This window comes from Epilithonimonas caeni DSM 17710 (assembly GCF_000426465.1).
Classification (GTDB): Bacteria; Bacteroidota; Bacteroidia; order Flavobacteriales; family Weeksellaceae; genus Epilithonimonas; species Epilithonimonas caeni.
Map to the genome: position 1 here is coordinate 57,147 of NZ_KE384528.1, position 57,671 is coordinate 114,817.

Annotated in this window: 55 protein-coding genes (1 of these 55 only partly in view); 14 read left to right on the top strand and 41 right to left on the bottom strand. The window is 34.5% G+C overall.

Annotated elements, in window-relative coordinates:
* Nucleotides 1–466, bottom strand: the 5' end (the start) of a protein-coding gene (ychF, locus tag K319_RS0118120; RefSeq protein ID WP_027384895.1) for a redox-regulated ATPase YchF. 626 nt of this gene lie to the left of the window's left edge; only the first 466 of its 1,092 coding nucleotides appear in the window; its start codon is at nucleotides 464–466; its stop codon lies off the left edge, out of view.
* Nucleotides 467–611: 145 nt separating this feature from the next.
* Here ychF and K319_RS0118125 point away from each other — a divergent pair, with 145 nt between their 5' ends.
* The gene (locus K319_RS0118125; protein WP_027384896.1) at nucleotides 612–908 is read left to right on the top strand and encodes a hypothetical protein; all 297 of its coding nucleotides are present in this window, start codon (nucleotides 612–614) and stop codon (nucleotides 906–908) included.
* Here the strand turns inward: K319_RS0118125 and K319_RS0118130 are convergent.
* The 3 genes from K319_RS0118130 to K319_RS21210 form a co-directional block, all read right to left on the bottom strand.
* Nucleotides 886–2,913, bottom strand: a complete 2,028-nt coding sequence (locus K319_RS0118130; protein ID WP_027384897.1) for a recombinase — start codon at nucleotides 2,911–2,913, stop codon at nucleotides 886–888. The two genes, K319_RS0118125 and K319_RS0118130, sit on opposite strands and share 23 nt — an antisense overlap.
* 16 nt (nucleotides 2,914–2,929) lie before the next feature.
* Entirely contained in the window at nucleotides 2,930–3,577 is a 648-nt protein-coding gene (mtgA, locus tag K319_RS0118135; protein WP_027384898.1) for a monofunctional biosynthetic peptidoglycan transglycosylase, read from the bottom strand.
* A gap of 447 nt (nucleotides 3,578–4,024) precedes the next feature.
* Nucleotides 4,025–4,459, bottom strand: coding sequence for a hypothetical protein (locus tag K319_RS21210; protein WP_027384899.1), 435 nt, complete (start codon nucleotides 4,457–4,459; stop codon nucleotides 4,025–4,027).
* A gap of 105 nt (nucleotides 4,460–4,564) precedes the next feature.
* Between K319_RS21210 and K319_RS0118145 the strand changes: the two genes are divergently transcribed.
* The 8 genes from K319_RS0118145 to K319_RS0118190 all read left to right on the top strand — a co-directional run bounded on the left by K319_RS0118145 (nucleotide 4,565) and on the right by K319_RS0118190 (nucleotide 9,096).
* Nucleotides 4,565–4,786: a hypothetical protein gene (locus tag K319_RS0118145; RefSeq protein WP_027384900.1), complete on the top strand. Its 222-nt coding sequence runs from the start codon at nucleotides 4,565–4,567 to the stop codon at nucleotides 4,784–4,786.
* On the top strand, nucleotides 4,776–4,964 hold the full coding sequence (locus tag K319_RS0118150; protein ID WP_027384901.1) for a hypothetical protein: 189 nt from the start codon (nucleotides 4,776–4,778) through the stop codon (nucleotides 4,962–4,964). The genes K319_RS0118145 and K319_RS0118150 overlap by 11 nt, the downstream gene beginning before the upstream one ends.
* A 56-nt stretch (nucleotides 4,965–5,020) precedes the next feature.
* Nucleotides 5,021–5,239: a DUF3853 family protein gene (locus K319_RS0118155; protein WP_394330698.1), complete on the top strand. Its 219-nt coding sequence runs from the start codon at nucleotides 5,021–5,023 to the stop codon at nucleotides 5,237–5,239.
* Complete coding sequence (locus tag K319_RS0118160) at nucleotides 5,236–5,973, top strand: hypothetical protein (protein ID WP_027384903.1); 738 nt, start codon at nucleotides 5,236–5,238, stop codon at nucleotides 5,971–5,973. The genes K319_RS0118155 and K319_RS0118160 overlap by 4 nt, the downstream gene beginning before the upstream one ends.
* Complete coding sequence (locus tag K319_RS0118165) at nucleotides 5,970–6,152, top strand: hypothetical protein (protein WP_027384904.1); 183 nt, start codon at nucleotides 5,970–5,972, stop codon at nucleotides 6,150–6,152. The genes K319_RS0118160 and K319_RS0118165 overlap by 4 nt, the downstream gene beginning before the upstream one ends.
* Before the next feature lie 12 nt (nucleotides 6,153–6,164).
* Complete coding sequence (locus K319_RS0118170) at nucleotides 6,165–7,259, top strand: hypothetical protein (RefSeq protein WP_027384905.1); 1,095 nt, start codon at nucleotides 6,165–6,167, stop codon at nucleotides 7,257–7,259.
* A gap of 475 nt (nucleotides 7,260–7,734) precedes the next feature.
* The gene (locus K319_RS0118180) at nucleotides 7,735–8,040 is read left to right on the top strand and encodes a hypothetical protein (protein ID WP_027384906.1); all 306 of its coding nucleotides are present in this window, start codon (nucleotides 7,735–7,737) and stop codon (nucleotides 8,038–8,040) included.
* A 63-nt stretch (nucleotides 8,041–8,103) separates the two neighbouring features.
* On the top strand, nucleotides 8,104–9,096 hold the full coding sequence (locus K319_RS0118190) for a hypothetical protein (protein ID WP_027384907.1): 993 nt from the start codon (nucleotides 8,104–8,106) through the stop codon (nucleotides 9,094–9,096).
* Here the strand turns inward: K319_RS0118190 and K319_RS20765 are convergent.
* On the bottom strand, nucleotides 9,093–9,317 hold the full coding sequence (locus tag K319_RS20765; RefSeq protein ID WP_051230792.1) for a hypothetical protein: 225 nt from the start codon (nucleotides 9,315–9,317) through the stop codon (nucleotides 9,093–9,095). The two genes, K319_RS0118190 and K319_RS20765, sit on opposite strands and share 4 nt — an antisense overlap.
* Nucleotides 9,318–9,391: 74 nt before the next feature.
* Here K319_RS20765 and K319_RS0118200 point away from each other — a divergent pair, with 74 nt between their 5' ends.
* Both K319_RS0118200 and K319_RS0118210 read left to right on the top strand, forming a co-directional pair.
* Nucleotides 9,392–9,724 carry a hypothetical protein gene (locus tag K319_RS0118200; protein WP_027384908.1) on the top strand — a complete coding sequence of 111 codons (333 nt, stop codon included), beginning with the start codon at nucleotides 9,392–9,394 and terminating at the stop codon, nucleotides 9,722–9,724.
* A 156-nt stretch (nucleotides 9,725–9,880) separates the two neighbouring features.
* Nucleotides 9,881–10,336 carry a PH domain-containing protein gene (locus K319_RS0118210; protein WP_027384910.1) on the top strand — a complete coding sequence of 152 codons (456 nt, stop codon included), beginning with the start codon at nucleotides 9,881–9,883 and terminating at the stop codon, nucleotides 10,334–10,336.
* A gap of 74 nt (nucleotides 10,337–10,410) precedes the next feature.
* On the opposite strand, the gene K319_RS0118215 is transcribed toward K319_RS0118210, so the two are convergent.
* Nucleotides 10,411–11,768, bottom strand: a protein-coding gene (locus K319_RS0118215) for an IS3 family transposase (RefSeq protein ID WP_394330699.1) whose coding sequence is annotated in 2 segments (ribosomal slippage) — nucleotides 10,411–11,430 and nucleotides 11,433–11,768 — 1,356 coding nt in all. Because the reading frame shifts where the segments join, the coding sequence is not laid out codon by codon here.
* Between the two features lie 305 nt (nucleotides 11,769–12,073).
* Between K319_RS0118215 and K319_RS0118225 the strand changes: the two genes are divergently transcribed.
* The 3 genes from K319_RS0118225 (at nucleotide 12,074) to K319_RS0118235 (ending at nucleotide 13,879) form a co-directional block, all read left to right on the top strand.
* A complete protein-coding gene (locus K319_RS0118225) occupies nucleotides 12,074–12,328 on the top strand; it encodes a hypothetical protein (RefSeq protein ID WP_027384913.1) in 255 nt (84 codons plus the stop codon).
* 100 nt (nucleotides 12,329–12,428) lie between these two features.
* Nucleotides 12,429–12,956 (top strand): hypothetical protein, encoded by a 528-nt coding sequence (locus K319_RS0118230; protein WP_027384914.1) that lies wholly within the window; start codon nucleotides 12,429–12,431, stop codon nucleotides 12,954–12,956.
* A gap of 407 nt (nucleotides 12,957–13,363) precedes the next feature.
* On the top strand, nucleotides 13,364–13,879 hold the full coding sequence (locus tag K319_RS0118235; RefSeq protein ID WP_156907139.1) for a hypothetical protein: 516 nt from the start codon (nucleotides 13,364–13,366) through the stop codon (nucleotides 13,877–13,879).
* A gap of 340 nt (nucleotides 13,880–14,219) precedes the next feature.
* Here the strand turns inward: K319_RS0118235 and K319_RS0118245 are convergent, their stop codons facing one another.
* The 35 genes from K319_RS0118245 to mobC form a co-directional block, all read right to left on the bottom strand.
* A complete protein-coding gene (locus tag K319_RS0118245) occupies nucleotides 14,220–15,557 on the bottom strand; it encodes a hypothetical protein (RefSeq protein ID WP_027384917.1) in 1,338 nt (445 codons plus the stop codon).
* A 144-nt stretch (nucleotides 15,558–15,701) separates the two neighbouring features.
* Complete coding sequence (locus K319_RS0118250) at nucleotides 15,702–16,529, bottom strand: Fic family protein (RefSeq protein ID WP_034672147.1); 828 nt, start codon at nucleotides 16,527–16,529, stop codon at nucleotides 15,702–15,704.
* A gap of 30 nt (nucleotides 16,530–16,559) precedes the next feature.
* Nucleotides 16,560–22,178: a toprim domain-containing protein gene (locus K319_RS0118255; RefSeq protein ID WP_027384919.1), complete on the bottom strand. Its 5,619-nt coding sequence runs from the start codon at nucleotides 22,176–22,178 to the stop codon at nucleotides 16,560–16,562.
* Nucleotides 22,179–22,204: 26 nt separating this feature from the next.
* Nucleotides 22,205–22,897: a hypothetical protein gene (locus K319_RS0118260; protein ID WP_027384920.1), complete on the bottom strand. Its 693-nt coding sequence runs from the start codon at nucleotides 22,895–22,897 to the stop codon at nucleotides 22,205–22,207.
* Between the two features lie 68 nt (nucleotides 22,898–22,965).
* Nucleotides 22,966–26,232 carry a JAB domain-containing protein gene (locus K319_RS21215; protein WP_051230793.1) on the bottom strand — a complete coding sequence of 1,089 codons (3,267 nt, stop codon included), beginning with the start codon at nucleotides 26,230–26,232 and terminating at the stop codon, nucleotides 22,966–22,968.
* Nucleotides 26,233–27,219: 987 nt separating this feature from the next.
* Entirely contained in the window at nucleotides 27,220–27,477 is a 258-nt protein-coding gene (locus K319_RS0118270; RefSeq protein WP_027384921.1) for a DUF7660 family protein, read from the bottom strand.
* 43 nt (nucleotides 27,478–27,520) lie between these two features.
* The gene (locus K319_RS0118275; RefSeq protein WP_027384922.1) at nucleotides 27,521–27,823 is read right to left on the bottom strand and encodes a hypothetical protein; all 303 of its coding nucleotides are present in this window, start codon (nucleotides 27,821–27,823) and stop codon (nucleotides 27,521–27,523) included.
* Nucleotides 27,824–27,825: 2 nt separating this feature from the next.
* Complete coding sequence (locus K319_RS0118280; RefSeq protein ID WP_027384923.1) at nucleotides 27,826–28,170, bottom strand: TreTu family toxin; 345 nt, start codon at nucleotides 28,168–28,170, stop codon at nucleotides 27,826–27,828.
* Between the two features lie 25 nt (nucleotides 28,171–28,195).
* Nucleotides 28,196–28,477: a hypothetical protein gene (locus K319_RS0118285; protein ID WP_034672150.1), complete on the bottom strand. Its 282-nt coding sequence runs from the start codon at nucleotides 28,475–28,477 to the stop codon at nucleotides 28,196–28,198.
* A 205-nt stretch (nucleotides 28,478–28,682) separates the two neighbouring features.
* Nucleotides 28,683–29,147, bottom strand: a complete 465-nt coding sequence (locus K319_RS21400) for a pentapeptide repeat-containing protein (protein WP_084403475.1) — start codon at nucleotides 29,145–29,147, stop codon at nucleotides 28,683–28,685.
* Nucleotides 29,148–29,160: 13 nt separating this feature from the next.
* Entirely contained in the window at nucleotides 29,161–33,030 is a 3,870-nt protein-coding gene (locus K319_RS20775) for a DUF6443 domain-containing protein (RefSeq protein ID WP_051230794.1), read from the bottom strand.
* Between the two features lie 18 nt (nucleotides 33,031–33,048).
* Nucleotides 33,049–33,918 carry a hypothetical protein gene (locus K319_RS21830; RefSeq protein WP_235696132.1) on the bottom strand — a complete coding sequence of 290 codons (870 nt, stop codon included), beginning with the start codon at nucleotides 33,916–33,918 and terminating at the stop codon, nucleotides 33,049–33,051.
* Between the two features lie 100 nt (nucleotides 33,919–34,018).
* Nucleotides 34,019–37,597, bottom strand: a complete 3,579-nt coding sequence (locus K319_RS0118300) for a DUF5977 domain-containing protein (protein WP_156907141.1) — start codon at nucleotides 37,595–37,597, stop codon at nucleotides 34,019–34,021.
* A 7-nt stretch (nucleotides 37,598–37,604) separates the two neighbouring features.
* Nucleotides 37,605–39,266: a T9SS type A sorting domain-containing protein gene (locus K319_RS0118305; protein ID WP_027384926.1), complete on the bottom strand. Its 1,662-nt coding sequence runs from the start codon at nucleotides 39,264–39,266 to the stop codon at nucleotides 37,605–37,607.
* Between the two features lie 130 nt (nucleotides 39,267–39,396).
* The gene (locus K319_RS0118310; RefSeq protein WP_027384927.1) at nucleotides 39,397–40,113 is read right to left on the bottom strand and encodes a hypothetical protein; all 717 of its coding nucleotides are present in this window, start codon (nucleotides 40,111–40,113) and stop codon (nucleotides 39,397–39,399) included.
* 26 nt (nucleotides 40,114–40,139) lie between these two features.
* Nucleotides 40,140–40,970 (bottom strand): M23 family metallopeptidase, encoded by an 831-nt coding sequence (locus tag K319_RS0118315; RefSeq protein ID WP_235696133.1) that lies wholly within the window; start codon nucleotides 40,968–40,970, stop codon nucleotides 40,140–40,142.
* Nucleotides 40,971–40,996: 26 nt separating this feature from the next.
* Nucleotides 40,997–42,982, bottom strand: a complete 1,986-nt coding sequence (locus K319_RS0118320; protein ID WP_027384929.1) for a type IV secretory system conjugative DNA transfer family protein — start codon at nucleotides 42,980–42,982, stop codon at nucleotides 40,997–40,999.
* 4 nt (nucleotides 42,983–42,986) lie between these two features.
* A complete protein-coding gene (locus tag K319_RS0118325) occupies nucleotides 42,987–43,292 on the bottom strand; it encodes an OTU domain-containing protein (protein ID WP_027384930.1) in 306 nt (101 codons plus the stop codon).
* Between the two features lies 1 nt (nucleotide 43,293).
* Entirely contained in the window at nucleotides 43,294–44,166 is an 873-nt protein-coding gene (locus K319_RS0118330) for a DUF4138 domain-containing protein (protein WP_027384931.1), read from the bottom strand.
* 4 nt (nucleotides 44,167–44,170) lie between these two features.
* Nucleotides 44,171–45,418, bottom strand: coding sequence for a conjugative transposon protein TraM (gene traM, locus K319_RS0118335; protein WP_051230795.1), 1,248 nt, complete (start codon nucleotides 45,416–45,418; stop codon nucleotides 44,171–44,173).
* Nucleotides 45,408–45,761, bottom strand: coding sequence for a hypothetical protein (locus tag K319_RS0118340; RefSeq protein WP_034672156.1), 354 nt, complete (start codon nucleotides 45,759–45,761; stop codon nucleotides 45,408–45,410). The genes traM and K319_RS0118340 overlap by 11 nt, the downstream gene beginning before the upstream one ends.
* Nucleotides 45,762–45,772: 11 nt before the next feature.
* Nucleotides 45,773–46,387 carry a conjugative transposon protein TraK gene (gene traK / locus K319_RS0118345; protein ID WP_027384934.1) on the bottom strand — a complete coding sequence of 205 codons (615 nt, stop codon included), beginning with the start codon at nucleotides 46,385–46,387 and terminating at the stop codon, nucleotides 45,773–45,775.
* A 26-nt stretch (nucleotides 46,388–46,413) separates the two neighbouring features.
* Complete coding sequence (locus tag K319_RS20785) at nucleotides 46,414–47,700, bottom strand: hypothetical protein (protein ID WP_051230796.1); 1,287 nt, start codon at nucleotides 47,698–47,700, stop codon at nucleotides 46,414–46,416.
* Between the two features lie 22 nt (nucleotides 47,701–47,722).
* Entirely contained in the window at nucleotides 47,723–48,526 is an 804-nt protein-coding gene (locus K319_RS0118355; protein ID WP_034672160.1) for a hypothetical protein, read from the bottom strand.
* Nucleotides 48,527–48,542: 16 nt separating this feature from the next.
* Nucleotides 48,543–49,166: a hypothetical protein gene (locus K319_RS0118360; protein WP_235696134.1), complete on the bottom strand. Its 624-nt coding sequence runs from the start codon at nucleotides 49,164–49,166 to the stop codon at nucleotides 48,543–48,545.
* A 59-nt stretch (nucleotides 49,167–49,225) separates the two neighbouring features.
* Nucleotides 49,226–49,909, bottom strand: coding sequence for a hypothetical protein (locus K319_RS0118365; RefSeq protein WP_027384937.1), 684 nt, complete (start codon nucleotides 49,907–49,909; stop codon nucleotides 49,226–49,228).
* A gap of 21 nt (nucleotides 49,910–49,930) precedes the next feature.
* Nucleotides 49,931–50,596 carry a hypothetical protein gene (locus K319_RS0118370; protein ID WP_027384938.1) on the bottom strand — a complete coding sequence of 222 codons (666 nt, stop codon included), beginning with the start codon at nucleotides 50,594–50,596 and terminating at the stop codon, nucleotides 49,931–49,933.
* Nucleotides 50,583–53,654: a TraG family conjugative transposon ATPase gene (locus K319_RS0118375; RefSeq protein ID WP_185092689.1), complete on the bottom strand. Its 3,072-nt coding sequence runs from the start codon at nucleotides 53,652–53,654 to the stop codon at nucleotides 50,583–50,585. The genes K319_RS0118370 and K319_RS0118375 overlap by 14 nt, the downstream gene beginning before the upstream one ends.
* A 42-nt stretch (nucleotides 53,655–53,696) precedes the next feature.
* Entirely contained in the window at nucleotides 53,697–54,008 is a 312-nt protein-coding gene (locus tag K319_RS0118380) for a hypothetical protein (RefSeq protein WP_027384940.1), read from the bottom strand.
* Nucleotides 54,009–54,015: 7 nt separating this feature from the next.
* Nucleotides 54,016–54,333, bottom strand: a complete 318-nt coding sequence (locus tag K319_RS0118385; protein WP_084403480.1) for a DUF4134 family protein — start codon at nucleotides 54,331–54,333, stop codon at nucleotides 54,016–54,018.
* Nucleotides 54,334–54,374: 41 nt separating this feature from the next.
* Entirely contained in the window at nucleotides 54,375–54,902 is a 528-nt protein-coding gene (locus K319_RS0118390; protein ID WP_027384942.1) for a hypothetical protein, read from the bottom strand.
* Nucleotides 54,903–54,912: 10 nt separating this feature from the next.
* Nucleotides 54,913–55,188 (bottom strand): hypothetical protein, encoded by a 276-nt coding sequence (locus K319_RS0118395; RefSeq protein ID WP_027384943.1) that lies wholly within the window; start codon nucleotides 55,186–55,188, stop codon nucleotides 54,913–54,915.
* The gene (locus tag K319_RS0118400) at nucleotides 55,163–55,810 is read right to left on the bottom strand and encodes a ParA family protein (protein ID WP_027384944.1); all 648 of its coding nucleotides are present in this window, start codon (nucleotides 55,808–55,810) and stop codon (nucleotides 55,163–55,165) included. Before K319_RS0118400 ends, K319_RS0118395 begins: the two co-directional genes overlap by 26 nt.
* A gap of 4 nt (nucleotides 55,811–55,814) precedes the next feature.
* Complete coding sequence (locus K319_RS0118405; protein WP_027384945.1) at nucleotides 55,815–57,290, bottom strand: relaxase/mobilization nuclease domain-containing protein; 1,476 nt, start codon at nucleotides 57,288–57,290, stop codon at nucleotides 55,815–55,817.
* On the bottom strand, nucleotides 57,287–57,661 hold the full coding sequence (gene mobC, locus K319_RS0118410; RefSeq protein WP_027384946.1) for a plasmid mobilization relaxosome protein MobC: 375 nt from the start codon (nucleotides 57,659–57,661) through the stop codon (nucleotides 57,287–57,289). The genes K319_RS0118405 and mobC overlap by 4 nt, the downstream gene beginning before the upstream one ends.
* Between the last annotated feature and the right edge of the window lie 10 nt (nucleotides 57,662–57,671).

Sequence of the window (57,671 nt, forward strand, 5' to 3'; positions counted from 1 at the left end):
CTTCTTTTTTTCCAGATTTGATGAACTTTTTAGCTTTCTCCACAGCTTTTCCAATGGTTTCCAGATCCTTCAACTGAAGTTCTATATCGATGATTTCCTTATCTCTAAGCGGATCAACAGAACCCTCTACGTGAACGATATTGCCATTCTCAAAACATCTTAGAACATGAATAATTGCCTCACACTCCCGGATATTTGCAAGAAACTGGTTTCCAAGCCCCTCTCCTTTACTCGCGCCTTTTACCAATCCGGCAATGTCCACGATCTCTACAACTGCAGGGAGCACTCTTTCCGGGTTAACAATTTTCTCAAGCTCGAAAAGTCTTTTATCCGGAACAGAAACCGTTCCCAAGTTAGGCTCGATCGTACAAAACGGATAGTTGGCAGATTGCGCTTTGGCGTTGCTAAGACAATTAAAAAGAGTTGATTTCCCTACATTCGGAAGACCTACGATTCCACATTTCATAAAAAAAGGTTTAAAGTTTAAAGTTTTGAGTTTAAGATTTTTGATGTTGTCAACTTTGAACCTTAAACTTTGAACTTTCAGCGTGCAAATATACTATTTTTGAATTTGAATTTTCTACTTTTACAATCTTAATTAAAATGAGAAAATGAGCAGGAAAAAACGCGAATTCCAATCTTCGGAGCTACTGAATTCTTTTGCGAAAATCTACGGTTTTGAAGATAAACTGAAAGCTTTTGAAATCAAGGAATTTTTGCAAAATTATCTTTCTGATGCGCTTTTCTCTGAAATCGAAACTGTAAATCTAAAGGAAAAAGTTCTGGTTTTGAGAATCAAATCACCTTTACTTAAAAACGATTTCCGAATGAGAAAATCATTCTTCCTGAAAAAATTCCAAGAGGTTCTGAAAGACGAATCTCTGATCAATGATCTTCTGATTTTGTAGAAATATCCTGGATCATCTGTTTACTTTTCTCATCCAACCTAGACCTTAGCGGAAAGAAAAACCGGAAAGGGTTTCTGACAAAATATCGAAAAATCTCTCCAAAGATCTCTCTTGCTTCGTTCAATTCTACTTTTCTGGAACGGAACGCCAGCAACATGGATAATCCAAAGCTTACAATGAAGTTGAAGAATCCAATAATAAAAACCGTTACAAATGATATCCAAAATGTATAAGAGGTCACAACAAAGTCTTTTCCGTAAAGTCCCAACGCAAAATTCCCAGCCGCAAACGTTATGTGACGAATATCCAGATCCAGACCCAGGAAAAGCCCGATCGGAGCTGTGGCACCAAGAAAAACTCCGAACCAAAAATTGGAAATAATCCCTGCCCAATTTTTGGAATAATAGACCGACAAACGTTTTGCGATCTTTTGTCCAAAGAAATAATTGATGAAAGGATTTTTTGCAATTCTCTTAGGAATCTGAAAAAAAACTGAATTATTACTGATATTCCCGGAAATCACACCGGAAATAAAAAGGAAAACACCTGCAATGGAAGCGTGCAAAATAGCTTTGGACTGAAAGGGATCCAGATCATACAATAACTTAGTAGATTTTTCGAAGGCAAAATTTTGTTTAAAAAGTATTTCCAAACTATAAATTATGACCAAAGAAACAGGAAAAGACAATAGAACATTCCCTACAAATGCAATAAACTGGGATCTGAACAACTGGGAGACAACGTGAGCAAATTCCATATAGGCACTTCTATTACTTCCTTCCGATAAAACCTTCGCCATTGTAGCGGCCGTCATCGCAGGTTGTTTTGTTGCCAAGGTAAACCGCATCAGGTAAATCATTACAAACCCCATCGCATAATTCATAGAAAACAGAAATGCATGAGCAAAATCACTCGTATCAATGTAACTGTAAAGCATCTTTAATACACAAAGTGCCCCGACGATCACACCACCTCCGGATGCCTTCCAAAACATCTTCATATAAGATCCGACAGTAGAAGTAATATAATGCGTTCCCATTTCCGCCGTATGATTGGTGATCAGATGCGACATCAATCTCGTGCTGTCCGAGATCAGGTCCTGGAGATTATTCTTATGAGACTTATACTTTAAAACATTGAAGAATAATTGCTTGGAATTAATCAAATAGTCTTTTTCTTCATCAATTACAAAAAGCTTAACAATATCAGACATTCTTTGCAATTGTTGTCTGATCTTCAGCAATGATTGATTTGTCTTGCTGGAAATCCCATATTTGGAAGAGTTCTTGAAAGCAATATTAACAAACTCCAGACATTGGTCAAGATAGACCTTGATCTGTTTATAGACTTCGTCCGTTGATGATAATATGAAGTTCGGATTTTCTTTGAAATCAGCATTCAGAACATCAAGTTCATTTTGTAGTGCCAAAAAGGGATTATCAAAATTCCTATATTCCGGGGCCATTTTCACCACCTCAACATCCAGTGCATTTCCAATCACTCGCCATGCCAAAATATTGAGAGAAAACAACATCTCGTTTTTAACATGCTGATTATTAATAAATTTATCAATTTTCAATAATCTGAAAAGCTCGTCCATTTTATCTTCTGGTGAATTATGGAAAAACTCGAGGTCTTTTTTAGGCGTTACTAAAACATTATCTACCAGATACCAGATCGTATTTTCGTTTTCGATCGGAGGGAGGATCTTATTCAGTATTCGTTTTTTGAACTCCGGATAAAAGGCATTTTCCGACAGAATATCCGCTTCCGTCAGCGACAGATTGAATGGTTTTTCTTTGAAAATATTATGAATATAATAAATCAGATTCTCCCTTATCTTCTCATTATCTTTGAGATAAGCTGTAAAAACACCTAAATCATCTTTCTTCAGGCTTACAACAATTTCTGATAAAGGTTCTAAAGACAAAGTTTCATTCTGTTCAGAAAAATAGTTTTTCAGAATCGTACTGAAACTGTCTTTTTTTGTTAATCTAATTGCCATATCCTCACAAAAGTAATCATTTCAGAACAATATTGTTCATCTGGCGCATAATCCAGCTGTGTTTTTTCCTAAGATATGGTGTCGGATTTTTCGGATCGTACTTCTTAGGATTTGGTAAAACAGCCGCAATCCAAGCTGCTTCGCTTTTCGTAAGGTCTTTCGCCGGTTTGTTATAATAATATTGAGACGCAGCCTCTATACCAAAGACACCTTGCCCCATTTCAATGGAATTAAGATACCTTTCCAAGATAATATCCTTACCCCAAATCTTTTCGATAATGAACGTGTAGATCGCCTCCAAGCCTTTTCTAATCCAGCTTCTGCCCTGCCAAAGAAAAATATTTTTAGCGGTCTGCTGAGAAATCGTACTACCTCCCCTCACGACCTTACCTTTCTTATCGTTCTTCTTCATTGCCTTTTCGATAGCTTTATAATCGAAACCATTGTGTGTGAAAAACAATTGATCTTCTGAGGCGATCACCGCTTTTTTGATATTATTTCCCATGTCATCATAGGAAACATAATCACGTTGCAATTTCCCATATTTCACCAACCCTCCGATCTGAGTAAAGGTAATTGGCGGATTAAAGAATATCCCGAAAATAATGAAAAGTATATTCGCTAAGATTACAAACAAAAACAGTTTCTTGATGAACTTCCACATTGGTAAAAGAAATTTTAAGCGAAAATAAAACAATTTTCCTGTCCTGTCAAAATCTATCAATCAACAAACTTTCGAATATTATTAAAAATTAATTAACAAATAATTATTCGAAAACAGGAAATAGAAATCTAGCTTTGGGACATAAAAAAACTCACGACCAAAACTGATCGTGAGTTTTCGTGAGCGCGAAAGGATTCGAACCTTTGACCGTCTGCTTAGAAGGCACGCATACCACAACAATGACAATTAACATCACTGATTTTCAATAGGTTTCTTTTACAATATTTAATTTTTTCGGAAATATAATCTTTTAATATTGTCTTCAATGTTGTCCATTTCAAACCTATATAATTTCAACTTTATAATCATTTCATTGACTAGCAAGTACAATCTGAAATTATTAAATATTTATCCATAACAATATATCTTATTTAATTAATACAGGTTTCATCTTTTCTCTTTCCCTTTATTTAGTTCCAAATATTCGTCTGAAACCATTGAAGGATGTAAATTAGGTTCTTGTGCTTTTTTAAGTTTTGCTATTTCCTTTTCGAGAATTTGTATTTTTTCTTTTTGTAATTCAATTGTTTCTTTCCTAGACTCAGCAAGCTCTTTATAATCATTATCTTGCTCTTTTTTCATTAATGGCATATCATCCCTAAGCATTTCGCCTTTTCCCAAAATTAACCACCAAGGATTCGTCTTAGAATATATACGTAATATATTCTCTATTGCATCTGAATTAATAGGTCGTTTTTTCTTATCTCCAGTGAAATTACCATAAGACATATTAATATTTTTAAAAAATTCTTGCTTACTAACTTCAACGTTTTCAGCTAATTGTAAAATTCTTTCTTTAATAGTAGAGAAATTATTACCCATAAATTTGTATATTAGAGAATTAATTCTCTATATTTGTGTTAAGATTTAAACAATGTATAAAACAACGATTTACACAAAGTTACTAAAAAAACATAATCCATAATCATGAGCATTACAGAACTTGATTTAAGAACTCCATTGCAAAAACAGAAGGATAAGAGGAACGAAAAGATATATCAGGAATATATAAAAATTCTTGAAAATCCTCCACAAAATGCGACAAAATGGGCAATATGGAGAGCAATAGGAGAGAAATATGGTTTAAAAGCACAAGGAATACGCTCAATTCTCCACAAAATGAATTCAGTACAAAAATATGACACCTAATCAAGAAAGATTTGTACAACTTATCGATGAACTAAAACAATTAATGCCAGTTGTTGAGGCAGAGATTATAGGCGCTTTTTCGGGCAGTGTGGGAGCTGCCTCGAAGAAGCAAAAAAAAATAAAGTCTGATGAAGAAATTAAAAGAATCGTAATGAAACGATCCTTTTACAAAAAATAACATAAAAACAATAGCGAGACATTACTATGGTCGACCCAAAAACACTTATATCTGAATTGACAGTTGAAGAATTTCTATCACTTCAACCTAAACTGCATAAAAAATATGAATATGGATTGAAGGGAATTGCTAAAATTTTTGGATGTTCAATTTCAAAAGCAAAAGATATTAAAAAATCTGGCCATATTGATGGTGCAATCTATCAAAACCGAAACATTATAGTTGTTGATGTTGATAAGGCATTGGTCCTTTTCCATAAAAATGCCAAAAAATGAACTACTTGAACTTACTCTCTAATTTTTGGGAAGCCAATCAAAAACTGAAAATTGGAGCTTCTGCAGCTGTCATATATATTTTTCTTCTTCATAAATGGAATGAAAAGCAACTCGAAGATTTTACATTGTCAGACATTGAAATCAGTAAGAAATTAAGATTATCCATCAACACAATTAAATCTACAAAAGAAGTACTTAGAAATATCGGATTGATAGAATATCAAACTCAAAACGGACTTCCATGTTGTTACAAAATAGTCACTAACGAAATCATTTTTGAAAAGGAAAATAATTCTAAACAAAAAGTCACTGAAAAGAAAAAGCAGACCACCTCGAAGCTATCTAAAACTTCAACATTAAAAAATATTACCTCTCTGGATTCTACCTCTGTTGGTAAAAATGAAAAACCTATTAAGCTTATAGATATTCCGGCTCAATCGGAAATCAATTCAGATTCTCCAGAAAAACATGTAAGTCTAGAAAATCCTTCATTCGATGAATTTTTATCATTTGCTAAAACAATAAAAAATTATATGCCCGACTTAGATTCAAGTATTGAAACAAAATATATCAGTTGGTTAAATAATCAGTGGAGAAACGATTCTAATCGACCTATTACAGACTGGAAAAAAACACTAAAAAACATAATGCCGTATATAATTAACTCTGAAAAGTATAGTGAAAAACAAGAAATAATACCTCAGACCATTAACAGACCTCAAATCAAAATATGAGAAAAAACACACTATTGATGCAAATAGATAATCCTACCCATCACAATGCCAAAAAAGAAAAAATTAAAGCTTTAAAGGCATTGGAAGTAGCTAAGGCGTTAAACAGAAAACCCGTCTATTTATCAAAAGGTCATAGTATGGATTTTGAAAAATACAAAAAGAATTTAAGAAAAAAGTAGAACAAATTGATAATGGGAAGCTCTGAAAATGATCAAAAAATAATCCGGAAAAGTTTCGAGAATGAAAATAATCTCGACAGAATACGTTTTGGAAATGATTTCGTAGGGGACTTTCTTTTTGAAAATCATCAGATGACAGATATTCCAATCACTGCACTCCGGGTCATTTTCAATATCATTGCAATTATCAATAATGAACAGTTCCGGCCAGAAGACAGACCTAGGCAACTGTCATTGTTTGAGGAAGAATTTGAAACGGAAAATAACACTTTTGTTTCGATGAAAATTAAAAACAGTAAAATTTCGCCAAGTGGTTCTACAAAACAAGTTATTGATGCGTATGAATTTTTAGCTAAATTCAGAATGGGCTGGTATAAATCAATCAATTCCAAGGGTAAAGAAATTAGAACCTTTGGAGGACTAATCTCTACTCCAAGCTATGACCTACGAGGTTACACTTCTTTTTTAATCAGTGGTTACTGGTTAAAAAAACTAATTGTAATACCGGAATACAATTATATCCTGTATAATCTTGTTTACAATATCCAAAACAACAAGCATATCATTTTTGCAATTTGGCTGATGAAAGTGCCTGAAACAGGAACTGTACTAAAACTTTCTACGCTGAACGAGAAATTTGGACTGAATTATAAATCTTCTAGAGACTTTTGCAAAAAATTCCTTAAGCCATTACGGGAAAACCTAAATAGATTTAATTCTATCTCATTTAATTATAAAAACGAACAAAACGGAAATATTTCCATTTTGCCCTATTACACAAAGACCATTCTTGACAAGAACATTGAAGAGAAAACAATGACAGAACTAGGAAATACTTACCGTTTAACTTACTTCAGAAAAAGATTTAATCTCAATAAGCAGGAAATGACAAATTTCTCATACCAATATAGAACCATACCACAAACAAGGGAGTTGATAGAAAATGCCTTTAAAGATTTGATAAAACAAGCGCGAAGCCGAAAAGAAAAATCAACACAATTTCAAGGAACTGAATTTTTAAAAGAATTACAAAGAATCATCATTGAAAAATACAGAATGACAAAAACAGGAAAAATACTTCCGGATGGATATCCGATAATTATTTGATTTCGGAATTACAGTCCCACTTTTTCGGAATTGCGGTTCCGTCTTTTCGGAATTGCAGTCCTATCCGTTAAAAAAATATTAAAATTTTGAGAGAAATCTTTTTCTTTTCGGAATTACAGTCCCAACTTTTCGGAATTGCAGTCCCATTAAAACGAAAATTTACTAAAATGAATAAAATACAACTGAAAATAACACTGTAATCGGAATTGCAGTCCCACTTAAATCATTTGATTTCGGAATTGCGGTCCCATTTTTTCGGAATTGCAGTCCCATTTTTTCGGAATTGCAGTCCCGCCAAAACTATTTCAAACCTTTTATCAAAAGGCATTTTCGACAGTTACTAAAACTATATAAAACTAATATAAACTTTTCTTTTTTATAAAAACGTAAAATGCAACTTGATGCGGAAATGTGGATAACTTTTATCAAACCAAAATCATAGTTGCAGAAAGAAAAAAATAGAAAAATTCTAAACATGAAATTCAAGAAAAAAATCCGGATTACAAATGCCACTTCTTTCAAATTGGAATATTATGAAGGAGGCTCAGAATTGAAAACTAAAGAATTCAAAACATATAAAACTTTGGAGCAATTTCATAATCGTCAAACAGATTTCATGTACTTAGATTGTAACAGATATGCATTGATTGATGGAAATTGGCACAGATTCATCAAGCTTCAATCTCCAATTGTTTTTCAACAGGAGGTTGATTTTATTAATGAAACATTCAACGATGTAGTTGAAGCTAAAAATCTTCAAAAATTTGAAAATGAAGATTGATTTCTTCAAAATATGAAATGAAACATTATAAAAAACCTCAAGAAGTACAAAAAACATCAGATTATGGAAGAAAATAAATTTTATAGAAACGCAGATCTTTTTTTAGAATCAGAGAGTGATTTTAAGAAAAATGTTAAAAACGTATTTACCACAGAAGATTTTTCAAGACAACTTGATTTAGCAATGTACCTTTCAAAGTCCAAGTTCAAACAATTATTTTTTAATCAACATAATAAAAATATTACTGTAAATACATTTGACAAGGCTTTTTTAATGTCCTCGGCATTTGATAGCGACCTTAGCAATATGGGAATATATGCTCCTTTATCAGATATGCAGGCTAATCCAAAAATGTTCCCTAGCATAAACCTGAAGTTTATGCACATCGGGGAAACTATTACATTCCAGAAAATGAAGTATCTCAGCATGTTGGAAAGAAGAGGGTTGGATGTGAAAAACCAACACGCTTATAAATACACCTATGCTTTTTACCATAATGATAAAGATTCGTTTTATGCAGGTGAATTTGGTATTGGTGTAAACAATAGTTTATTTGATGTAAATCTTCTGGAAGAATCTAAAAAAGAAATTATAAACACTTCGTTACTTCCGACGCAATTTTGTATTTATCCTGGTTATGTGCAAAATTTCAATCAAAAAGAATATTGGAATAGCCAGGAAGTTGTGAATGATATTAAAAGGGTTTTAATCTCATACAACATTATGATGAGCCTATATTATGAATGGTCCATTTACATAAAAGAAAAAGATGGAATGGGATTTATCTTACCTATAGATTCCGATAAAATTAAAGAGTGTTTTGATTCTTCAATTTTCAGATTTGAAGAGCGAAAAAGAGTAATCCACTTTGTTAAAGATCATTACAGAAAAAAACCAAGAACGAATTCTGAAGATCTATCCGTGTATGTTCAACGATATTTAAGAGGTGAAAATAAAGTCATCTATAAAGATTTCAAAACAGAAATCATTCCTCCCAGATATGACTTGAATAGGATTAAAACAAAGAAAAATATTACAGATATTTTTAAGGACTAATTTGAGATATATTCTACGATGCGATGTACTAATTTTTCCAATTCTTGTTTTGCTAATTTTTCATCAGCTTCTGTTATGCGTTGCTTGCCCGACCCGGAGAGATTCTCAGCAAGCTTACTAGCCAGTTTGGTATTGGGATATTTATTATTTGGGTACATCAATCTTGCAAGTTGTGCATTATTGATGATAGGATTATGTTCTAAAAATTCTTTCAATGTCATATTGCAAAATTATATAAAATAAATGTTCTATATATAGAATATTTATTCTATATTTGAATTATCAAAATAAAAAAATGAAAACAATAGAAATTATATTCAAACCTACCAAACTTCTTGATAGTCGCAAATATGGTTCTACTCTAGAATTGGGGCAAGAACTTGTAGGAAACATGCAACTTTCCAATAGTTGTGTTTCCTGGGAAGATTGCAACGGACAGCAATGGGCATTTTGGATTGGAGATACTGCAGAACTTGTGGAAATCAAAAGCAGAGGCGAGGAAGCTGATTTGTATCGATTCTTTTTAGAATTGAAAGAAAACTACGAATATTGGGGATTCTGTACAATTACAGAAATTAAAGATTTCTGCAGAAGGAATAAAATTGAATTTAATGTAACAAAGGTATGATTTACACATTACAAGTTCCTCCTGCAAACCCAGCTCCTTATTTAAAAGTTATATACGGCAATGATATTGGGCGTTTATCAATTGTTGGACTTGTACTCATACTTGTCACTTATTTATTTTTAAAGTTTAGAATCAAATACATAAGAAAACAAAATAATGGAAAATCTCATCATAAATAACAATGAAACACTATTCATGACCAACATTATTTATCATGCGAAATTGCATTGGACCTCTTATGTTTTTCCTACGATATATACCGTAATTGGTGGTATGGGCATTCTACCTCTTTTTATGTTCAGAGGGATTCCACAAGTATTAGCTCTAATATTAGTTTTTCTTTTCTTCAAAGGGATTTTTAGAATATTGAAAAACAGAACCATCAAAATCTACGTTACTGAAGGTTTTTTAACAATCTCGTCAGGCATCTTCTCAAAATCGATTGTAGATATATCATTAGCAAAGATGGAAGGAATGATGATGCAACAAACTTTTTTGGGAAAGATTTTAAACTACGGTGTATTGATTGTTTCTACAGGAGCTACAACTTGTTCATACAATATCAAAAGTCCGATGGAATTGCGAAGAATTGTAATTAACACTAGAAAATAATTTGTAATGATGAAATGTACGTCTTCAAACCAACTTAGACATTTTAGTTTAAATCCTTAAGGAGGATTTTCGGTTTATAAACTTACTAATTTTTGTTGGTTATATATTTGTCTTCTTTTACGGATGGATTCTTCTTTTATCTGCTTTCTTTTTTCCAAAATCTGTTCTGATCTTCCGAAGTATACATCCCTCGGAGTTAGGTTATTTATCGACTCGTGATAGCGCTTGTTATTGTAGTTTTCTACAAATTTTTCCAGTGCCTGGATGAGTTCCTCGGGGTGATAAAAATGATTTAGTTTCACTACATTTTTCATCGTTCTGTGATAACGTTCAATCTTGCCCTGGGTCTGAGGATGCATCGGTTTTCCGTGAATCTGTTTTATTCCTAAATCGTCTTTCAGATAGCTTTTCAACTCATTGGAGACGTAGCAGGATCCGTTGTCCGAGAGCAGTTTCGGTTTGACTTTGGTCTTTAATTTCGCTTTTTTAATGGCTGTGTCCACCGTTCGTTTCACATCTTCGGCTTTCATTGAGTCGCATAGCTCCCAGTGAATGATGTAGCGGCTGTAATCGTCCAAGATCGTGCTCAGATAGTACCATCCCCAGCCAATGATCTTGAAATAGGTAAAATCTGTCTGCCACATTTGATGCACAAATTCCGTTTTGTCTTTGAACTCATTTGCTGCTGAAAGAAGAAAATGATTCGGTGCCGGGATTAAGTCTCTTTGCTTCAAAATACGGTAAACACTGGATTCTGAAATAAAAATACCTTGCTCATCGGTAATTTTGTAGGCCAGTTCCCTTGCAGACAATTCGGTGTGTTCCAAAGCGGTCTCTACCACCAGATCTTTCTGTCTTTCAGGAATGCTGTTCCATTGTCTTGTGTTTGCCCTTTTCGTAGTTTCCAAGCCATCATAACCGTATTCGAGGTAGCTTTGATACCATTTGTAAAAACTACTTCTAGCGATTCCAAAACTTTCCAAGGTTCGCTTCACACCGATTTCACTCCTGGTCACCGTTTGAATGATCTCGTATTTCTCGGCTGCGGATAATCTCATATATTTTCTGTATTTATCGATTAATCCAGCCTGTCTAAACTTTTTTTTACAATGTCATAGCGAACGACCAGGTCAGCTACGATCTCTTTCAAACGAGCGTTTTCCTTCTTCAGATCTGATACTTCATCACTCGTAGCCTCGCGAGCGACATCTCCATTGAGACGCTTCTTTCCTGCTTCCATAAACTCCTTGTTCCAGGCATAAAACTGCGACTGTGCAATATTATGGTTCCTGCAAAGTTCGGCTATGGAAGTCTCCGCTCGAAGACCTTCCATCACGATTAAAATCTTTTGCTCTGCAGTGAATATTCTGCGGGTGTTCTGCCGAATATCTTTTACAAATTTTTCGATCGGTTTCTTTTTCGGTGCTGCCATAATTAAAATTACTCTTTTTATGAAAACACTCCTTAACTTTTTAATATTTAATGTCTACTTTTTGCTGACGATTTACATATTGCTCAGAGAAAGCGTTGGTACTTTTTTATGATTGTAAACTCAATATTTATATATGGAGCTTTTTTATTGTTTTTGCTACTAATATTTTTTGGTAACAAGCCATTAAATAATCTAAAGTTGATTTACGTATTCTTAGCTATAGTTATTATTCCAATTATTCATCAACTTATTCTAAAGCAATTTATAAAATGGACTAATTCATAATTAGTAATCTAAAAAAAACGATGGAAAAATCAGATATTTTAAAAAAAATAATTGTTTTGCTTGGGTTAATAATTGCTTTTTTATTGATGTGTATTTATTGGAGAACAGGTTATTTTAAAATTTCGATTCAAACCAATAAAACTACAATCTATCTTAGAAATGGAGATTCAATCAAAACACAAAATTATTACAGGGATTTATCGGGCAATTGGATAATACTTGATAGAAATTTAGTAGTTCCCGAAAGCAATTGGAAAGCAATGTCAGTCAATTGATAATAATATTAATTCTTGCAGGATATTTTTATATCAAAAAGAAAAACTAAATAACCTCAAAAAACAAAAGAAAACAAAACTTATATAAAAAATTCACAAAATGAAAAAAAGTATTCTAACTGCAGTATTTTTTCTTTCTGCAACCGTAACATTGTCAGCTCAATTAGCTGTATCATCCATTCAAAACAATCAAACAGAGTTGGTGGTCAATGATTCCATTTCTATAAAAAAAGGAAACCATGTACAAATCTATCTTCCTGCAGGACAAGATTTTGTTTTTGTAAAACAAAAAAAGTCCGGACTGGGTGTCAAACTTTTAGGACAAGTGGCTGATATTGCCGGAACCGGAGCTGCGGCTGTTGGAATGGGTTCTGGAAATCTTAAAGTTCTGCAAGGCGCAACAAAAGTTATCACAACTGCCAATGCTGTAAATTATGGAGCTGATGCTATTGAAAAAATCAATGACCTACCAATTTCCAATGACGCTAAGAAAATAGCCGGCAAGAAAATGCAGATTCTAGATTGGAATTTTACAGACGATGGATGGATTCTAAATGTCCTTTTTGATAAGAAAAAGTACGAAATCTATCTGCAGGAAGCTGTTATGGCCGGAGAAATAAAGCTGTAGATATAATAAAAAAACCACAAATAAAACTGTAATCCTTATTCAGAAATAGAAATTATGATTACTGATGAGATAAAAAGAGAAATTGGAACAGCTTTAATAGTAAATAAATCACAATTAATAGATGCATTTGAATCATAAAAATATTGTAAAAATTTAAATTTTACATTAAATTTGAAAACCAAATAAAAGGTTTTATAGGTTCTATTCCTTTTTTTGGCACAAAGCTCATTTGAGTTTTCATGGTTATTAGTTTTTACCCGACTAAGTTTCGAACAAGGTCGGGTTTTTATTAATACGTTCATAAACCAAAAAAGTCATGAAATACTTTTATAGGTATTTACAGAAAAGAGAATTGCTCAAAAACCTATATTAATTAGAAGTATATCCCTGAAATCTAAACTGAAACTATGAATTTAAAATTGTATTTGAGTTGGTTTATAAAGCTTGAGTTTTATAGAAAAGTAATTGTATTATTTTCGGTTTGTGTATTATTTTTTTTAATATCATTGATACCATTCCATTATTTATTGTTAACGGGAAAATCAAGTGTTGAAACAGAATTTCTATACGACAATCAAATTTACCGTATTAATAATTTGAAAGATAGTATTGTTATTAATCTGTCTGATACAAAATATAATGAAAAAATAAATCCTCCTAACAGATTTGACCTTGCAGACTTTAAAGTCGCTAATAACAGAGATAATTTATTTTTCAGATTGAAAGATACTGTTCCCACTTTAAAAACATACAGGGCAACATATTTTTCTAAAAAAAATCTCCCAATTTTGGGAGAAACTTCCACATTGAAATCTCAAAACTATTATCTGGAAGTTATAGTACCTAAAGAAATGTTTAGAAAAGATCTATATAATTTTAGGAAACTAGATAGTATTAGCTTTGTAAGGCATGGGTTTAATTAATTGCAACTTTAATAATTTTTTTTTATAATATTATTTTTTTTAGAAAGTTTAATATCTGAGAATAAAGTTTTAAAAAAAGCAGGAAAAGTATAATTGATATTACTCTAAGAGTTGTATCCTTATAAATATGACCAATCCAATATACTGGAATAACAATCATTAGAATAATTATTAGATATAGAAGTTTGAAAAAGTTTTCTTTCATATGAGTGTTTTTGTATTTATTGCTAATATAAATATTATTTTTTTACCATAATTTCAAAAAAAATAAAACCCTAGCAGTTTTTTATATATGCTAGGGTTCTTTTATATATGAACAAATTGTGTTTATTATGATAAATTATGGTGTAACCCATGATGTCACTCCATTAACGGATTTTAGTATATATGTTCCAGTCGCAGGAGGAGAAGGAACTCTTAGATTAACCCATTCTTTTGTTACAACAACCTTTCCGGTGGATTCGTTATTTATTTGTGTTGTAGTTGTTGAAGGCAAAGTAGTTAAACCATTTTTAAGAATAATCAACGCATCTGACCTAGTAGTATCTGAAGTTCCATTTCCTATTGTAAATAATCTGTCTGCATTATTCCAAGCGGATGTTGAAAGAGCAGTATAACTTGTATTATAATTACCTGCAACCCATTCGGAATATGAAAAAGCTGTATTTCCTCTCCCTCCAGATATGGTTGAATATTGACCATTAGTTTTATTAAAAGACCCTCCAGAAATTGTTGAATAGGCAGCAGTGGCAGAATTATTACCCCCACCAGAAATGCTTGATGCATTAGCTGATGCAGAATTAGAAAATCCTCCACTTATTGTTGCATAAGTTGAAGTTGCAGAATTTGTATAGCCACCTCCAATACTTGAAAAATTAGAAGTGGCAGAATTAGTACCACCACCGGATATCACAGAACCTAGTCCATTAACATTATTACTACCACCACCTCCAATCGTTGATGATGTGCCATAAGCATAATTACTTCCTGCTCCAGCAACAAATGAACCTTGACCAATTGCAGAATTATTTACACCACCTATAGCTGCTGAATTTGTTCCACTTGCTGAGCTACCATTACCTCCAATAACTACAGCATTAGTATTTGTAGCTTGTCCTCCAGTACCGGCGAAGATTCCAGAATTAGTAGAATTAGCAAGACTATTCTGACCACCAACGATTACTGAATAATCACCTCTAGCTCCATAAAAATTTCCTCCACTAGCACTGTATGACAAATCGATGGCATTTGTACCAATATCACCATAAAAAGTGGGATTATTTTTTCTATACTTTGTAGCATAACCAGTTTTGCCATTTTCACTAAACTTGACAAATTCCTGATCATTATCGAATCTCTTCCAAATATTGGAATCAAACAAATAATAACCTGGTTCAGATATTAATAATGTTTGCGATGTAGGACTTGTAGTACTTGAAAATGATTGTGTGATATATACAAATGCTCCATTTTGCTCAGGAGTGTAAGTTTTATTATTCAATTCATCTGCAGAAAGTCTAGGTGCAATTATCCCATCTAAAACATTAGCTGTAGGATTTTTTACAACATCCAATGTTGCAGCAGGTTTGTCGGTATTTATCCCGACCTGAGAATAAAATTGAGAGCTAATTAAGGGAAATAGGGCAATGCCGAATCTGATAATTAAATTTTTGTTCATTTTGCGAAATTTTTAATATTTCGACAAAAGTCAATAATGAAATATGTAAAAACAACAAAGCCAATACTTTACAATCTAAATAGTCTTAAAACGGCTTAAAAACTACTCGCTAAATAAAACCAGTCTATATCTAGACTGGTTTTATTACCTGCGGAATCCTCTCGGTCTTTCCTGTTCTTCTTCCGGATCTTCCTTAATTCTCAAAAAAAAATTCTCGGTAAGGTTTTTTTTTTGAGCAATCTCTGACCTCATTCTTTGCATCGAGGTCTCAATGAAAAAATTGACTATAGGAGTTGAATCTCTATGTTTTTCTGAAGCTTTGAGAGCTTCGATATAATTGTTCTTTTTTTCCTGGTTAATTATTACCAAAGGATGTCCGGATTTTGCTAATATGAAGTTGGACAGAAGTCTTCCTAATCTTCCATTCCCGTCTCTAAATGGATGCAGATAAATAAAGAATTTGTGAAATTTTGCGCTTACAGACAAAGGATGCTCAAGATTTTTATCCAATACATTTTGGGTTTGTTCCAACAATTTAGGAACACGCTTTACATTCTCTTTATGGTCTCCAAAAATGGTATCTCCAGCTCCCATGTCGGTTTGAGTGTATTCTCCAGGATTGCTCTGATTCCGGTAATTAATCGTATGTTCGGTAAGGATAAAATGGAGTTCTTTGAGAAAATCCTCAGTCAATGGTCTGCTAAGATTTTTCATTGCAAACTCATATGCTTTGAAATGGTCCAAGATCTCGAAAGCTTCGAATAGAGATTTGTCATATATTTTCAAATCAAGACCTTTTTCTTTCAAATCCCTGGTTTCGTTTACAGAAAAAGAGTTGCCCTCAATAGCGCAGCTGTGAGCAGTAAACAAGTTCTCTGTATATTCTGCAAAATCATCAGGATTGAAAGCATCCACAATAATTTTTTTATACTCGGACCTTAGATTTTCATATTCTTGAAACAAATCATCCATAAACCAAAATTACAATTTTTTAGTTATTAATTACCTTTTCCTGCCTTGGTATTCATAATTTTCTTCTCTTATACTATTTAATTGAGTTAACATGGGTTCCTGTTGTTTGAATAATTGACTATTCTCTTGCGCTCTTTCTTTTACAGGATCCTGATCAGCATTTTTTTTGAGCATTTCCTCTTTTTCCAAACGATATAGTTCGACAAGCTCAGCTCTTGCTTCCGGAAGATTTTCCAACTGTGCATCCAGTGCAGAAATTTTATCTTCTGTGATCTTAGTCTGTTTTTCTATTTCTGCAATGTTTACTCCTTTTTCTGCAAGTTTCTCTATTTCCTTTTGAACTTCAACTCTAGCATTATCAATATTTTTCATGTAATATGGCAACTGTTTTTCCCAGTATTCATAATCTCCACTTTTATCCTTCGCATAACCTACAATTTTATTGTAAGTATTTTCTGCAGTAGAGATGCTATCTTTAATTTTTACAAACTCTTCAAACTTTCTCATAACAAAAGCAGAATCTGCAACGAGTTTGCTCTTTTCCCCCTCAATTCTCTTCTTCATAAGTTCAATTTCAATATTCGCCCTGGTTTCCGGATTGGTAATGATAGAAGTTTTCAACTCCTGGGTACTAATGTCGGAAATATCCAAAACATCTGCTCCTTTCTTCATTGCTTCCAAATATCTTGCTTGTTTTGACTGCAATTTCTGTAACATAAAAACATCAATACTGTCGTTGGTCAGCATAAAATTCATTCTTATGTTTTCGTTTTCATTTCCCTGCCTCCAGGATCTTCCTTCCACTTGACGTAGTGATGTAAAATTATACGGAAGGGAAAGTAGATAGGTATCGGTTGTTTTTTCCTGCAAGTTCATACCTTCTTGAATCGCCTCACTTCCGATAATAACCTTAATCTTTCCGGAATTAAAATTCTCCTGGATTGATATTCTCTGTGGTTTTGTAGTTTTCCCTGTGATAATGCCTACTTCATCAGGTTTGAATCCTATTTCTTTGATCAAATATTCTTTCAATTTAGGAAACTGGTCTACAGCGAGTTCAGAATAAATAATTTGTCCTGAATCCTGGATATCCATTTTGTTCTGCCTGATCAGGCGCATCATTTCAATAAGCTTCGGAGAATTTTCAACAAATTCTTTCACAGAAGGTTCTTCGCCATCGTAAAACGGAGATAAATATGGAGATATAGCAATCAACCGGGCATTGAGAATATGGGTAAGAATTGCTCCTTTTTCATTTTCATTAAAGCTCTGATTCAGTAATTCATATTGCTCTTTGGTAAGATCATTTTGTTCAATTTTATACTCTTTATTGATCTTGTTAGGTCGTATCAGTTCAGGATTATCTTCTTCGCCTTTGATGTCGATGAATTCCGACAAAAGTTGTTGGAAAAGAGTATTGTTCTTGAATCTCCGGACATTGGCTTTGAATTTAACGTCACCTTTTGCATCAATTTCCATATCATTATCCGCTTCCATGAAGGTTTCAAAGAAATTGTTAACATTAAAATAGCCTTTTTCCTCTAATCGTTTATTCGCAATTAATGATAGAATGGAATAATATTCCAATGGTTTATTGGTAAAAGGCGTTGCAGAAAGTAAAGTGATATTCCTGCCATCATGTTTATCCTGGATATATTGAGCTGCCATCCAGGTATTGATACCCAGCTTTGAAGTTTGTTGGTTCTGATTTCTAAAGTCCGAAGCAAATCTTCTATCCTCAATTTTTACTTTTCCTACGATATGATTGGCGTTGTGGACTTCATCAAAGGTCAGATGGTCAAATCCAAAATCTTCCCAGTCGTAGATTTTGCCACACTTCATTTTTCCCTCGATCTCTTTTTCTTTCTGCAGTTCTATTTGTATGTCTCGTTCTGTATTAGTAACGCTTTTCAGTTCATTTGCAGAAATGTAGTTGAATTTGGAAGCCAGATTTTCTGTAACCTCTTTGGAGAAGCCGATATTGTTGAATCCCTCATATGTAACGAGTGTTATTTCTCCGTCTTTATTATCAAATTTCGAGAGATCATAATCCTTTCCGAGATTTCCCAAAACATTCACTCTCGCATTCGGAATGGTCTCAAAAATCGTTTCTACCCATTGTTTTAGAATACTTTCGTTAGGAACTGCAATTAGAGGTCTTTTAGCATTTCCACGCTCCATAGCTTCATGCATTGAAAGAATTCCGGATAAAGTTTTTCCGAAACCAACTTCATGTGCAAGTAATCCGACACCCTTTGTGGTCTGTCTTCCAATTCCTGCTTTTTGAACTTCGGTCAGTATTAATTCTTCTCCCTTGAAATTCTGATAAATTCTGGAGAATAAAGGAAATCTTGAATAATCCGGAACATGGATATTGTTGTAATTTTCATTGAATTCTTTTACAAAACGATCTCTCAATTCTTCCGGAAGTTCTTCCCGGACAAACTTCCCAAACAGATCATTAGCGGCCACTTTTCTCCTTTCCCGGATCAAAGCATTTCTCTCTTTATCACTTCCGGTAACCGTGTCGTTATCCACAAATCCTTTAACTTCCCACGAGGACGAACCTTGGAAGGCATCATAAGGAAGTGTACTTACAAAATCTTTGAATTTTTCAGCAAGATTATAGTCTAAAGTAACTTTTTCATAACGATTGGAAATATAATTGTACTGATCTTTTTCAATCTTACCAAGGTCAAATTTATGTACAAACTCATGGTTCGGACTGATAATGATCTCGTCCAAATTCTTTGGTTTTGGAAGAACTTTTTCCAATAATGCTTTTTGTTTCTCATATTGGTTTTCAGTTCCACCTACAGAATGCTTGTCTGCAAAATCGATCTTCAGTTTCTTAAGCTTTGCATAAATATTTCCTTCAGTATAATAAAAATCGTGAATCCATTTCCCTTCTATATAGTTTGCATATTCGAAGTGTTTTCCGTAATTATTTAATGTTCCGTCATAATTTGTATCCCGGAAAGCATTGATTTCTTTCTCTGAGATATCCGAACTGTTTTGAATTGATGCGTTAACGATCTCATCATTTTTGGAAAATTGATACTTTAAAACCTTGGATTTTATATCTGGTTTCGTTTGGATCTTATATTCCTGATCTCTTTCGTTTTGAGATCGTAGGATCTTGTCCGCTTTTTTGTGAATTTCCAGAAGCGCTTTTGTGTCGAATTTTTGGAATTCGTTATTGATTTGGGAATCAAGCTTTGTGTATTTATCTATTTCTTTTTGAACTGCAGGAGATTTGAATTTAACTTTATCGAGTACTTCAAGAACCTGTTCAATTTTATCTTTAATTTCATCAAGATCAATAGTTTTTTCATTTTTCAGTTTTTCGAACTTTTCTTTTTCTGCAGTATCAGATTTAACAGCTATTTCGTCTTGAGTATTAGCATTCCACAAACCGTCAAAAAGATCTCCTATTCTTTCCGTTTCTCTCTTTTTTTGGATTTCTTTGATCATCTCCAAGGCATCATCCAAATTCCCTTTCACGTATTGCTCCGGTCTTCCGAAACGATTGTTCTTTTCGTGTATCTCTCCAAGTACCTTTTCAGGATTTTTAATGAAATAATCTGAAATATCTTGAGATATCTTTTGCTGGGATTTTTTGAGAATGATAATATCGGTTCCAATCTGGGTTCCTGCAAACGATCCTGATGGCAAACGAAATGCATTAACAATTTCTGCATTTTGCATTTTTTTCTGGCGGTTAAGCCATGGCGATGGCAGGACCATCGCAAGTGTTCCGCCGTCTTTCAAAACGTCCAGACTTCTTTTCACGAAATAATCTTCGTATTTGGATATTTTTGGTTCTTCTCCCAGTCCTTTATAAAAGCCTCGATGTTCTCCATAAGGCGGATTCCCGATAATCAGGTCGTATTTGTCTCGGTAATCTTGAGCTTTGGTTTTTACACCCTTTTCATCAACAAATTCCGTTTCAAAAGAACGGAGACTGATGTCGGCATCCGGATGGAAAAGTTTTGCAATTTTTGCCGTTGTTTCGTTGATCTCAAACCCAGTGACATAAGTTTTTGTATTTAGACTTTTAACAGCGTGAACAAAATTCCCCGTACCAACGCTTGGTTCAAGAACGTTTAAAGTTTTTGAGCTTTTGAAATTATTACTGATCAGATTCCGAATGGTATCAACGATCTTACTATCTGTATAATATTCATCTAAAATTCCTCGACCTTCTTTGGATGTACCACCACTTTTGTACTGGTTGGCAATATCTTTTAGATCTTCGGTAATTGCAAGATTTTCCTTCAGTATAATTTTCTTGTCTTCGGAAACAAAACAAGCTGCGGAAACAACTTCTGCAACTTGCTCATTAGTGATCTTGTTTTGTCCTTTGTATTTTAAAAGAAGAGCATCAAGCTCAGGAATATTGGTTGAATTTTCTAATAATCTTCCGCCCAGGGAATATTGTTTTTCTTCGCTCTTTCCATCATCATTCTGTTGTGGGCCGTCAGTGGACTCTCTTCCTGGTTCTGATCTTCCCAGATGGCTCCGTTTTCTTTCTGCAGGTCCATCTCCAGCATTGTTGCTGCCCACCTCTTGTCCTGCTCCGTTATTTCGGTTTTGCTGGGATTGGCTTTCTTGGAAAGATTCTCCAACGTCAGATTCAGGTGTTTTTGGTTCCACTTGCTGAGTTTCGGAAATTGTTCGGGATTGAGCTGTATTGTTTTCATTGCCGGATAATTTTTGTTGATTAATATTAGTATTTTCTTTTTGAAGATTGAGTTTGTTTTTCAGATAATCGTTCAGATCCTTATTCTGTGTTTCAGAAATGGAATAAAATGGACGAATGTCTTTTACATTATTTTCTGAAAATCCCTGCAGTATTTTTTTTGTGGCCAGATCTCCAGCTTTATCACCGTCCAGACAAAGAAACAATTTACCGGCAAAATCTTTATGGATTGCCATAAACCGGTCAACATTGGTAATTGAATTGAGTGAGACCAGCGTTCTGTTATTCGAATTACTGTTTTGTTTTTGTAACTGGAGGAAAGAAAGCATATCTGACATTCCCTCAAAAACGATCATTTCGTTTTTTGTTCCTTTTATTTCTGAAATATCAGTTTTTCCGATTTTAATCTTGGCTAAAGGGTTTCTGATCTCAAAACCTCCGGACAAATTCTCAAGTCCGATTCCGAAATATTTTTTGCCGTTGTTTTCGTAATGGATTTGCCTTGTGTACTGCTGTAAAATTTCTTTCGAAATTCCTCTCTGCTGGAAATAAGCCAAAAGTTTTTCGTTGTTTGGTGCTCCTGAATATTGAATCTTGATTTGAGAATAATTGTTATTTTCTTTTGATTTAAATTCATTTTTTCTTTCTGCAATGAATTCATTTTTATAATGGTTGGAAAATCCGGACAGGAAATCTAAAGCTTCTTTCCAGGATTTGTTCTCTAAGGTCATTACAGCTTTCAAAATTTTTCCACCTTCATTGGAATTAAAGCTAAAAAATCCATTCTCATTTACAGAAAATTTATCGTTCTCTGTTCTGAAAAAAAAATCCCTTCCTTTCTTGCTGTCAAATTTTACTTTTCCCCGATGTTCGAGATGTAAAAAATAGTCCAGTAAGGAAATGTTATTGGTTATGCTGTCGATTTCTTCCTGTGTGTATTTTGCCATTGTTTGCAATTTTTTTTAAGTCCATACTATTTTTTTATCTTATTGGCAAATAGGTTGAATTTGAAAATATCTTCTGCTTCTTTGTCCAAAATTTTTCTTGGAATGAGCTGAACTGAGACAAAAATGTCGGTTTTTCTATTGTAGGAATCAATTCTTTCCAAGCGTCCTTTGTAGTCATTTTCCACATTTTTGTAAAGAGAGTAAGGTAGAATGGTATCGGTCTTGTAAATGTAAAATCGAGTATAGTTCCACGGCGACTTGATTTCGAACCGTTGGTATTCCTTCCCAAATAAGATAGTATCACTAAGGTTCTTGCGATTTTTGTAGTTGATCAAAGGCTCTTTGGTATAAATTGCTCCAATTCTTTTGTTGTAGACCGATCTTGCAAACTGGTATTTACTCATTGCAGGGAGTAGCGGCATTCCATTCTCAATCTCGTTCCCTTTATTAATATCGAAGTAGACAGAATCATTAATAAAATATTTATTCGTTATTATTTCTGGAATCTCAAGGGATGGGACAAACTCTATAATAGAATCTCCCATGTAATTTAACTTGGAAACGTGAAAACTTTTCATGGAATCTAGACTTTTGGAAGCAGTGAAGTAAACGTTCGAAATAATATCAATCCCTCCTTTTGGGGATTTAATCTCCTTTCTACATGACAAGAGTGTTGCAGAAAGAAAAAGTATCATGGATAAAAATGTTGCTTTTCTCATTGTATTAAGGATTAAAAAAAGCGGTAATTCCTTAGTTTTACCGCCTACATTATAATTTGGTGATGGAGCTAAATTCCTCTAGATATACTTTGTTCACGAACATTTGATTTTTCGTGTTTATTATCATTATCCAAACCTTGAATTGGCTTATTCGTATTGATACGATTCATATCATTGTCATAAAGGTTAAGGTTCTTGTATTGAGGATTAAGAACTGCCTTTCCTTCAATCACCTTGTCTTCGATTTCAAATTTTACTTTTACAACATTTCCTTTTTCCAATGACTTGATTGTATTGTCCTTGTATTCCGGTTTATCAAATATCAGATTTGACTTATCAACTATTTGTGATGTATCTACCCCGTAGTTCTGATGAAATTTTTGGAAATTGTAATTACCCCACTGATTCTTTTCTCCATTTAGATCAAGTTTGACAAAGGAGGATTCTCGTTGATTTGTCTTTGGGTTATCGAATTCAATTTTGACAGATCTTCCTTCCAAAAGATTTACCGCCTCTTTTGCTGTAAAGTAATTGTCCTTTGACACCTTGAAATTTTGAACAATAGCCTTGTCTGTGCCATTATTCAATGTTGCATCATAGGAGTTTAAAAAGACACCTCCTTGCTCAGACTTACTGAATTTTATTGAATACTCTACCGTGTTACCAGGCATAGCTTTATCTGAAGTTGTCTTTACTTCAAATTCCTTGTCTTGAGAATTAATTCCGGCTTCCAGATCTTTGTGAAGTTTTTCACTATCACCAAAACCAAGGTATCTAAATTGTGCCTTCAAATATTCTACCTGGTCGAATTCTTTTTGTGTTGTTTCCATAATTTGTGGATTTTGTTTGTTAATATAAATTTGAATTGTGTTTTGTGTATTACCATCATACTGTTTTAGAGATCCCGGATTACGAATTGCTTCAGCCGCTATATCTTTGATTTTTCCGCCGATGATTTCTGTCTCATTTTTTTTTGAGTTTAGAAAACCACTATCGATATCATCAAAATAATCTTCAAGGAAGTTGTTATGTGGTTCTTTGCTATATAAAGCATTTGAATCTGCATAATGTTCTTTAGAGAACTCTTGTGAAAGCAATAAGTTTCTATCATTAAGGATTTCTTTTAAACTTGAAACCAATTCGTTTTTCACATCTTTATCCGTTGTTTGAAAGATTGGAGGCTTTAAATGTTCTCCATATGGTCTAATAGAAATTGATTTATTGTAACCTTCCGGCATAAAATGTCTTTCCATATTCTTTATAAGACCTTCAAGCGAATCAACCTCAGTACTTGATTTTGCAATACCCGGAGTAGTAGCATCCAGCATCAGAGTTTTTTCATTATTATTCAAAATACTTACTATTTCTGAAGCTTTATTTTGGATATCCAATTTTTGTTCACCTACTTCAATAAATGGAATTATTTCGATTCCTAATTTTTTTGCTTCAAATTCATAATTCCGGAAATGATAGGCTTGTTTTTCATCTATTTGTGTTTTGGTCATTCCTGAACTTAAATCTGTTTGTTTAGTAAGTTCCTTTGCCCATACGTCAGAAAGAAATTTTTGTTTATCTGCCTCGTTATTTAAAGTTATCTCTATACCATTTGAATTGTCTTGTACAACGAAAATTCTGTCAGTCATTTTTTGACTATTGATGAAAACTGCTAATTGAGTATTACTGTTAAATTTTGATTCCACAGCGGTAGCTTTCGATGTGTCATTGTCAAAAATTGTTTTTAAAGAAAAATTAGAGTCTACAACGATATCTTTACCTTTTTCAGAATAGATCTGCATATACTTTTTCTCTTTATCAGTAAATTCCCTATCACCATCTCGAAAAAAAATTTCGGGAGAACTGTTTATCATTTCGTTTATAAATTCTTTGTAGGCATTGGTTTTAGGGGTGATCACTCTATCAGACCAGGATAATTCATTTTTTTCCATTGTATTAAATTTAGAAGTGTAGTTTTCAGAGAGAGAATCGGTATTTGCGTTACTGTTAATTCTCATCTTTCCTTCATTCATAAAGGATTCCCACATTTTTTGTCCGTTTTCACTTTTCAACAGAATAGCATCGGTAATGGTAATGTTGGAATGTTCCAAACGCTTGCTGTAAAAATCTACAAGCTCAGGCGTGATGTTGTTTCCGTATAGAACACAACTTGAACCTCCGAACTTTGAAACTTTTTCAATAATAAAATTCTCCTGGTTATTTGCTGGTAAGATGAATTTTCCAATAATGTTGAGCTGGGAATTGAGAACCAGCATTTCATTCTTGTCCGAAACACCGAACTTTTGGGAAGTGATGTATGCTGCAACTTCTTCGGGGGATTTTACCTTAATTGGTTGGAAATTTTCAACTAGAACCTGTTTTGAGAATGAATAGGCTTGGATTTCCGAAAGAGGTTGAGAAACATCTGTTCTATGCTTGAGCTCTTTTAAAAGCTTTTCGTTGAAAATAAGATAATTTCCACTTCTGAGATTGATGATAATACCGTCATTAACTTTTACATCGGTATTTTGAAGTGCTTTTTTTAGTTTTTCAAGTACATTTGCATCTGCCTTAGATGCTTTGAGATTACCACTTGGATGATTGTGTACTAAGGTAATTGAATTGGGATTAGCCTCGATGATATTCCCAATGATCTGTTTATTATCAATGAGTGCAGCATTATATGAACCTGTAGAAATATGCTGAACAAAATACCCTTTGTCTTCAAAATCATAAACGAGAAATGCGTGTTCTACCGCTTCATCTTCCAATGATTTGAACAGCCACGCAATATCGTTATGGTTCTCTATTTTTTCGGAACCAAAGAATTGAAGAGAATTATTTTCGGAGAAACGTCTTTCTATTAACGCAAAATCTGTACTTTCTCCTGGATTTTCCGATTGCCGTGGTATATTGGATCCTGCACCAGTATCATCGGTTCTGAAGAGTTTGAATGGTAAACTAGCTCTTGTTGTCGTTTTTGCGTAAAGTGTTTCCCTATCTTCAGAAAATGAGAAATTCGAATTGAGCGATTCTTTCTTCGGTTTTGTAGTGGTTTTAAATTGAATTTCATTGTCTTGAGTAATTGCAGTATTATATTTCTCTTCCAGTTCTCTTCTTAGTTGGAGGATGGGAATTGTCGAATCATAGTCAAGTAGATAAGGTTTAGTTCCTTTTCCAGAACGTATAACTAGACTTTCCCCATTTTTAAAAGAATCGTAGCCTAATTTAAGAAATTCTATGTTAGCAATAGCTTCATCAATAGAAGAAAATTCCATTTTTTGGAAACCTCCTAGATCTTTGCCTTCACTATATTTTCCTATTTCTAGCTTGATTTGCATTGCCGACAATAATATTTAACAAAAATCTAAAAAAAATAGTTAAAATACTATATGTCAACATTTTGCAATCTAAATAAACCTAAATAAACCTAAAAACTACAATACTGATTCAACCTTTATAATTTTTTTATCTGTTTTAAAAAACTCAGGATGTCTGCCACAGGAAGTGGTTTTGGAAGATAAGACCCAACTCGAACGATACAACAGTTTTACAAAACAAAAGGGTTGAAGTCTGACCAACGTTCGGGGAGACTTACATTACGTTCATTAAAAATAACAAGAGCAGGCTTTTGCCTACCCTTGTTGGTTGTGAATTTTGTATTAATTCCTTTTTTAATTATTATTGATAAAGGAAATCAACACTTCTGGAACATTACCAACGTGCTACAAGATGTAAAATAAACAAATAACGCCACTCAAATGAGTGGTGTTGCTATTTTGCATTCAGTATTATAAATGTAGAGTGATATCATTTCGATTATATACGATAATTCTATCTTCCTTATTAGGAGTGTTGAATAATATCATTCTCCACTGATTATTAATACTGGAAAGGTTTAATCTAATATTATTACTTAATTGATACAATCCCGATGTTCCTCATTAAACTTGAAAACACCTTCGTCTGTATGGATTTCTAAGAACATAGTACTGGTATCAAAAAGCAAAACGTTGCATGCAATTATTTACTTCCTTGTTTAAAAGATTATAGTAATTTTTTACTTTTGGAAGAGAAACAGCCGTCTGTTGAGTTGATAAAGGTGCATTTTCCATAGCCCTTGCAATAGTTAGTCATTTATAACTACAGGAGATTCATAAGCCAACAATCTGCCAAAACCACTCATTACAGCATTCCCAGCCCGCCACTCCACATAGAACGAATATCTCAGCACTAGGGTTCATCAAAGCCGGGCTCTGGTGCGGGGAGAAAGAAGAAAAATACCCTAAACCCTATTTAAAAGTGTTCAGATTACAGGGAATCATAAATTATTCGTACATTTTTGCTGCAATCAAAATATTTGCAAAAACTTTCCAATTTATATTTTCAGGAATAGGAATATTATTATTTTGATAATAACCTTCCATATCTTCTGTCCAACTTGCAATACTTTCTAAATATTCTGCTAAAGTTTGATTCGCCCATTCTTGAGGGTGGCTATTTAAATTGGTAACTAATAAATAAACAAAATCAACAAAATCTTCTTTATTTGCAATCTTTTCTATTTTTTTACTTAAATCTATCATAATAGTTTATCTAATAGTAGTATCAATACTCTTTGAAGTGTTATTAAAATTTTAAGTGTTTGTTTAAAATTTTAAATATTTCCGAAACTAATTCTTTTTGATTTGAATGTTTTTGATTTACAAAATCAACAATATCTCCATTTGGGTCTATAACAACCACATCTAATAAAAAGGAATTACTTATATTAATTTCTAATCCAAAAATTTCGGAATTAATAATCTTTTTCCTATTAATAACTATTTTAAAGTTAGATTCTTGATAACTCTCCTCAATTTCAAAATCATCATTTAGGTTATTTTCTAAATCGTTAACTATTTCTGCGAAAAACTCTTTATTATATTCCATATTTATGGTTTGGGATTAATTAATTTTATATTAGTTCCAGTAGCAGGAGGCATTGTAAGACCTTTTGCTTGATACAATTTTTGTTGAATTGTTGAATTTGGAATTACTTGATACCAATTTTTATTTGCATCCTTCAATTTAAGAATATTGGGATTAACATCAAATTCTGCATAATGAGTTAAGTTAATATCAGAAAATCCTGTTGGATTTTTGTATAAAACATTTCCTCTAGGAATAACTCCTGTTGAAGAAAATGAACTAAACTCTTCGGCTGTCATATGTTGACCAACACGCATCAAATTTGTTGTAGGACTCTCATAAGATAAAAGCCTCCCAAATCCTCTCATAACAGCATTCCCAGCCTGCCATTATTTAATTATAAATCCTTAATATTTTAATTTCTCCAATTGGAGTCAACCCTTCGGTAAAAATTATATTTTCTCCAACTTTAAATTTATCTCCTAAAAAGTTTTCTGATAAAAAATTAATTTCTACTTCATCTTCCTCACCGGGGAAAAAAGATTTTTTGCCATTTAATAACAAAATCCTTCCTGATGTTAGTCCTTTTCCTAAATTAAATGTCGGTCTATAACCATTAATAAATGGAGTTTTTCTGACATTCTTATATAAGTATAATTTTGCTCTAATTGTCATGTCTACTCTGATTAAGTGATCTTAAAGCCTGAAAATCAGCTGCACTGGCTACTGTAACAAATGGATGCGTATGTCCAAAAATTGTTGACACTTCACCTGGGGCAAATGAAATACCATGGAGTCCAACACTTACAATTACTCGTGCGCCGGGTTATTTAAATTTAAAGTTCGCTAAAACTCCAGTTTTTTTTAAACTTTTATCCAATTATTTGAAAGGTATGAATTTCGAATTATTATCTATTTCGTTCATATTATCACTAGTACAATTATTAAAAATTACATTTAACACGGATGAGTTAAAAACCGTTTCTATAAAGACACAATAATCAAAAATAGATTCAGAAAAATCACAATCATTTAATTTACAATTAAGAAAAGTACAATTGATAAATTTTGAAGCAGGTGAATGCACATCTATGAATTTTGTATTTATAAATATCATATCTTCAAATAAAATACCTGTTGATATTACACTGTTAAATAATGACTCACTAACTATAGATTTTTTAAAAACAGATGTAGCTAATACACAGGTTTTATATTGTACATCTCTTAAGCTACATCTTATAAATCGACTTCCTCTTAAATCACAATTATCAAATTGAGAATTTCTGATTTCAACTTTCTCTAAATTAATTCTATGAAAGTTTTCATTTGTATATATATTCATTATCTTAATTTTTTCACCAAGATTTAGGGTCTATGTGTACTTGATTCCAAGGTATAACAGGGTCATCATAATGAACCCCAGTTTTTTTAATAGGGATAGGATAATTATTATAAAGTCTACTAGATATATATCGATGATTTCCATCTATAATTATGCCTTCTGCATTAACTTCAATAGCAGTAGGCTTACTTCCTTGTTTTAAAAGATTATAGTAATTTTTTACTTTTGGAAGAGAAACAGCCGTCTGTTGAGTTGATAAAGGTGCATTTTCCATAGCCCTTGCAATAGTTAGTTCATTTATAACTACAGGAGATTCATAAGCCAACAATCTCCCAAAACCTCTCATAACAGCATTCCCAGCCTGCCACCCCACATAGAACTTGAAAATCTCAGCACTCGGGTCCATCACAGCAGGACTCTGGAGTGGCATAGGACCAGGTGAGCCATACTTTGTGGTGTCAAAAGCGGCTAAAACAACAGTACGTCCTTGCCCAGTTATTACATCTCCTCCCATTGCAGCTGGTGCCATCTGGCTAGGAACCGTCATGAACGAGGTAGATCCATTCTCAGTAACGGTTCTATTTTTATTAAGGTCGGTCACACTTCCGTTCACATTCACATATGATCCAGAAATCCCAAGACGTGTGAGCGTCTCCCCGTTACTTCCTGTCAACTGGTCTGCCTGACTGTCTTGCCATGTTACATTTCCAAAACTGTCCCTATACCAATCATCCGGTCCTGCTTCCATTGCATCTAGACTGCTTTTTTGTGTCCAATCAACTGGTGACATCCCTGTCGGATCACCAAACATGATAGGATTGTTATAACTATAAGCATAAGGCTGCAAAGTCTGCTCGCTTAGAGGGTCGTGCTGCCCAAAGATAACCGCATCCTGAAAATAGATCCTTGCACCAAAATCATAACCTCCAAATTCCTGCAATTCCTTATTTCCATATTTATAATTATAAGGTATTGCCATTGGATCGTACACAGTTTTTACTGGACGTTTCAAGAAACTCATCCCAAAAGGATAGTAGTCGTTTGTGTCCATCACTTTCAGTGTATTGTTGGTGCTTTTTACATAGCTTATCCTTACATTCCCGATGTGGTCTTTGTACTGGTAAATATAGCGAAGATTTTCGTAATCGTAATAACCCTCTGCTGTTGGAAAGAAGGAAAGTATCATATCATCTACGACCGGACCACCTGGGTCTACGACCACTACCCTGTCGGAGGACTCAAATGCCTCCTCCTCCCCGGCCGTTACTACTCTTATCGTAGAGTCGTCAGGTACTTCCAATGCCTTTCTTATGGGCTCTATATTCGGCGTAGAGTACTGGAAACCGTCCAGATATTCTGTGTTGACAATCGTCGTGCCTTCTTCGTTATTCAATGTGAAGATCTTTTTCAACTTCACACCATCCGCACGGTAGAAGTATTGTAAAGAGTTGTCCCCCTGTTTTATCTCGGTTGGGAGATCTAAGTAATTGTATGCTATGGAAGAGATTCCTTTGTCTGGCATCATTGTCATATTGCCATTCGGGTCATATTGTATTGTGCCATTACCTCCCTCGTAGCCACTGGAATTCTGCATCGCATCATTGATACTGGTGACCATGTTCCCATTGTATTTATAAGTTAGGGCATCAATCATCAAAGCGGTATATGATAGATCACTTTTGGCATTTCTATAAAGGTGCGTGATGTTCCCATTGAGGTCATATAAAATGCTTTCATCATTGATTCCTGTCATAGGATTTGTGCGATCCGGGTCCTGGTAGACGCCCTTGAGAAGTCTGTTCATTCCATCATACTGGTAACCGTACCTTTTTTTTGAGCCCCCGTTGTTCCACCAGTCTATCTCAGCTATATTGCCATTATATTTGACAGGTGCAGAGTTGGCATTTTCGGGGTTATTGTATTTTATTTTATAATTGAACAATTTTCCAGCTTGTGGATTTCCATTTGTATCAAGGTTGATACCTTTCAGCCAACCCCTGATGTTGTACGCGTAATCTATTGTTTGTAAAGGATTTCCCGAAACACCGCCTACTTTTTTCCAGTCTAGCTGCCCAATCTCGTTGTAATGATTTTCTACTAAAAGCTCTTTCGGAGTTTTACCGACGACTTCGTGTGTGTGGGTCAGAAGCCTGTTCTGGAAATCATATCCAAATTCCTCTTTGATTACCAATTCCTCACTGGAACTCTTACGTTTATGATAAGTATTCGCTTTTTGGATTACTCCTGTAAAGTCTAAAAAAGATTCTGTTTTGGTATAGCCCCCTAAATGATTTTTGGAATAGCTGGCAATAGCTCTTCCTTTCTCATCATAATAGACATAGCTCTTTGTCCATGAGTTTTTCTCAATGTTATTAAGGTATGTGGCAACGGGCAATCCTGTCGTATTGATAGTGTTTGCCTGTGCATTATCCGATATATAGCTTTGTGTAAAACCTAAGGTAGAGTCATTTGGTTTATCCACAGGATATGTATCATAATAGTTGACAGACAGCAATTTGGTAATCGTATTAGGGTAGTTTTTATTAGCATCGTTATCATAATAGACCGATAGTCCGGGCTGCGCAAAATTAGATGCGGTCCTTGATACATTATTAACACCTTTTGCATTAACTTGTCCCTGTTCATATATTCTTCCTGGACTTCCATAGTCTTGTAAACTTGTATAGACCCCCGTATAACACACTCTACTTAACTTATCATATTTGGTAAACAGCCATTGTTTATTGATGCCCATATTGGCATCCTGTGTCATCACCAATCTGTCTTGGCTATCGTAGATCATATACTCCCAACCTTTGCCTGGGCGTTTCTTTTCTACAAGTCGCCGTTTTTTGTCATATCTGTATTGATAGCATAAATCACCCAATAACGTAGCTTGCCCTACAGATATGCTGGTACCTCCTGCCAATGCTTTTATTGATTCTGATGCCATTGGAGAAATGATAAAAGCCAGTTGGTCATAATCATCATAAACATAATAAGTATCAGCATCTTTCATTCCATCATTTTTTCTTTCCAGAAGAGTTTGACCTTCGGCATTTTTGAAGGTTATCAGCAGATTTCCATCCTCGTCCCGCGTCTCATTTTTATAAAGTTGATCAACATCATAATATTTTGCAGGATACAATTGCAAATTATAACTGGTGGCGTTATCTGATGGTGACCAACTGGTGTTGGTAATAAATCTTAATAGCTCATTTGCCGAGTTGGCTTTATAATTAAGAGTTGTTTTTTTGCTATTCGTACTCCATATTCCGGGAGCTGTGGTTGACAAAGGTCGATTCAAAGGAGAGAGTTCTAAGTCTTTCTGCACATAAAAAGGAGCAGTCCCTTCATAAAGCGGATTTCCAATAGTCTCCGAAACTGTACCATAAATTGCTCCATTGGCAGAGCTCTGCTGTGGCATCGGAAGAAAATCTTTGTCCTTTCTTCCAAAGGCGTCATACTCTATTCTGTTTACAATATCTTTACCTGATGGAGATGCTTTTATAGCTATACTCTGCTTAGGCTTGCCGAGTCCATTAAAATAGGTAATACTTTGAGATTGTGGCGCATAATCATTGCTTGAGGTAACAGGTGCAAGATAGGTTCTGGTATAGATATAATTCTCACCATTTGCAGGACTATAGACAACTGGCGGAGTGGTTGTGCCACTAGTGGAACTGCCTGTCTTTGCCCAAAACACGGCTCCGTTATTATAAATGATGTTTTTCGAGTCTGCGTGGAAACCCGGAAGCATTTGAACAGTCTGATTCACAACAGTCTGTGGCGGCTGGTAACTATCAGTAAGAGGTGTATTAGTCTGGGAAAAACCGGAGATACTCCAAGCTAATCCCAGGATGATAAGTATCTTTTTCTTCATAAGATGACTTTTATGGGGTTAGTTTTTTTGTTTTTCAAGCTTTTCAAGTCTTTCTATCCTGTTTAATAGACTTTTAAATTGATGATTTTCGGATTCTAATGACTTGATTTTTTCAGATTGAAATGTAATTTGTTGCGTTTGCTCTTTCAAAATCTGATTTTCACTCTTCAATTCTTTAATCTGTTTGTTTTGTTCAATAGAATATAATGTTAGTTCTTCTATCTTTTGTAGAAGCTTGATTTGGAATTCACCAACATTCACACCTTCCTTTTCCATTTCTTTTGCTGAAGCAATCTCTGGTAAATGTTTCTTCTCTTTAATATGTTTTTCCACTTCTTCCAAAGTTGGCAATCCATAATCTTCCTCAAATACAAAGTCAGCTGTCGGGCCTTGAGTAACTTTGACTTCTGTCGCTTCCAGCTTTCCGCTAACTGCTACATTTCCGTTATTGTTAAATACCGTTTGCTTGGCCCAATCAAACAGACCGTTTGCCAATCTTGGGGCTATATAGAGTTGCGTCGATCCATTGTCTGGTGTATGAAAAATCCAACTGTTTGAACCATCGCTGATAATATCACGGGTATTGATATCTCCTGTGGTCTTTAAAGTTCCATTGATATCCAGTGTCGCACTAGGATTTTCTGTATTGATGCCGACATTGCCCCATTTATTTATATAAAATACTCCTAATGAGGATTTCAGCTTTACACCCCCCCACCATTTTACATCTAATCCCCAGTCACCACCAAATCCAACATTTGTGTTAGAAATATGGTAATTCTCAGGCTCAGATGCATTGTTACCATATAAATTGGTGAAATTTATGTTTTGTGCTTTAATATAAAAAATAGATAAGGCAAAAATTGATATTAATAATATTTTTTTCATAATTATGATTTTTATTGTTTATAGTTGTTTTCTTTGTTTATTATAAATAGTTGACGGCATATAATATTGGATAAAATATATATTTTTTCTTGATTCTGTTTTATTTATCATAAGAGAAACTAACCCCAACTTGCGTATTATTAGGAGGTGATGTACCATTATTTGAACGTATCATAACATAGCCATTTGTATCTATTGTAATTGTCCAATTTGTTTGATTTATAACTTTGACACTATTTGGTCTACAATTGGCACCAATATAACCAACTGACACCCCAGATCCACTTGCATAGCTCATCCCTAACCCTGTTAAATCAGCTTTGAAAACAAGAATTACTTCTATATGGTTAGGTTGAGTTTGTTGTATTGAATTATAACCTTGCAGTGTTACATAATAATTTGGTGTTAATTGACAACTTAAAAATTCACAGCTTCCATTTTGATTGGCAGCCTGCTGCCCTTTTTGATCGATCTCTGCAATTGCCATCTGATTAGCTGTCTCAATATTATCATATGAAAAATAAGTGTCTTCAGGTACAACATACGTGTAAGCAGTTCCTAATTGCCAACTAGGACAATCGTTTTTAAAAATTTTGCGTTCTTGTCTTTTGTTATAAAACCTACTAGGTGCATAATTATATTTATATTCTTCAATAATATTATTATCCTTATCCAGGATTTTTTCCAATCGGTTTGTATGGTCATATTTATAATATTTCTTAAATCCAGATGGGTCTGTAGTACTGGTCATACCTATTAGCGGGTCATAAGTATATGTAGTTACCAGATATGTTGGTGAATAGCTCTTCCTGAAAGTATCCAGGGCATCATTCAACAATTGTTCTGAAGCTTGATCAATGTCTGCATTTGATTTAGTTACAATATCTGAAATATTTCCTGAAACCTGACCATAAGTTACACCTACAATTTTTGCAATAGGTAATGTTTGATTATAACCCCAGATTATCGCTGTCGGTTCTTTAGATTTATCTGTTATTTGCAAAATATGTCCTTTACTATCATATTTGTCAATACTAAAAATTTTATCCGTATCAACAGCAGTATTAATGACATCACGAGATTGATAAGATGCGATTGGTTGTAGTTTCCCATCGGTATCTTGAGTAGAGCCATATTTTACTATTTTTTCACCTTGCTTAATGGTATTTTTAAAAGATTCGGTTTTAATGATCTCCGAATTCCTTTTCTGATCTATCAACTGTTGCATCTCTGTGGTTTGCTGTCCTAAAGCTAGTATATCCTTCGGATAATAGAAATTTGTAAAACTTGTATTTTGCCCGGAAATAAGTGTTGCTTTTTTAGTTAAAGGGAGTATAGGCTCATAATCATAAGACTCAATATTTTCTATTGCATTATTAGCAGAAGGGTAATTCCAAGTGTGTTTTTTTGTTAGTAAATTTCTATGCGAAGAAATACCTCCGGAAATAGTGTATCCTTTATAATAATCCATACTAGGAATATATCTTCTTTTATTAAGAGAAATTGCATCTAATATTTTGTAACTATATTCATAAGACTCTTCATTAAGTAGAGTATTAGTGGAGCTATATGTCTTTTTTAATTTAATTTTTCCATTTCTCACATCGAAATTAATAGGGATATCTAAAAAAGGAAATGCGGAATTATCTCTTAAAAGTATACCCATAGGCCTATCAGTTGACATAACAGGTAGTGTACTTGGGTATTCTTTTGGTGAAGAATACTGATAGGTTGTATAGCCCTTTCCTTGCTCCTCTTCCCTCACTTCAGCATATCCTACATAAGTATTCTGAGTTCTGTCAACACTTACTAAGCTTCTAAGCATAGTGAAAAAAGTTTCACCAATAAAGGTAACCTTCTCATTATAGGAGAGGTTATCAAGAGATTTGTATCCTGCACTATAACCATAAGAAGGAACATTATTCACATAACCGGATGTTAAACCATCTTGCTCTTTATATGTGTATTTTAGTGTTCTTACATTATTCAGATCTGATAAATCCTGTGCTAAGATCCTCAAGCCTCCTCCTAAAATCTCTTGGTTATTCAATCTAAACCTATTGGCTTCATAATCTAATTTAGTGTACCCTCCTGTTGGATAAGTTATTTTTCTCAGCATCCCAACTTTCATATCATTTTCATCGGGATATATTGAGCGATTACCTCTTAAAGAAAAAACTTCAGGTACTTGTAATTGAATTGGGAGTATAGAGAATTGTTTCAGATTTCTGTTCATAAATAATATTGGACGGTCACCTCCAGTTGTATTTTTTTTATAATATCCATACCAATCGCTTTGATTAGATGTATTGCTACCTGGTAAAGAACCATCAAAATAACTTAGATAATATTTGCCTACCAATTTGTTCTCGGCTCCAAATTCTTCCACATAATCTAAGTATAGCCTTTTATTAGGACCATCATCAAAATTATCATTCATATAATAATAATTTAATCTATATTCTTTAATCATTTGACCATTCGTATTATAGATTTGTATATTCGTTAAAGCTTGATCTCCCAATAAATCTTTTCGAGCATGATTATATTGAAACATTACAGTAGCTTCATCAGAAGTAATTGCTTTAATACGTTTGGGATTAAGATATATGGTTGTTTCATTAATATTATTATAATTTGGTGGCTTAATATAATCATCTCCATATTCTGGACGATCTAAAAAGTATTTGTATAATAGCTGGGATGTTACATAATATGGGCTGCTTTCATAAATGAAATTAACTTTTTTATTTGTATTGACATTTTCAATCTTATTTATGTGCCATGCCGAAATATCCCAGTTTAATTCCTGATGATTAATTCCCCCAAAAGGTTCTGTCGCATAAAAACTATTAGGAGAATCCAAATAGGAAAGGTCATAGTCATTGAAACTATATTGATATCCATTATGTGTGATATTAAAATCAAAATAATCTCTGAGAAATCTTTTGTCGTCCGGAATACTTTGAAGGAAAGTTGGGACATTGGTGGGATATGTGATTCGAAGTTCTTTTATTGTGCTACTGAATTTGCTGTCTGTAGGTTCAATTTCTATAGGACTTGTGTTTTCCAGCTTCTCTGTGAAAGGCCCTATTTCCATTTCAGAATTAGGATAATAAAATTGTGTTAGCAGACCTGGAGCAGATGCTGTAAAAACATCTGGAGAAATATCAATATTATCAGGACCTAGTTGGGGGTAAACAGGAGAAGTAGAGATACAAACATTGGAATTTCTATATTTCCATCCAACTCTTAGCGGGTGACCTTTTGTGGACTCACAACCAATTGGCATGATTGGAAATCTTCTTGCTACAAAATGAAAATCGTTAACCTCTTTTATACTTCGTCCGATATTTCCTCCCGCATTTAAAACCCACCCGGTACCCACTCTGGAAGCAACTGAGTTTATTTGTATACCCTGTGTGTTATATTCTAAAGAAATTGGTATTGTTAATCCATCCAGCTTCAATTCAAAAAATGGAATTTCTATTTTGGCTTTTCCTGCATATAAATTTACAGGGACAAAACTATATTCCTGAAATCTTGCAACAGATGGTTCCTTTGAATCGGCAACCATTAATGTATTCATAAATCCATTAGGAGCAGGTTCCGGCGTACTTAGTTGAGAATATACTTGTATAATATTAAAAATAAGCAATAAATTTAAAATCTTTCTCATAATGTTTTTATTCTTTCACGATTTTAGTAGTTAGTTTTTTATCTTTCTGTATCGGGATATTGGCTTTTATAATGTAAACACCCTGCGGCAATCTGCTTGTGTCAACCTTGGTAACTTTATTTTTTGTTTGTAATTGCTGGATTTGCTTCCCAGCCATATCATACAGATAGATATCCGCAGTCTCGAGGTCCAGCCCAATCTCCACATAACAATAGTCCTTCACAGGATTAGGATAGATCCTGATGTCCTTGTTCTCCACCAGGTCATCCAGGTCTTTATCTCCCAGCTTCACCACCTTCCAGTTCTCTTTACCCAACTCTTCTGCACTCGTCCCCGCCAGAAGATAGCTTCCGTCACTCTGCAGTTTTGCAGATACCAGCCGTTCCTCATTTTTCTTCTCCTTGCCCTCAACATACTTTCTCCATTCCTCCTTGCCGTTGGTGTCGATGTACAGCATCCAGAACTTCTCATCATCTTTCTTGACCCTTTCCTCTGCCTGGGTGTAACCTCCCAACAGAAATCCCCTGTCCTCGCTGAAATTATCCTTGTTCGTCCTCCTGATGACATCCAGGCTCATCGCCACATCCCTGTTCCCGAAGTTGTAGCTTTTCTGCCAGATCTCGTTACCATTTCTATCGATATTTAGTAACCAGATATCTGTACCTTCTTTGATGTTTTCTTTTTTATTGCCCGATGACTGGCTTGTACTCTCTCCAGCTATGAGATAACCGTTCTCTGTATTGACAATGGTCTTTGGACGGTCATCGCCGCTTCCGCCATAGGTCCTCTGCCATTCGACATTGGAATTCTTGTCCAACTTCACTATCCAGAGATCGCCATTTCCAAAGCCGTCCTCGGTCTTTCCGCTGAAGGTCTTGACCGATGATGTCAGTTCTGGTCTTGTATTTTCGTTTTGGAAATTATTATTCTGAGCAGAATCTTGAGTTTCGGGATTGTTCAGATTCTCAGATTTACCGGAAGTCGAGTAAATAAGTAAAACCGCACCGCCGTTTGAAGTTGGGATCATATCAGTAACTTCATCCAAGGATTTTCCACCGAGAATGGTCGTCTGCTTTAATTTTCCGTCCTTGTCTAGTTTTGAGACGAAAACATCTTTGGAACCAAACAGCTTTCTGTTGTCATTGATGTTACCTGCGACGAAGAATCCCCGGTCTGTTGATTGTACAACAGCCGAGGCCTCGTCATTGCTTTTCGTTCCAAGAGTTTTTTGCCAAATTTCCTCACCATTTTCGGATAATCTTATCAGCCATGCATCCGAACCACCGAGGTTATTTTCCTTCTTGTCACCCGATGCATTGGAGAACGATGTCCCAAAAAGAACGAAGCCACCTTCCTGTGTCGCAATGCTTGAATTCAAATAATCGTGCCTCGTCCCGCCAAAATACTTCTCCCAGAGTTTATTGCCCTGTTGATCAAGTTTTAACACACGAAAGTCGTAACCCTTATTTGATTGCTGACCATCTGTTGAAAGTTCCTGGGATTTTGTGTTAATAGAACTTCCCGAAAGCAATATCTGCCTGTCGACCGTGGAGGTCATGTTCGTGAGAAAATCCTGTGTGGAGGACTGGATGTCCTTTTGCCATAGCGTTTTTTGTCCATAAAAAAATCCTATTGCAAGGATTCCTATGCTAATGTAGAGTTTTTTCATCAATTAATATTTGTTTTCAAATTTAACATTTTTCTTAAAAAAACAATAAAAAAAACAAGGTTTTACACAAAATATATGATAAGTCGAATTTTATCATAAAAAAACCAGTCTTTTCGGACTGGTTTAATAATTATCTTCTGAACCCTCTGGGTCTTTCCTGTTCTTCTTCCTGCTGCTCTTCTTCTCTGTGCCTGTTGGCATCTTCATACATATCTCTGTCATTGACGTTGAGCTGAATATCAGAATCTCCTGCTTTTGAAATCTGTTTTTCATCCGGAGAGATGTTGTTCACAGAATCTATCTCTCGGGAAACAATATTCATGTCATTAGATATTTCCTTGGCAATTTCGGGATATTGGTCTATTTTGTCGTATAGAAAATTCTTGAGTTTTTGTAGTTCTAATTTGTAGGTGTCGATTTCATCTGCATTTTTTCTTTCTGCAACCATCTGCGTTAACTCAGGAGCATTTTTAATCATATCCAATTCTACGACTTTATTTATTTTTTCATCAAATACAAAAACTGTTTTTGTCCAAGCCAACTGCGCAGCCGTTTTTTTATCATTCACATTATACTTTGAAAAAGTATCGGTGTATTGAATCTTATCTTTGCTCTTTTCAATAATTTCATCTAACTTTTTGTCCCTTTCATAGAGGTTGACATTCAGCCGGCTGTTATTATCAGTTAGCTGGAAAGTTATTCTACTTTTGTCGTTATCGGCTACGATGGTAAACCCCTGCAGGAATTTTTGAATATCATCTGCAGAAAGTTTTTTCGAGAAAGAATTATCGCTTTCTATAATACCGTATTTCTTAAGGTCATCCGTTGGTAAAGTGGTGGTGTTCATATTTAGATATTTACTGTTATGTCATATTAATGGTCGATTCCATTATATTGCGTTATTAAATTGTTTACTTTGATCAGGTCATTTAAAAAATGAGCCGGATCTATGCTTTGCCCGAATTCTTTTACAGAAAAGTGCAGATGTGGTCCGGTAGAATTCCCCGTATTGCCACTTCTAGCGATAATAAAACCCGCATTCACACGTTCACCCACATGGTAGTAGATGTCTGAAAGGTGGAGATATGCTGTTTCAAAACGATCAAAGTGTTTTATTTTTATAAAATTTCCACCACCTTTAGGATCCCACCCAACAGCAGAAACGATTCCGTCCATTACAGAATAGACATTTTCATAATTGGCCTTCAGATCGATTCCGTTGTGAAATCTGGTATTCCCGAAGATAGGATGGTATCGTGAACCAAAAGGCGAGGTAATAGCAATCTTATTTTTAATAGGCATCACTATTTTAGAGAACATTTCTTCAGGTTCATCTATCAGATCGTACATCACTAAAGATTTATTCTTTTTTGGAAAATTCTCTTGGTAGGCTTTATCAAAATTTAGCAAAAGCAAAGAATCCTTCATTCTCGCATACTTTTCTTTTTTGTCACTATTGGCATATTGTTTCATCAAAACTTTGAGAGAATCAATTTGATTTTTCAGGTCAGTTTTTGTAGTAATGCCAAAAAATTTTTTCCATGAAATCTTTTCTTTTTTTTCCGTTGATTTTGTTTTCTCTTTTGCATCTTCAACAATCTTGCTTTGCTCTGTCTTTTTTTGTTGAATCGGCATCAAGGTATTGAATTGTGCAAAAGAAAGATTCCATGCAAAAATGAACAATGTCAATATGGTTTTCTTCATTTTATATTTCATTTTTTTTCACTTTGTTATTTAATTGATTCACTGACAATCAGCTCTACTTCTTTATTGATCTTTCTGAAATTGGTCATCAATACGTCATCTTTGCGGTCATATCCCCTTTTATCGACAAAAGAATAATAGGAAGGCATCTTGACATAATTGTTCTCCTCTTCCTTTATCGCTTTCATATCAAGATTGATCTTTCCACTAATAGCAGAAGTTTTGTATTCTTCGGTATTGTTTTCTTCGCCTTGTGCGATCATCCCGACCATTTCTCCGGTTTTAAGAGCTGCAATTTTTCCTGCAGGAATCATATTGTCCATTTTCTCGTTGATGCTAGTGGAAGTTCCTTGTTGTGAGATGGATTGGGAGTAGGTTTTCTGTTTGATTTTTCCGAATAACTTTTCAAGCCAATCAAGAGTATTCTTATCTCTTGCCGACCCCGAAAGAATGTTCCCGACAATGGCAGAAATGGTATCCGCCACTTCCTTTTTGTAAAACTGACGAAGTTGGGGAATTTCCTGAAGACCAAGCAAGACGGCAACCTTGTTGCTTCTTGCAGTCGCAACAATATTGTCTATCTTATGGATATAAATTGTCGGAAACTCATCGGCGATAATTCCTCCTGGTAGATTATTTTTAGAGTTGATGAGACGTAAAGTCCTATTAAGCACAGAAGAATATAAAGCCGAATTGATGTCTTGTGTTCCAGGGTCCGAAGCCAGTATGATGATGGACGGATTTTCCCTATCAGTTATCTTTAGTTCCACTTCGTCTCCGGAGAATACCCAAAAACTCTCTTTAGTTGCTAGTCTTGATAGAAATATCTTTAAAGTCCCTACTTGTCCTTCCAGTTGGTCGAATGCTTTGTTATCATAGGCGGACTTGAATGGTGACAATAAAGACGTTAACTCTTCGTGGTCAAACAAAGTATCGAAAATCTCTTTGTAACTTCGATTCATAAATGAAAGGATATGTGGCAGATCTGAATACTTTCCGTTTTCGTGAGTAGCAAAGAAATAGATGCAGGAAGAAAGGAAATTAATGGCGGATTGGGTAAAGAACTGGTCGGATCCACCACCTGCACTAGCACCTCCTTTTTGCAAAGATGAGACCATAGCTTCTGCCATTTCCTGTGCCTCTGCCAATGTATTGACATATTTTTTTGCGAACGGATTTATCCTTTTTGATTTTTCGACCTCATTCAGATTGATCACATGGAAACTGTAATTGTAATCGGACTCCTTACTCTTTTTCAATAAGTAATGATAATAGGCTATCTGCGCCAGGTCCGGAAATTTGAAATCATAAATTGCGAGACAGTATCCCTTGGCTATCATCTGTCTAATGGCAGGATTAATCACACCAAATGATTTCCCCGAACCAGGTGTCCCGATAACCATTGTCCCACGGAAGGGATTTATATTCATCCAACCCTTGTTATTTTTTCCTTTGTATCTGAATAAATACGGAATATTGATGGTCGTATCAGTTACTACAAGTTCTTTATTCTGATCAAAACTTTCTTCATCCACGTTCCAACGATCTTTGCCCATCTTCTCCTGCATGATCTTGGAAATAGAGTCCGCCGCAGTCTGCGTTATCACAGCACCTCCAAAAGAAAGTATGAGATAGGAGAGCTGATAGAGATTAAGATGCGGGACAACGTTCTGGAGATTTGGATCAGTCGATGGCGTAGCAACAAACAAAGCCCCAAAGATCATAGCCAGACCTGTTATCATTGGAATAATGATAGATCTTACTACATTGAGATCTTGTTTTTTCTTTGCCCTTGTTCCCACTGCAACCAATGCTATCAGAATAAGCGTGGCAACTTTGGCGTTGATTGGCGGATAGAAAATTTTCATCTTGATAAACCCGGCCAATAACTTTGAAAGAACGGGAATGTTACTATGCAGAAAAAATAAGCAGACGCAGTCCATTATGACTATAAAATAGACAGCCTTCTGCATGAACCCGTAGATTTTTATCTGTTGTTGGTTTTCTTGCATTTTTTTAAATGTTGTTTTCCTTTAATTTTGCTTTGAGTCTGATAAGAAAATGCTCTTCATTCTCAAAGAACACTTTTGCTTCAGTAAGCCTTTCAAAATATTTTCCGGCAAATTTTTTCAGTATATTTTTTTGCTTCGTGGATAATACTTTGGTCTCCATTATATCTCTGATGGATTCACTTTCTTCCAATCTTATGACGGTTCTCATCTTTTCCAAAAGATATTCTCCAATATTATCTATTCCGAACGAAGTGGCTTCTTTTCGAAGTTCCCTTTCCTGTGACCTTGATAGTTTTATAGTAAATTCCATATCAAAAGGTGTCAGCTTTAAGAATGTCGGAATAGTTCACTTTCATTTCGATGGTTCTTCCGGAGAGCTGTTCCTCGATCAATCTTATCATCATCACTTTAGAATTAGGATAAGTGAATTTTTTGAACACATAGATATTTCTAAAATTTTTTCTGAAATGCTTTTGAGGATTCAACTGAAAAAGCGGTGTCATGTCGATACTTTGGTTGTTCGTTGCCTTATGGATCTTTTTATCCTCGATGGAAAATTTCAATGTTTCGATGTCGTAACTGAGGTTGGAACTGTTCTTAAATGTCATATCCAAAAAGATGTAATCGCTGATGACGTAGACATTGTTCAGCTGCATACTCAGTTTTAGGTCGTTTTCTTCCCGGATCGGATTTTTTTCTGATTTTTTCTGAATAATATCCATCGCAAATTTTCTCAACTCAAGATTAGAAAATACTATATTATTAAATTCTATTGGTTGCATTGCTTCGGGTTGGATATGGATATTCGTCACAGTATTCAGATTTTCGAAGTTTCTGTAAACTGCTCTATATTGCGCAATAAAAGATTGCCCGACAACTGTGATGACCCCTATTTTTTCTCCAATAAAAAAGTTATTTGTTATTTTCAATTTCTCTTTTCCTTCAGTTTCGGAATTGTCTGTAATCTTGACCCTAGCAATGTTGGTAGATGGGAGGTCTCCGGTCAGTTTTTCAGTAGAGAGGTCCACATACTGGATGGGCTCCGGTGAAATAATATGCAGATTTATGCCCTCTGTGATCTCTATTTCTGGCAGATCAGATATGATCTGCTCTTTTGTTGCAGTTTGGGCGTGGATCGAATAATTAATAGTAAATAGTAATAAGGTATATAAAATTGATTTCATCTGTTTATTTTTTTTGTTGGTTCTGTGCATCTTTCAGTTGTTTTTCGTCAATCAGAAAGACATAGGAGTTATATTTCAATTTGGCTTTGTTTGTCTTGATAAGGTTGGCAATAGATCTGGAAGTTGAGGAGAATAATTTTGAGCCGAGACTTGTGAAAAATCCTTGATTTCCCATTTCTATTTGGGTTCCTTGAACCGAATTGCTTCCCATCTCTTTCATCATATCCCTGAAGATACTTTGTGGCACGTATAACCCTTTCATTCCATCTACGTCGTAAATCGCAAGATTGACTGGAAAAATATCCCCTCTAGTAAACACTGATACAATTGTGAGGTCTACTCTTTGCATTGAAAAACCAGAAATCTGTCCGTAGAGTATAGAACCTTTGCTGATCTTTCGATTGCCTACAAAAATGTCTTCCAGCAAACGGAACCTGATCCTGCTTCCAAGGTATCCTTTGTTATCTTCATCAATGACTGCTTTTATGAAGCTGTTTTCCTTCTCTTTGTAAAAAGCATTGAAACTATTGTTGATCCCTGATTTGCTGACATTAAAAGTAGAGTTGAGAAATGCATCCATCTTTTCTTTGTCAGCTTTGAGTCTTTGCTCTGCTGCGAGTTTGCTCTGGTATTCCGGATCTCTTGCTTTTTCGATAGAATCCATTACAAGCATCTGTCTTTTCATTATTTTTACAGGGTCATTTTCTTGTGTTTTTTCGGATCTACTTTGATCAGTATAGTTATTGGAACCATAATTTTTACCAGTGTCGTCAGAATTACCTGAAGCTTTTCCATTGAGCATTCTGATAATATCCTGGGAACGTTTATAATCACGATCATCATCATTCTTCTGCTGACGTTGCTGTTGTTTCTTATAATATGAATCATTGTTATTCCCATATCTCAGTTGATCGGATTTTTCATCAGCCACTGCTTTTAAAGAATCTATCTTACGTTTTTCGGCATATGTAAGATTATCACCATATTGCTGGAGACTATCTTGTCTTTCATCCAGACCTCCAAGCATTGTCCTGTCTCCCTTATTTTCAAAATACTTGTCATAGGCATCATTTTTCGACATTATGGAATCATTGCTGTCTCCCAACGAAAGAGAAAGTTCTTTATGTTCTTTTGGTTTCGGTTTTTCTTTGGTAAATGAGCTTACAACATATCCTAACAATAAAGCCAAAGGCAGGAACATCAACGGAAACACATATTTTTTCTGTTTGAAATCAATTTTTTTAATGTCCATTTTTGAGTGTTTGATATTGGTTAAACAAGTAGTTGATCCTGAGGCTGTCTTCTTTTGTAAGAGATCCGTTATCCCTTTTAAGTTTATATTTTTCCAGCTGCTGCATTATTTTCCCCATTTCTTTTTCTTTCTCATCCCTTTCTTTTTTTTTCTCATCACTTTTGGAGTATAGAACAGGAAGCTTGAAAGAATCTTCTTTTTTTGCTGGAAAAAAAACACCCTGGACAATCATTCCTATGAATGATACAGAAAGAATCAGCATCGCATAGATAAACACCTGTTTTGGATGTCTTTCCAGGAAAGCATAGTATTCTTTATATTTTAATATTATATTGTCTATCATTTTAATATTTTTTAATAAGCACTTTTATTTTTTTCATCGATTTGATCGTTGTTGAGGATTCTCCAATCTTTTATCATTACACCATGTGGATTGTTGGGACTTCTAATGATGTCCTCATAAAAACCTTCGGTTATAAGCTTTCTGGTAATAAGGGATGATTTTCTATTGATAAATTGCTTTCCAAAAAAAGTGAACTTATTTTTTTCCAGATCGATTTTGATAGAATCTGTCTTAATAGTGGCTACTGCACTTGATGCGATGATCTGGTTGTAGAATCCTTTTTCCCGGAGATTGGCGTATTCTTTTTTCCCGCTTTCATCAATGAGATAGAGGGATTTCTGAACATTTTCTTTGATGTATTTATCATCTGGTGCTATTGTGAAAAACAAACGGTGGAATAATTCTATCTGAGCTTTGTATTCGACCGGGCGATTGAGCATCACATCGGTCTGTTTTACCAAGATGGGAACACCATTGTCTAAAACATAGATAGACTTTCGGGAATCCTGTATCATTTTGTAAGAAAAAAAGAACCCTGCTATAACAATGAAGACGGCAAAACCAATTGCTGCTATTGATACTGCTTTGTTGACCTTTATTCTCCTTTCTATATTTTTTATAAGCATAATTTACAGTAATTTAAGGTTAAGGATTATTCTTTAGGGGATTGTTCGGAATCCTTATCTGGCGATATTCCTTTTTTCATTGCAGCGCTAGTTCTACCCGATGCTGAACCTGAAGAAGCAGACTTCACAGCTGCTACCGCTGCACTTGCACCTCCTGTTTTAACAGCCATCATTGCGGTTTTAGCCCCACTTGCCACTTTTGCTGCCGCACTTTTCATTTTACTCATTGCACCAGCTCCACCTGCTGTAACAATGGCATCTGCAATTGTAGGAGTCATCAGTACCCCTACCCCTGTCACAATGTAGGCTACAATTGTCTGAAGCAGAATGAACAAGAAACCATTGCCAGCAACGAATTGGAGAACAGCTGCATCGTCAAAAGCTCCGTTGGGTGCTAAAGTATCTAACCTATTAATCTGCATTGTATAGGCACTCATGATAAGTTGTTGTCCGATATTGATGATGGTATAAGTTATAAAAGTGTAAAGATTGACGTTGATATATTTGGACATCCAATTACTGAAAGAACTTTCAAACCCTGGGATCATAGATACCCCGATAGCGATGGGGCCTAATACTTCAAGTATGTACATCCATATTTTTTGAATAAAGAACATTAGATAGACACAGACACGAAGAATCGCCAATGCAATGACTTGCAGTAGATCACCCAATAGTTTTTGTATTTGAAAGTCCATTTTTATCTGCCATTCGTACAGACTTTGGTCCAGATCAAGCATAGAGTCACCAATCTCAGATAAAATACCTCCTCCTTCCGGTTTTGCATCTTCTATTTGTTTTTGTTTTGCCTTTTCTTTAGCTTTTGCCGCAACTGCATAATCCAACAGTTTTGATTGTTTTTCAAAAGCCTTGACCCTGAGAGCATCTGCATCTTTTTCCAATGATTCAAATATGGTTGCACTTGGTTGGGCCAATAATGATAAAGGCATGCTGATAAGTCCAGTAAATGCAGACCAATAAGTCAGAATGAGACCTATAAAGAAAGGGCGAATCATTGGCACTATCTCCCAGTCCCTGTCCCCCGAGATCATCTGCCATCCCATGGTGCCAAGGTAGATCATACAGCCCAAGCCACCAATGGCCCTCCCGAACAAAGCAACTTCATCGGCTCTTTGCTGCATAGTCACATCCAGTGTGGTAAAAGCTTTCATGAACCAATCCTCAAAGCTTCCTTCGCCTTGAAAGAATCCCAACGTATTGGAATAATCTTGAGTTGTCGCTTGCCCAAATAATATCAAGGGCATCAGGACCGCCAAAAGGCAGAATCCGAATGATAAATATTTTTTCTTCATCTCTTTGGTTGTTTATTTTTTTTTAAAATTGATATTTATAAGTGCTCATTATACCGGCTACAATTTCCCTGTCATTTTGCGGGCGGAACGTTTCCTTTATATCCTTAATCTTTTTATGATAGGTCATCAAAAGGGACGTTTTTCTATCATGGCTTTTTATTGTACCCAATAATTTTCGCCATCCGATTAGGATTTCGTGGTACATCAGAAACCGTTTTCCACGTGGCATATCCATTGTCCTGGACATCACATATTTTTCTTTTAGGAAGTCCAATTGTTCTTTCAATCTTAAAAGTTGACCAGACCATTCCATTATTGTAAAAACTTCCGGATCTAAAATTCCCCAATCATTGGCCGTTTGTGGATTATCCGGAAACTCTTTCAATGGTTTGAGCATGGTCTTATAATACAATAGCCATAAAGGGTCGGCATCCACGGTCAAAGAGGTCCAATGTGCCAGGTCTTGGATATTTCTTTTGTATATGGTATCATTTTCTGTTTTGATCTGTTCTGCCTTCTTTTCCTCTAACTTCACTCCAGCGAGTCTTTGGGTTTCTGTCCCATTGACTTTAAGAGGTCTGAGGTCGTCTCCATCCTTGTAATCCCTATTTATTTTCGGCGCCCAGATTCCCCAGACCGTGGCGTAGGCGAAATTCGTTTGTATGCCTAAAAAGTATTTAGGATAAGGTCTCCAGTCTCCCCACTTTTCAAATACTGCTCTTTTCTCTTGCGCAACAATAGATGGGTCATAAATCCTTTTCACAGTTTGGGCATTCCCTTGATGAAAAGAAAGGAATAATAACAAGTAAGTAATTGTCTTTTTCATATTTAGGTGTTTATTGTTAAAAGCTCCATTTATATTGATTAATAATATTATTGATGATATATTTATCAAGGTTGATATACTCACTTAATAAGGGAACTTGATATAGGTATGGGACAGTTTTACGGTTTTTTATTTTTAATATGATGTACAAAATATCTGAATTGATAATGGATGCTTTTGTGTAGATATTGTTTAATATTTTTTCTCTATCATATTGATCCATCAAAAAATCATTTTCCTCATTCAGCAGTTCCTTTGTGACCTGTTCTTGTAGAGTCAATGCTTGATCAACGATCCTTGCATAGGTTTCATATAATAAAATTGAATATTCTGGATGTTGAGCTGACAATTTGAGCATGTCGGCAGAATTAGTTCCTATATCAGTCAGTAATTTTCCTATTTGTATTAATTTTTTGCTTTGTTTTATGGCACCATTTACATTGGACAAATTTTTATATATGAATTCTTGAATTGCTATAATCTGAACTATTTTCTTATTGATATCATCATAGAATTCGTTTTGTTTTTTATATGAATTTAAAAATGATTCATTACTTGCCAGTCTTACCACTTGGTTTTTTGTGATCTGTGCCAAAAGTCTATCATTAAAACTTAAACCGTAAGATTGAGCATTTGTCATTAGACACGTGCTAAGGATGATAATACCTAATAAATATTTCGTCTTCATGTCTATTGAATTTAAAATCCTTGGATATTGTTAATAATTTCCCGTATAATTTGTTTGTCCAAATTCACATAGGCTTTGAGTGAGTTTTTTTTCCATTCTACTTGATTGATCAGATCTCTTACTTTGGAATAGGTCCAGAATGCTTCATTTCTCAAATCTTTCATTTCTCCTAAAGCATAATCCAAAAGGATTTTCCGTTCAGCTTTTTCCATTTGGTTGATAGCTCCATAAGAAAGAACAATACCTGTAATTAGTCTCAAGTTCATCTGTAGTTTATCTAAAAAATTAATCTCAGCAGGAAGTGCCACAACAACCGAATAGGGTGCAGATTGTATGGCTTCATATGTTTTGCTTTGATAATCTTTTATCATATTGATCTCTCTGCTGATAGCAACCCCGACCGAAATTGATTGAACGGCAAAAGAGACAATTCTTAGCCTATCTTGTATTTTAACCTTGGTTTCTCTGAATTTTGACCATTGTTCTTTATTTGTTGTCTCCAGAGAAGTATTAGAAATTTGCTTATTTCGCATATTGACCTGCCTATCGTTTTCTTTCATGGCATTGTTGATCTCAACATCCATCATAGGGAACGATACATATTCTTTCTCCCAAGCAGACCCGTTGCCGCTGCTAGAAGTTGTTATCAAAATAATAATTGACAAAGCACATAAAATCAATATTCGTGACTTCATTCTTAGACTATTTTTTGATTATTAAAAATTCCATTTGTATTGATTCATAATTCCTTCGACAATAGATTTATCTGCATCAACGTAACCCTGGAATGGATTAGCAGATTTCCAGAATCCAATTCTAATGGCTCTCTCAAGTCGTAATTTTACATCTAGGATCCACATTTCTAATATCATTACCTTTTGCAAGGTCTGATTTAAAAGTTTACTTCTGTCTCCGGCTGTAGCTAAATTCAGTTCATCACTTTTAATAATATCAGAATATTCTGTTACAATATCTGCTGCACTCGTATAGACTTTCTCCGAAGACTTTACACCAAAAATTGAATACTGTGGATGTGAAGAAACAATATTTAAAACATCACTGGTATATTTGTATGAGCTCTGAAGTGAGGTTAGTATATTTTTGATCTGAATACCGTTGCTCAATGTTCCGGAAACTTCCCTTAAACCTTTCAGTACCTTGTTTTGGATATCATTGGCAGCAACCATCTGTGTTCCGACCCATGTCTGTGCCTGTTGTAGTTTGCTTTGCTGTTCCACTACTTTTTCCTGTTCAGCTTTCATATTTTCGGCATACAATACCATTGCTGCTGTTGTTGTCACATCGACATAGGTACTTTGAGCAGAGATTTTTCCTGTCGAAATAATTACTACTGTCAAAATAAAAATCTTAAACTTTTTCATTTTTGTAAATTTTTGTATCAATAAGCTCGTAAAAACTAATGTCTTTATTTTTCATTTCTTCATTAATGATTTTCCATATATTTTCTCCTTTGTACTTTTTTTTGATAAAATCGTAAAAGGTTCTAACCTTTTGATCTATAGGTTTTTTATAAAGATTAACCAGCGATACGAGATTAGCTAAAGAATCTCCGGATTTTTTAAGATCAGAGACAAATATTTCTAAAGCTTTATCATAATCCCCAAAATGATTTACATAATATTCAACGGCTGATTTTTCAGGTTTTTCCGTCGTGTATGTCAAATATTGCTCAAGAGAAACTTCGTTACCATAAACTTCTCCCTTAGAACCTCGCTTTATGTAGAATTCTTTAAAAGGGCTTCGTCCGAATTTATTATTCAAATTGTTTATTGTGAAGATTTTATTTTGTTCCACCTTATTTAAAGAAAGTAAGGATGCAATCTTGTCAAAATTATCTTTGAATTTGGTTTGGTCAAGCAATATGAAAGTATCAGAGTTGTTGATAATGGAATCTTTCACTACTGCATTTCCAATAATATCGTCTAGTTCTTGTGTAACAACCACTGCTTCACCCCAAAATTTTCTCACTGTTTTATAGAGATAAAGGATATATCCACCCATTAATTTTGAAGCGATTGCCTTCCAAGCTTCTTCTATTATAAGTGCTTTTCTAAAGTCTTTTCTCAATCTCATTTTCTGGATAAATGTGTCCATAATAATAAGTGTCACAATCGGAAAAAGTTTTGGGTTATCTTTAACATTATCAATTTCGAAAACAATAAATGGCTCATCAAAAAGGGTGTTATCAGCACTTTCATTAAGGGTTTTTTCATACCTTCCTCCTTTATAAAAATCAGCAAGCACCCTGAAAAACGTCCTTGAATTGAATTCTTTTTCAGAAATTTTGTGTTTCCTGTCATTTAGATATAAAGGCAGGAATTTTTCCGCATATTCATAGAAAGAATTGAATGACAATTCCTGTAATTTCATTTTATCCTCTATATCTCTCACTCTTTTTACGACCGCATTCTTGTATTCAGTTTCATATTCTCTACTATCCCTGGGTGTTGCTACAATATCTCTTGGTGAGGCAACCATTAGATGTGTCTCATTATAGATTTTTCGTTTTGTGTCATCTGAAAGATTCTCATATGCAAGAGTAATCTTATGATATACTCCAGGATCATAATCAGGATTATTTAGATTTTTATCCGGATGGAATTCAATCGCCTTTTTTCGGAAAGCATCTTTGATTTCTTCAGCTTTTGCATCAAATGATATCCCGAGGATAGAATAATAATTTTCCTCATAATATTTGTTCTCAAAATCAGAGACGATATCTTCTTCATAGATATTATATCTTCTCAAATACAATATCAATTCTGTGGTTGTCTTGTCATTATACCAATTGGTACCGCCATTGAAATATTGATGATAATAGGACAGTAGAAGATTATCTATCGATGTGCTCTGGACATTGGACATAGAAGCATCAGCGCCTTCCCAAATCATAAAGACCAGATTTTTAAGGAAGTCCAATTTTTCAAGATTTAGCTCTTCCTTGCTGGCAAGAAAAGGATTCATCGTAATTGGTTTTTCCTCAGTATACTGAATGTATTTTCCTCCTTTATACTTGGATGTGCCTGAATAGGAATCCCCTGTATCGACAATCACTACATCATAATTATAGGTCAGATATTGCTCAATGATGTTGTTCATCAAAAATGATTTGCCTGAACCGGAAGGTCCTAAAACAAATTTGTTCCTGTTGTTGATCCTTCCGGTATCTCTAGGCAAATCATTTGGGTCTACTTTGATAGGAACACCTTGCCTGTCTGTAAATCTCAGATAGAAGTTTGATTGTTCATCAATCGGGTAGCTCTCTTTAAAAAAAAAACACAAGGCTGCTTCGCTTGTCGTCATGAATAGGTCGTACTGTCGAAGTTCAACGGCATTGCCCGGAAGACAGGAGCGCCATAGCTCCATTTGGTTGTAGGCATTTTTAGAAACGATAATCCCTTTTGTGAACAGCTTGTTTTCAATCATCGACTGCAGATTTTCCATTGTTTCGAAAGAACAAGCAGAAAATGCCACCGAAAAATGAGCATTCACAACCAATTGTCCGTCCACTGCAATATTATGAAGCAATTCTTCTATCTCTTGAGCGATGATACCGTTCGAAGGATTGTTTTTGGCTACCCCTTCATGACGTTTTTTCTTTTTATCAAGTTCCCTTTGCTGCTGAGCCTGTGCTGGAATTGCGATGACTTGATTATAGATAATTGTCTTATAATCTTCCAGCTCGTTGATAAAGCTGAAATTGTCAACAGCGGTCTCTGCAGCTGAACCATTTCCACCCAAGATAGAATATGTTTCAATATTAGAAGGAAGGTCGATATTCTCCACATCTACAAATGAGATGGTTTTCACATAGTCATTTCCAATCTGCAGATATTCGTTGGAGCTTTTGATATTATCAAAAACTGACATTTCGCTAAAATTCATGCTCAATGTTCCACCTATGTAATATTCAAAATCATTTTCAAAAAGATACTGTGGTTCGCAATTATTTTGTTTTAAAAGCATAAAAATCTTCTGACATTTATCTCTCAGATCTTTATAATTTTTTTCAGAAAAATCGTATTGCTTCTTTTTTGGTTTTAATTTATCATCAACAAGATCTGTGAACAACAAGATCGTATCAATGGTTTTATACAATCGCCCCTCAAAATGCTCGGAGTACTTTTGTTGAAGAAATTGATTGTCTTTTTCTGCTTTGTATTTTTTCTTAGAAAAGATATCCAGTTTTTGAACAATACGGTTTTCTCCAATAATGGACACAACCTGATTAAGAATGGTATGAAAGTTTTCATACATATCAGGGTCGGCAGAATATTGTTCAACTATATTTTTTATTCTGATTCCTATAACCGGGTTTCCGTATTGCCCAACCAAAACATCAAAATTCCAACTGTGTTCTTCTCCATTGTCATAGCCAATAAAAGGAATATCAAATTGATTTTTTTTTATTTTACTCATCTTTTACCGTTTTTTAGTCTCTATTTCTTAATATCAAAAAGCTTAATTCCTTTTTGCTTCATTATGTTTCAAAAGTTTACTGGTTTTGAACTTTTTTGGGAAAATAAAGATCTCATTATCATTTTTTGTTTTATTGTAAAGCCCCTTTTCATCTTGGATTTTAAAAGTCCAATAGATACCCCCGCCACATATACCAATCCATATAATTGCTACGAGTTTTCCAATAATCTGAGACAATAACATTCCTCCTATAAGACCTCCTACAGCGCATCCCATAACATAATAGATGTACTTATCTTTTAGTCCGTATAAGACAAGGGGCTTTTTCAGCCCCTTGTATAAATAGAATCCCATTGTATTATTAAGGGAAGAATGCGCCTACAATAGTTGGTACAATGAAAAGGAAGATCATTGCGCCTCCATAACCAAGAAGCTCTTTGTTGACATCCTGATCGCCATTCTGCCATTTGTTGTAAATTCTAAGACCACCAACAAAACCGACAATTCCGCCAATCGCATAGACAAGCCCACCAATCTCAGTTCTATAGGTTGCAAGTGTTCCAGTAGCAGTTCCAATAGGTCCTGCAAAAGCGAGACTTGACATTCCCAATACCAAAGCCATTGATAAAAGCTTTCTTTTTGATAGCGTTCCAGCTATCTTCTTTACTGTTTTTTTCATCATAAGAAAAAATTAAGGGTTAATAAATAAGTGAATAATTGTTATAAAGTAGAATGATAGACCTTTTGTCCATCATAATTTGCTATCATATGGACAGTGGTTTCTGATAATTTCAATAATGATTTCCAGTCGTTTTTTTTTCTGCTTGTTTCTTCATTATTGTTGGCAGAAGCTCCATCATCTTTCTCAGATTCGAAATAGATTTCTTTTTCAGGAGTTTCTGTTTGAATTTCCTCAGAGGGTACATCAGTTGGGGTTGCATTGTCTATATCCTGTTCTGCTTCGAATCTTCTTCTTAGGTCTTCTATCTTCGGTTCATCTTCAATTGGCGCATTTTGAGATTGGAATTGATTCTTCAAAAAGGAATTAGGGGTATTGATATTTTCCACATCTTCAATTCCGACCATGTTTGGAGCTTGGGCATTGTTTTCTGCAAAGTCGCCGAGTGAAAATTCTTCTGTTGTATCGGTCTGGGATATTTTCTCTTTTTTCAAGAAAAGGTCATAAAGGATATTTCCGGCGTAGTACAGGAAATATATCACCAAAAGGATCGATAAATATTTTAACATTTTTTAGTTTTTAAATTGTTCTTTTTAATTCCATGACTTGAGCTGCAAGTTTTCTGAACTCCTGCTTTCCTAAGGCATAACGCTTCCCCAGATCGATTACTTCATTTAGCCCAACATCAAATGTTTGGAATTTTCCTAGTTCCAGATGAAGGTCGTTGTCCATTTCAAATTCACGTTTTTTTCTTTCTTCCTTATGCGACTCTCTATCAGGTAAGAATTTTTCGATATTGATATCATTGTATTTTCTCTCCAAACTTATTTTAAAGGGTAATTTGTAATGTTTCATTTATTTGGTCGATTATTTCGTTAAATGGCTTTTTTACGGCGTATTTTTGTTCGTAGGTCAGTTTTCTGGTATCGATGGTTTGAAGACAATTCCTTTTGTAGACAGGATTCTGTATTATTACACCATATTTTGAGATCTCTTCATCCATCTCCTGCTGATTAAGATATTTATATCCCTTATCATATTTTGAGCGAATAAAGATTCGTTCTGCCTGACTTTCCAAAAGACCGAGTAGGTTTTTAAAGACCAGTGTCGATTTTACCGATACATCAGAATATTCAAATGGAATGATGATAAAATCGCTATAAATAAGAAGGTCAGAATACTTCTCGTCAAGTGTTCCTGCCAAGTCAAAAATGTTGATATCTTCACTGTCTCTTAATTCAAAAAGACTCTCAATGTCTGAAAATGGTTGCTCTTCTTCTCCGATAACCTCTACATCATAGAGCTTGGGAATCTCTAATAATTCATCTTCTTTCCATTTATTGTAGAAAGATTTTTGATAGTCAAAATCAAAAACATTGATTTGCCTTTCTGTAACTTCTGTCAAATAATTGGCGAATGCTATTGAAAGAGTCGTTTTTCCTGTACCGCCTTTTTGGGTAGCAAATGTGATTATCATAGGTCTATCGTTTTTTTCTTTTACGTCGTTTCTTGTTTTCCTCTTCTGCAGGGTCTTTTCCTGTTCCCCCGGATGATTTTCTGAACTCGAAGATCATATCGTTAATACTTTTGGTCATCTCTTTTGAAAAATCTTCATTTTTGTTTGCGAACTCTGATTCTTGATCTTTAGTTGGATATAGGAAGTTTAGATATTCTTTTTCACCAATCAAATATTTCAGTTCTCCTACATAATGCAGCCTTTCATGGACTGCATAATATTTTCCTTCGTCTGATCTTATTAATTTAACCTCCGGATTATTTTGAGTTTTGAGATATTGCCTTAAATCATTTTTAACAGAATTGAAGATTTCTTTATTTTTTCTTTTCCTGGTTTCAAACAACATAAAATCACTTGGGGCATTTTCTAGATCTTTAACTTTCAAATGTTTTTGCAGAACCTGCTTTGAAATGTCATCCGAAATGTTGTAATCTTTCAAACTTTCAAAAAGCCTCTTATCGATCATTTCAGAAGTAAACTCAAAAAGCTCATTCATTTTCATGATCTCGCTTCCCTTGTAGACCGTTCCTGTTTTATGATCTATCAACGTGTAACCGAAAGGTGTTTTCCCATCTTTATGATGGAATACGATGTCTATCCCGAACATATCTCTGAGCTTCTTCTGTAGTTCGCTTTCAAATTCAATTTTAGGTTTCCAGTCCTCATTTTGTTTGTCTTCCGGAAGCATTGCTTCCTGCTCTCTTCGATCTTCTACTTTAAAAACTTTATTGGAACTTAGATCTTTGTATTTTGAAAGAATGGCTTTAAGCTGCTTGGCTCTTTGATTGTTCTGTGCAGTAGTAAGTATTAAATGGTTTCCCGAAATGGTCTTTACACTCACTCCGTTTTTCAAAATATCAAAAGCATTATTATTGTTTTTGTTCTGAGAAAGTCGGTAGCCTCCTCTTAGCATCAGTAGCTCCATCTGCTTTAGTGTACCATATTTATAAGCCAGTAATTTCTCAATCCGCTCTTCTGCATTCAATCCGTACAATTTTTCCATCACAAGAGCTAATGCTTTTTGAGCCTTCAACTTTTCATAACTGTCATTGATTTTCTTACCTGAAGATTTATCTACTCTTGTTGAAACAATATGAACATGTCTGTTTTCTGTATCATTGTGGAAGACTACAATGAATGGCTGTTCACCATACTTCATTTCATCCATAAAGTTTTCTGCAATCTTTGTCAACTCTTCTTTAGAATGTTCTTGAAACTTGGTAGAGATCATCGCATGAAATTGCGGTTTTTCAATCTTTGTGCTTTGGAAAGAAATTGAGGCCAGATAATTTCTGACTTCTTCTTTTGTTGAATTTTCATTAATAAACGATGGGAAGTTTTTCATCAGCATCAATTCACCTTTGCCCTTGTCAACTTTTTTGTCATTATACTCTACACCTGGAAAGTGGATTCCCGCAGGATCTAATACCTTTACGATCATTTCCCCAGCATTCTATAAATCTTCATGAAAATTTCATTCTGCTCATTTTTCAATTTTTCAATCTCTGCAAGTTTTTGTGAAAAATTTCTCAAATCTTTCTCAGAAACAAATTTTTGCAAATTTGCTATTCTTGCAATCTGATTGATATTGGTTTCAATTTTTATAAAAATGTTGTCTTGTTTTTCAATGAACTTCAGCACTTTTCTCCTTTCGTTATCCATCATTCTATTTTCAACTGAATTAATGATCAACTGGGTAAGAGAGACCTGTCTTTCTGAACAGAATTTTTTCCAAAGTTTCTTCTTTTCTTTCTCTATTCTGATTTCAATTCTTATTCTTTCCGATTTGTTCTCCATTCTTAGTTTTTCCATATGTCAGAAT

Bases quoted from the DNA above. Each gene is read 5' to 3' on its own strand.
- K319_RS0118125 (WP_027384896.1), top strand. From the start codon at position 612: ATGAGCAGGAAAAAACGCGAATTCCAATCTTCGGAGCTACTGAATTCT.
- K319_RS0118130 (WP_027384897.1), bottom strand. From the start codon at position 2,913: ATGGCAATTAGATTAACAAAAAAAGACAGTTTCAGTACGATTCTGAAA.
- mtgA (WP_027384898.1), bottom strand. From the start codon at position 3,577: ATGTGGAAGTTCATCAAGAAACTGTTTTTGTTTGTAATCTTAGCGAAT.
- K319_RS21210 (WP_027384899.1), bottom strand. From the start codon at position 4,459: ATGGGTAATAATTTCTCTACTATTAAAGAAAGAATTTTACAATTAGCT.
- K319_RS0118145 (WP_027384900.1), top strand. From the start codon at position 4,565: ATGAGCATTACAGAACTTGATTTAAGAACTCCATTGCAAAAACAGAAG.
- K319_RS0118150 (WP_027384901.1), top strand. From the start codon at position 4,776: ATGACACCTAATCAAGAAAGATTTGTACAACTTATCGATGAACTAAAA.
- K319_RS0118160 (WP_027384903.1), top strand. From the start codon at position 5,236: ATGAACTACTTGAACTTACTCTCTAATTTTTGGGAAGCCAATCAAAAA.
- K319_RS0118165 (WP_027384904.1), top strand. From the start codon at position 5,970: ATGAGAAAAAACACACTATTGATGCAAATAGATAATCCTACCCATCAC.
- K319_RS0118170 (WP_027384905.1), top strand. From the start codon at position 6,165: ATGGGAAGCTCTGAAAATGATCAAAAAATAATCCGGAAAAGTTTCGAG.
- K319_RS0118180 (WP_027384906.1), top strand. From the start codon at position 7,735: ATGAAATTCAAGAAAAAAATCCGGATTACAAATGCCACTTCTTTCAAA.
- K319_RS0118190 (WP_027384907.1), top strand. From the start codon at position 8,104: ATGGAAGAAAATAAATTTTATAGAAACGCAGATCTTTTTTTAGAATCA.
- K319_RS20765 (WP_051230792.1), bottom strand. From the start codon at position 9,317: ATGACATTGAAAGAATTTTTAGAACATAATCCTATCATCAATAATGCA.
- K319_RS0118200 (WP_027384908.1), top strand. From the start codon at position 9,392: ATGAAAACAATAGAAATTATATTCAAACCTACCAAACTTCTTGATAGT.
- K319_RS0118210 (WP_027384910.1), top strand. From the start codon at position 9,881: ATGGAAAATCTCATCATAAATAACAATGAAACACTATTCATGACCAAC.
- K319_RS0118225 (WP_027384913.1), top strand. From the start codon at position 12,074: ATGGAAAAATCAGATATTTTAAAAAAAATAATTGTTTTGCTTGGGTTA.
- K319_RS0118230 (WP_027384914.1), top strand. From the start codon at position 12,429: ATGAAAAAAAGTATTCTAACTGCAGTATTTTTTCTTTCTGCAACCGTA.
- K319_RS0118235 (WP_156907139.1), top strand. From the start codon at position 13,364: ATGAATTTAAAATTGTATTTGAGTTGGTTTATAAAGCTTGAGTTTTAT.
- K319_RS0118245 (WP_027384917.1), bottom strand. From the start codon at position 15,557: ATGAACAAAAATTTAATTATCAGATTCGGCATTGCCCTATTTCCCTTA.
- K319_RS0118250 (WP_034672147.1), bottom strand. From the start codon at position 16,529: ATGGATGATTTGTTTCAAGAATATGAAAATCTAAGGTCCGAGTATAAA.
- K319_RS0118255 (WP_027384919.1), bottom strand. From the start codon at position 22,178: ATGGCAAAATACACACAGGAAGAAATCGACAGCATAACCAATAACATT.
- K319_RS0118260 (WP_027384920.1), bottom strand. From the start codon at position 22,897: ATGAGAAAAGCAACATTTTTATCCATGATACTTTTTCTTTCTGCAACA.
- K319_RS21215 (WP_051230793.1), bottom strand. From the start codon at position 26,232: ATGCAAATCAAGCTAGAAATAGGAAAATATAGTGAAGGCAAAGATCTA.
- K319_RS0118270 (WP_027384921.1), bottom strand. From the start codon at position 27,477: ATGATAGATTTAAGTAAAAAAATAGAAAAGATTGCAAATAAAGAAGAT.
- K319_RS0118275 (WP_027384922.1), bottom strand. From the start codon at position 27,823: ATGGAATATAATAAAGAGTTTTTCGCAGAAATAGTTAACGATTTAGAA.
- K319_RS0118280 (WP_027384923.1), bottom strand. From the start codon at position 28,170: ATGAGAGGATTTGGGAGGCTTTTATCTTATGAGAGTCCTACAACAAAT.
- K319_RS0118285 (WP_034672150.1), bottom strand. From the start codon at position 28,477: ATGACAATTAGAGCAAAATTATACTTATATAAGAATGTCAGAAAAACT.
- K319_RS21400 (WP_084403475.1), bottom strand. From the start codon at position 29,147: ATGAATATATATACAAATGAAAACTTTCATAGAATTAATTTAGAGAAA.
- K319_RS20775 (WP_051230794.1), bottom strand. From the start codon at position 33,030: ATGAAGAAAAAGATACTTATCATCCTGGGATTAGCTTGGAGTATCTCC.
- K319_RS21830 (WP_235696132.1), bottom strand. From the start codon at position 33,918: ATGAAAAAAATATTATTAATATCAATTTTTGCCTTATCTATTTTTTAT.
- K319_RS0118300 (WP_156907141.1), bottom strand. From the start codon at position 37,597: ATGAGAAAGATTTTAAATTTATTGCTTATTTTTAATATTATACAAGTA.
- K319_RS0118305 (WP_027384926.1), bottom strand. From the start codon at position 39,266: ATGAAAAAACTCTACATTAGCATAGGAATCCTTGCAATAGGATTTTTT.
- K319_RS0118310 (WP_027384927.1), bottom strand. From the start codon at position 40,113: ATGAACACCACCACTTTACCAACGGATGACCTTAAGAAATACGGTATT.
- K319_RS0118315 (WP_235696133.1), bottom strand. From the start codon at position 40,970: ATGAAGAAAACCATATTGACATTGTTCATTTTTGCATGGAATCTTTCT.
- K319_RS0118320 (WP_027384929.1), bottom strand. From the start codon at position 42,982: ATGCAAGAAAACCAACAACAGATAAAAATCTACGGGTTCATGCAGAAG.
- K319_RS0118325 (WP_027384930.1), bottom strand. From the start codon at position 43,292: ATGGAATTTACTATAAAACTATCAAGGTCACAGGAAAGGGAACTTCGA.
- K319_RS0118330 (WP_027384931.1), bottom strand. From the start codon at position 44,166: ATGAAATCAATTTTATATACCTTATTACTATTTACTATTAATTATTCG.
- traM (WP_051230795.1), bottom strand. From the start codon at position 45,418: ATGGACATTAAAAAAATTGATTTCAAACAGAAAAAATATGTGTTTCCG.
- K319_RS0118340 (WP_034672156.1), bottom strand. From the start codon at position 45,761: ATGATAGACAATATAATATTAAAATATAAAGAATACTATGCTTTCCTG.
- traK (WP_027384934.1), bottom strand. From the start codon at position 46,387: ATGCTTATAAAAAATATAGAAAGGAGAATAAAGGTCAACAAAGCAGTA.
- K319_RS20785 (WP_051230796.1), bottom strand. From the start codon at position 47,700: ATGAAGAAAAAATATTTATCATTCGGATTCTGCCTTTTGGCGGTCCTG.
- K319_RS0118355 (WP_034672160.1), bottom strand. From the start codon at position 48,526: ATGAAAAAGACAATTACTTACTTGTTATTATTCCTTTCTTTTCATCAA.
- K319_RS0118360 (WP_235696134.1), bottom strand. From the start codon at position 49,166: ATGACAAATGCTCAATCTTACGGTTTAAGTTTTAATGATAGACTTTTG.
- K319_RS0118365 (WP_027384937.1), bottom strand. From the start codon at position 49,909: ATGAAGTCACGAATATTGATTTTATGTGCTTTGTCAATTATTATTTTG.
- K319_RS0118370 (WP_027384938.1), bottom strand. From the start codon at position 50,596: ATGAAAAAGTTTAAGATTTTTATTTTGACAGTAGTAATTATTTCGACA.
- K319_RS0118375 (WP_185092689.1), bottom strand. From the start codon at position 53,654: ATGAGTAAAATAAAAAAAAATCAATTTGATATTCCTTTTATTGGCTAT.
- K319_RS0118380 (WP_027384940.1), bottom strand. From the start codon at position 54,008: ATGGGATTCTATTTATACAAGGGGCTGAAAAAGCCCCTTGTCTTATAC.
- K319_RS0118385 (WP_084403480.1), bottom strand. From the start codon at position 54,333: ATGAAAAAAACAGTAAAGAAGATAGCTGGAACGCTATCAAAAAGAAAG.
- K319_RS0118390 (WP_027384942.1), bottom strand. From the start codon at position 54,902: ATGTTAAAATATTTATCGATCCTTTTGGTGATATATTTCCTGTACTAC.
- K319_RS0118395 (WP_027384943.1), bottom strand. From the start codon at position 55,188: ATGAAACATTACAAATTACCCTTTAAAATAAGTTTGGAGAGAAAATAC.
- K319_RS0118400 (WP_027384944.1), bottom strand. From the start codon at position 55,810: ATGATAATCACATTTGCTACCCAAAAAGGCGGTACAGGAAAAACGACT.
- K319_RS0118405 (WP_027384945.1), bottom strand. From the start codon at position 57,290: ATGATCGTAAAGGTATTAGATCCTGCGGGAATCCACTTTCCAGGTGTA.
- mobC (WP_027384946.1), bottom strand. From the start codon at position 57,661: ATGGAAAAACTAAGAATGGAGAACAAATCGGAAAGAATAAGAATTGAA.